The organism is Shewanella colwelliana (assembly GCF_001735525.1).
Classification (GTDB): Bacteria; Pseudomonadota; Gammaproteobacteria; order Enterobacterales; family Shewanellaceae; genus Shewanella; species Shewanella colwelliana.
In genome coordinates this window covers 460789-518459 of sequence record NZ_MCBT01000048.1, presented here as the reverse complement: position 1 = coordinate 518459, position 57671 = coordinate 460789, and the positions used below count along the sequence as shown (strand labels likewise).

46 protein-coding genes (1 of these 46 running past the window's edge) are annotated in these 57671 nt (G+C 45.6%); 23 read left to right on the top strand and 23 right to left on the bottom strand.

What is annotated here, in order from left to right; all coding sequences use genetic code 11:
* The 3 genes from BEL05_RS20190 to astE all read right to left on the bottom strand — a co-directional run.
* Positions 1 to 178 carry the 5' end (the start) of an alpha-ketoacid dehydrogenase subunit beta gene (locus BEL05_RS20190; RefSeq protein ID WP_069672205.1) on the bottom strand. It extends 800 nt beyond the left edge of the window, so the window shows 178 of its 978 coding nt (coding positions 1-178); it begins with the start codon at positions 176 to 178; the stop codon falls past the left edge of the window.
* A 3-nt stretch (positions 179 to 181) separates the two neighbouring features.
* Positions 182 to 1360 (bottom strand): thiamine pyrophosphate-dependent dehydrogenase E1 component subunit alpha, encoded by a 1179-nt coding sequence (locus BEL05_RS20185; RefSeq protein ID WP_069672204.1) that lies wholly within the window; start codon positions 1358 to 1360, stop codon positions 182 to 184.
* A gap of 197 nt (positions 1361 to 1557) precedes the next feature.
* Complete coding sequence (gene astE / locus BEL05_RS20180) at positions 1558 to 2601, bottom strand: succinylglutamate desuccinylase (RefSeq protein ID WP_069672203.1); 1044 nt, start codon at positions 2599 to 2601, stop codon at positions 1558 to 1560.
* Positions 2602 to 2884: 283 nt separating this feature from the next.
* Between astE and msrA the strand changes: the two genes are divergently transcribed.
* The gene (gene msrA / locus BEL05_RS20175; RefSeq protein WP_028761901.1) at positions 2885 to 3364 is read left to right on the top strand and encodes a peptide-methionine (S)-S-oxide reductase MsrA; all 480 of its coding nucleotides are present in this window, start codon (positions 2885 to 2887) and stop codon (positions 3362 to 3364) included.
* Positions 3365 to 3442: 78 nt separating this feature from the next.
* Here msrA and pgm read toward each other — a convergent pair whose 3' ends face one another.
* Positions 3443 to 5101 (bottom strand): phosphoglucomutase (alpha-D-glucose-1,6-bisphosphate-dependent), encoded by a 1659-nt coding sequence (gene pgm, locus BEL05_RS20170; RefSeq protein WP_069672202.1) that lies wholly within the window; start codon positions 5099 to 5101, stop codon positions 3443 to 3445.
* Between the two features lie 45 nt (positions 5102 to 5146).
* A complete protein-coding gene (gene seqA, locus BEL05_RS20165) occupies positions 5147 to 5695 on the bottom strand; it encodes a replication initiation negative regulator SeqA (RefSeq protein ID WP_069672201.1) in 549 nt (182 codons plus the stop codon).
* A 263-nt stretch (positions 5696 to 5958) separates the two neighbouring features.
* Here seqA and BEL05_RS20160 point away from each other — a divergent pair, with 263 nt between their 5' ends.
* The 9 genes from BEL05_RS20160 to BEL05_RS20120 all read left to right on the top strand — a co-directional run bounded on the left by BEL05_RS20160 (position 5959) and on the right by BEL05_RS20120 (position 13309).
* On the top strand, positions 5959 to 6750 hold the full coding sequence (locus BEL05_RS20160) for an alpha/beta fold hydrolase (RefSeq protein ID WP_028761904.1): 792 nt from the start codon (positions 5959 to 5961) through the stop codon (positions 6748 to 6750).
* Between the two features lie 69 nt (positions 6751 to 6819).
* Positions 6820 to 7041 carry a DUF2788 domain-containing protein gene (locus BEL05_RS20155; protein WP_028761905.1) on the top strand — a complete coding sequence of 74 codons (222 nt, stop codon included), beginning with the start codon at positions 6820 to 6822 and terminating at the stop codon, positions 7039 to 7041.
* An 11-nt stretch (positions 7042 to 7052) separates the two neighbouring features.
* Positions 7053 to 7325 carry a LexA regulated protein gene (gene ybfE, locus BEL05_RS20150; protein WP_028761906.1) on the top strand — a complete coding sequence of 91 codons (273 nt, stop codon included), beginning with the start codon at positions 7053 to 7055 and terminating at the stop codon, positions 7323 to 7325.
* Between the two features lie 50 nt (positions 7326 to 7375).
* Positions 7376 to 7903, top strand: a complete 528-nt coding sequence (gene fldA, locus BEL05_RS20145) for a flavodoxin FldA (RefSeq protein ID WP_028761907.1) — start codon at positions 7376 to 7378, stop codon at positions 7901 to 7903.
* Positions 7904 to 7978: 75 nt separating this feature from the next.
* Positions 7979 to 9157, top strand: a complete 1179-nt coding sequence (gene earP / locus BEL05_RS20140; RefSeq protein WP_069672200.1) for an elongation factor P maturation arginine rhamnosyltransferase EarP — start codon at positions 7979 to 7981, stop codon at positions 9155 to 9157.
* A gap of 45 nt (positions 9158 to 9202) precedes the next feature.
* On the top strand, positions 9203 to 9763 hold the full coding sequence (gene efp / locus BEL05_RS20135; protein WP_028761909.1) for an elongation factor P: 561 nt from the start codon (positions 9203 to 9205) through the stop codon (positions 9761 to 9763).
* 270 nt (positions 9764 to 10033) lie between these two features.
* A complete protein-coding gene (locus BEL05_RS20130; protein ID WP_069672199.1) occupies positions 10034 to 11248 on the top strand; it encodes a pyridoxal phosphate-dependent aminotransferase in 1215 nt (404 codons plus the stop codon).
* A gap of 126 nt (positions 11249 to 11374) precedes the next feature.
* A complete protein-coding gene (yfbR, locus tag BEL05_RS20125) occupies positions 11375 to 11962 on the top strand; it encodes a 5'-deoxynucleotidase (RefSeq protein WP_028761911.1) in 588 nt (195 codons plus the stop codon).
* Between the two features lie 21 nt (positions 11963 to 11983).
* Positions 11984 to 13309, top strand: a complete 1326-nt coding sequence (locus BEL05_RS20120; RefSeq protein WP_028761912.1) for an anti-phage deoxyguanosine triphosphatase — start codon at positions 11984 to 11986, stop codon at positions 13307 to 13309.
* Between the two features lie 170 nt (positions 13310 to 13479).
* Here BEL05_RS20120 and BEL05_RS20115 read toward each other — a convergent pair whose 3' ends face one another.
* Positions 13480 to 14112 carry a YchE family NAAT transporter gene (locus BEL05_RS20115; protein ID WP_028761913.1) on the bottom strand — a complete coding sequence of 211 codons (633 nt, stop codon included), beginning with the start codon at positions 14110 to 14112 and terminating at the stop codon, positions 13480 to 13482.
* A gap of 433 nt (positions 14113 to 14545) precedes the next feature.
* On the opposite strand from BEL05_RS20115, the gene adhE reads away from it, so the two are divergent.
* Both adhE and BEL05_RS20105 read left to right on the top strand, forming a co-directional pair.
* Entirely contained in the window at positions 14546 to 17164 is a 2619-nt protein-coding gene (gene adhE, locus BEL05_RS20110) for a bifunctional acetaldehyde-CoA/alcohol dehydrogenase (protein WP_028761914.1), read from the top strand.
* A gap of 197 nt (positions 17165 to 17361) precedes the next feature.
* Complete coding sequence (locus BEL05_RS20105; protein WP_028761915.1) at positions 17362 to 18000, top strand: 2OG-Fe(II) oxygenase; 639 nt, start codon at positions 17362 to 17364, stop codon at positions 17998 to 18000.
* A gap of 73 nt (positions 18001 to 18073) precedes the next feature.
* Here the strand turns inward: BEL05_RS20105 and BEL05_RS20100 are convergent, their stop codons facing one another.
* Positions 18074 to 20134 carry a dipeptidyl-peptidase 5 gene (locus BEL05_RS20100; protein ID WP_439332373.1) on the bottom strand — a complete coding sequence of 687 codons (2061 nt, stop codon included), beginning with the start codon at positions 20132 to 20134 and terminating at the stop codon, positions 18074 to 18076.
* A 124-nt stretch (positions 20135 to 20258) separates the two neighbouring features.
* Positions 20259 to 21782 carry a fumarate hydratase gene (locus tag BEL05_RS20095; RefSeq protein ID WP_069672197.1) on the bottom strand — a complete coding sequence of 508 codons (1524 nt, stop codon included), beginning with the start codon at positions 21780 to 21782 and terminating at the stop codon, positions 20259 to 20261.
* 127 nt (positions 21783 to 21909) lie between these two features.
* On the opposite strand from BEL05_RS20095, the gene pabB reads away from it, so the two are divergent.
* Together pabB and BEL05_RS20085 are read left to right on the top strand one after the other, a co-directional pair.
* Positions 21910 to 23304, top strand: coding sequence for an aminodeoxychorismate synthase component I (pabB, locus tag BEL05_RS20090; protein ID WP_069672196.1), 1395 nt, complete (start codon positions 21910 to 21912; stop codon positions 23302 to 23304).
* A 14-nt stretch (positions 23305 to 23318) separates the two neighbouring features.
* On the top strand, positions 23319 to 23894 hold the full coding sequence (locus tag BEL05_RS20085) for a CoA pyrophosphatase (RefSeq protein WP_069672195.1): 576 nt from the start codon (positions 23319 to 23321) through the stop codon (positions 23892 to 23894).
* A gap of 4 nt (positions 23895 to 23898) precedes the next feature.
* Here the strand turns inward: BEL05_RS20085 and BEL05_RS20080 are convergent, their stop codons facing one another.
* Positions 23899 to 24234, bottom strand: a complete 336-nt coding sequence (locus tag BEL05_RS20080) for a hypothetical protein (RefSeq protein ID WP_028761920.1) — start codon at positions 24232 to 24234, stop codon at positions 23899 to 23901.
* A 256-nt stretch (positions 24235 to 24490) separates the two neighbouring features.
* Here BEL05_RS20080 and asnS point away from each other — a divergent pair, with 256 nt between their 5' ends.
* Positions 24491 to 25891: an asparagine--tRNA ligase gene (gene asnS, locus BEL05_RS20075; protein ID WP_028761921.1), complete on the top strand. Its 1401-nt coding sequence runs from the start codon at positions 24491 to 24493 to the stop codon at positions 25889 to 25891.
* Between the two features lie 66 nt (positions 25892 to 25957).
* Here the strand turns inward: asnS and BEL05_RS20070 are convergent, their stop codons facing one another.
* The 4 genes from BEL05_RS20070 to BEL05_RS20055 are packed head-to-tail and all read right to left on the bottom strand — an operon-like array spanning position 25958 to position 29000.
* Complete coding sequence (locus BEL05_RS20070) at positions 25958 to 26950, bottom strand: FAD:protein FMN transferase (protein ID WP_245687039.1); 993 nt, start codon at positions 26948 to 26950, stop codon at positions 25958 to 25960.
* Positions 26951 to 26958: 8 nt separating this feature from the next.
* Positions 26959 to 28350 (bottom strand): DUF3570 domain-containing protein, encoded by a 1392-nt coding sequence (locus BEL05_RS20065; RefSeq protein WP_069672194.1) that lies wholly within the window; start codon positions 28348 to 28350, stop codon positions 26959 to 26961.
* Positions 28337 to 28549 (bottom strand): DUF4266 domain-containing protein, encoded by a 213-nt coding sequence (locus tag BEL05_RS20060; protein ID WP_069672193.1) that lies wholly within the window; start codon positions 28547 to 28549, stop codon positions 28337 to 28339. The genes BEL05_RS20065 and BEL05_RS20060 overlap by 14 nt, the downstream gene beginning before the upstream one ends.
* Entirely contained in the window at positions 28542 to 29000 is a 459-nt protein-coding gene (locus BEL05_RS20055) for a TlpA disulfide reductase family protein (RefSeq protein ID WP_037427672.1), read from the bottom strand. The genes BEL05_RS20060 and BEL05_RS20055 overlap by 8 nt, the downstream gene beginning before the upstream one ends.
* Before the next feature lie 407 nt (positions 29001 to 29407).
* Between BEL05_RS20055 and BEL05_RS20050 the strand changes: the two genes are divergently transcribed.
* Complete coding sequence (locus tag BEL05_RS20050) at positions 29408 to 29827, top strand: secondary thiamine-phosphate synthase enzyme YjbQ (protein WP_069672272.1); 420 nt, start codon at positions 29408 to 29410, stop codon at positions 29825 to 29827.
* Between the two features lie 16 nt (positions 29828 to 29843).
* On the opposite strand, the gene BEL05_RS20045 is transcribed toward BEL05_RS20050, so the two are convergent.
* The 4 genes from BEL05_RS20045 to BEL05_RS20030 all read right to left on the bottom strand — a co-directional run bounded on the left by BEL05_RS20045 (position 29844) and on the right by BEL05_RS20030 (position 38476).
* Positions 29844 to 32987: a DEAD/DEAH box helicase gene (locus tag BEL05_RS20045; RefSeq protein WP_175427356.1), complete on the bottom strand. Its 3144-nt coding sequence runs from the start codon at positions 32985 to 32987 to the stop codon at positions 29844 to 29846.
* A gap of 149 nt (positions 32988 to 33136) precedes the next feature.
* Positions 33137 to 35374 carry a bifunctional diguanylate cyclase/phosphodiesterase gene (locus BEL05_RS20040; protein WP_069672191.1) on the bottom strand — a complete coding sequence of 746 codons (2238 nt, stop codon included), beginning with the start codon at positions 35372 to 35374 and terminating at the stop codon, positions 33137 to 33139.
* 67 nt (positions 35375 to 35441) lie between these two features.
* On the bottom strand, positions 35442 to 36659 hold the full coding sequence (locus BEL05_RS20035) for an RsmB/NOP family class I SAM-dependent RNA methyltransferase (protein ID WP_069672190.1): 1218 nt from the start codon (positions 36657 to 36659) through the stop codon (positions 35442 to 35444).
* 194 nt (positions 36660 to 36853) lie between these two features.
* Positions 36854 to 38476, bottom strand: coding sequence for an alpha-glucosidase family protein (locus BEL05_RS20030; RefSeq protein ID WP_069672189.1), 1623 nt, complete (start codon positions 38474 to 38476; stop codon positions 36854 to 36856).
* A 486-nt stretch (positions 38477 to 38962) separates the two neighbouring features.
* Between BEL05_RS20030 and BEL05_RS20025 the strand changes: the two genes are divergently transcribed.
* The 4 genes from BEL05_RS20025 to BEL05_RS20010 all read left to right on the top strand — a co-directional run bounded on the left by BEL05_RS20025 (position 38963) and on the right by BEL05_RS20010 (position 47165).
* On the top strand, positions 38963 to 41695 hold the full coding sequence (locus BEL05_RS20025) for a TonB-dependent receptor (protein WP_069672188.1): 2733 nt from the start codon (positions 38963 to 38965) through the stop codon (positions 41693 to 41695).
* Positions 41696 to 41775: 80 nt separating this feature from the next.
* Positions 41776 to 43287, top strand: a complete 1512-nt coding sequence (locus BEL05_RS20020; protein ID WP_069672187.1) for a tryptophan halogenase family protein — start codon at positions 41776 to 41778, stop codon at positions 43285 to 43287.
* Between the two features lie 15 nt (positions 43288 to 43302).
* Positions 43303 to 45222 (top strand): glycoside hydrolase family 13 protein, encoded by a 1920-nt coding sequence (locus tag BEL05_RS20015; RefSeq protein WP_069672186.1) that lies wholly within the window; start codon positions 43303 to 43305, stop codon positions 45220 to 45222.
* Complete coding sequence (locus BEL05_RS20010; RefSeq protein WP_083250403.1) at positions 45222 to 47165, top strand: alpha-amylase family glycosyl hydrolase; 1944 nt, start codon at positions 45222 to 45224, stop codon at positions 47163 to 47165. Before BEL05_RS20015 ends, BEL05_RS20010 begins: the two co-directional genes overlap by 1 nt.
* Before the next feature lie 87 nt (positions 47166 to 47252).
* On the opposite strand, the gene BEL05_RS20005 is transcribed toward BEL05_RS20010, so the two are convergent.
* Positions 47253 to 48608: a DEAD/DEAH box helicase gene (locus tag BEL05_RS20005; RefSeq protein WP_069672185.1), complete on the bottom strand. Its 1356-nt coding sequence runs from the start codon at positions 48606 to 48608 to the stop codon at positions 47253 to 47255.
* 421 nt (positions 48609 to 49029) lie between these two features.
* Here BEL05_RS20005 and BEL05_RS20000 point away from each other — a divergent pair, with 421 nt between their 5' ends.
* Entirely contained in the window at positions 49030 to 50247 is a 1218-nt protein-coding gene (locus BEL05_RS20000) for an HD-GYP domain-containing protein (RefSeq protein WP_051412816.1), read from the top strand.
* Between the two features lie 12 nt (positions 50248 to 50259).
* Here the strand turns inward: BEL05_RS20000 and BEL05_RS19995 are convergent, their stop codons facing one another.
* From BEL05_RS19995 to BEL05_RS21115, 4 genes are all read right to left on the bottom strand, one after another.
* Positions 50260 to 51279, bottom strand: a complete 1020-nt coding sequence (locus tag BEL05_RS19995) for a DUF2955 domain-containing protein (RefSeq protein ID WP_069672184.1) — start codon at positions 51277 to 51279, stop codon at positions 50260 to 50262.
* The gene (locus BEL05_RS19990; RefSeq protein WP_069672183.1) at positions 51269 to 52333 is read right to left on the bottom strand and encodes an HlyD family secretion protein; all 1065 of its coding nucleotides are present in this window, start codon (positions 52331 to 52333) and stop codon (positions 51269 to 51271) included. Before BEL05_RS19990 ends, BEL05_RS19995 begins: the two co-directional genes overlap by 11 nt.
* 292 nt (positions 52334 to 52625) lie before the next feature.
* On the bottom strand, positions 52626 to 53150 hold the full coding sequence (locus BEL05_RS19985; protein ID WP_069672182.1) for a GNAT family N-acetyltransferase: 525 nt from the start codon (positions 53148 to 53150) through the stop codon (positions 52626 to 52628).
* The gene (locus tag BEL05_RS21115; RefSeq protein ID WP_156029352.1) at positions 53134 to 53304 is read right to left on the bottom strand and encodes a hypothetical protein; all 171 of its coding nucleotides are present in this window, start codon (positions 53302 to 53304) and stop codon (positions 53134 to 53136) included. Before BEL05_RS21115 ends, BEL05_RS19985 begins: the two co-directional genes overlap by 17 nt.
* Before the next feature lie 158 nt (positions 53305 to 53462).
* Between BEL05_RS21115 and BEL05_RS19980 the strand changes: the two genes are divergently transcribed.
* On the top strand, positions 53463 to 55568 hold the full coding sequence (locus BEL05_RS19980; protein WP_069672181.1) for a glycoside hydrolase family 97 protein: 2106 nt from the start codon (positions 53463 to 53465) through the stop codon (positions 55566 to 55568).
* A 323-nt stretch (positions 55569 to 55891) separates the two neighbouring features.
* A complete protein-coding gene (locus BEL05_RS19975; RefSeq protein WP_069672180.1) occupies positions 55892 to 57292 on the top strand; it encodes a M28 family metallopeptidase in 1401 nt (466 codons plus the stop codon).
* A gap of 21 nt (positions 57293 to 57313) precedes the next feature.
* Here the strand turns inward: BEL05_RS19975 and BEL05_RS19970 are convergent, their stop codons facing one another.
* On the bottom strand, positions 57314 to 57661 hold the full coding sequence (locus tag BEL05_RS19970; RefSeq protein WP_083250402.1) for a hypothetical protein: 348 nt from the start codon (positions 57659 to 57661) through the stop codon (positions 57314 to 57316).
* Positions 57662 to 57671 lie beyond the last annotated feature (10 nt).

The following is a 57671-nucleotide window of genomic DNA, read 5'->3' as shown; positions in this document are numbered from 1 at the left end:
CAGTTAACGGGGTATTAAAACAGCGATCTCGGCCAAACTTGTCCTGCAAACCCGATGTTGCGCGAAATACTCCGCCAAAATGACCAACATCCTCACCAAACAGAACGGCTTTTTCGTCTGTTTCCATTGCGATTCGTAATGCATCATTGATCGCTTGTAACATATTAATCTGTGCCACGGCTTACACTCTCCCTGCACTGTTTGGATAAGAATCAGGATATTTCTTGATATGCTGTTTTAATGACGTTAACTGAGCCTTAAGACGAGGGGTGGGTTCGTCATAAACATCCTCAATAATGCCATCAAGGCTAGGAACTGGTAGTTTTTCAGCCACTTTAACCGCTGCAAGCACCTCTTGGCGGTACTTTTCATACAAAGCCACATCGGTTTCTTCAGCAAGCCAGCCTTTGTTCATCATCCATAACTTAAATCGTTTAACAGGATCGTGCTGTTGCCATTTAGCTTCTTCCTCTTTAGACCGGTAACCAGAGGGGTCATCTGACGAAGAGTGAGCGCCAAGACGATAAGTCATCGCTTCAATTAGTACCGGTGCGTTGTGTTCTAAGGCATAAGCTCTGGCTTGCTGCGTTGCTGCCAGCACGGCCAACATATCATTGCCGTCAACACGTATAGTATGCATTCCGTAACCAACGCCACGACTCGCAATGCCATTACCAACGAACTGCTCACTGGTTGGGGTTGAAATCGCATAGCCGTTGTTACGACAGAAGAAGATAGTGGGTGACTTCAGTACAGCAGCCATGTTTAAGCCAGCATGAAAATCGCCTTCAGAGGCTGCGCCCTCACCGAAATAACAGATAGCGACATTACGCTTACCTTGCATTTTTAAGCTGTAGCCAACACCAGTAGCTTGTGGGATCTGTGTTGCCAGTGGTGATGAGATAGTCTGATAATTTAACGCCTGACTACCATAATGAATCGGCATCTGGCGGCCTTTACCCAGATCTTTCTCATTGCTGAACATCTGGTTCATAAACTGTTCAGTGGTAAAGCCACGATAGCGAATGGCTGCATGCTCGCGATACTGGGCCAAAATAACATCACCATCATCGAGTGCCGCAACACTGCCAACAATTGAGGCTTCTTCACCTGTACAGGTCATATAGAAGCTGATGCGTCCTTGACGCTGCGCGCCAAGCATCCTTTCATCTAGGACTCGCGTGAACACGCAAGTATCATGGATTTTTTCAGCCAAAGCTTGGTCAATAACGGGCAATACTGCGCTCTCGTAAGCAGTACCATCGGCTTGAAGGATCTTTAAAATAGGGATTGAAAGCGAATCCTTATCAAGAAAACTGACTCTGTGGACAGTCTCTGTCGTGCTGTTTGCGTTGCTCATACCATTCTCTTATCAGCTGAGTATTCTTGTTATCCGATACGAACGATGACACTCGCTCGCCACTCATTTATTTCTACGCGGCCTTAAACTTACGTTAACGTAAACTACCTATCAAGCCAAAGACACCTAATGCGACTAACTAGGCTAGATACTTGTTGTATATCTAGCTTTACATGATGCTTAATGCCATGACCGTACTAGTCGATATTGCTTGGATCGGCTGGGATCAGGCACAACACAGTTCGCTGACCTACTGGGACATTCGCATTTGGAAATACGATAGATTCGGTCGCGGCTTCCACTTTAATGTCCATATCGCCATCTTTGGCTAATATGTATCCTTTTGGAAATGCGGTAAAATTCTCAACATTATTGGCAAAGGTAAACTCAAAGTGCTCGGTCTGCTTGTTGATGGCACGGTTTACTTGATAAAGATTAACCTTAGAGGCATCAAACTCATCACAATCTAACGCTTGTGCGGTCATTAAACGCGTTAGCATCTCTTTTAACGCGATAAATCGCGTCATATCATTTTGCCCCATTGGCATCACTTTACCCAGTTCAATAGTAAATGCGTGAGCTTGGTAATTGTTAGAGGAAAAATAACTGAATGTAGTCGTTGGCTCGTGATGAAACAACACGGTATCGATACCTGACGCAGCCAAGAACATGATCTGTTTTGCGCTATATGCTTTGCCTTGTCTAAAGGGGTAAATGGCAAATTTTTCATGCTTAGATCCCCTAATGGCTGTATGCAGATCATAGTGTAAGCGCTCTGAGTCGGCGTTTCCTCCAGCAAAGAATCGATCTACGTACTGCTCTAATTTCTTGGCCCTGACCCGTTCTCCATTAGTTAATCCCTCTCCTTCTGAGTGAGCACCACTGAATAAGCGATTTAAATTCTCTTCAATGAATCGGGTGCCGTTATGAATTGCAGGAGGATTGCCTATTAAAAACATAATGCGATGTTTAGCGATCAGTGTCTGCTTAAGAAGCTGACTAATCAATGTATTACATAGTTCTATCGGTGCCGTTTCATTACCGTGAACCGCCGATGACAACACAATATCTTTAGCCGCTATTTGGTCACAATCTTTTGGGGTAAAAACAATCACACCAGTGTCCCATACCTCTACCTGAGTATGCTTGCCAAGTTCAAAAGCGAATGGCTCAGAGATTGCTTTGGGATTATCAAGGGTGAACTGTAAAAAGTTTTGATTCTTAATCTGTGCTTGTAACAAGTAAAGCTCCTTAATTTAAATCATTTCTGACACTTATTCTGGTGTGCCTTAGCTAGAAATGACTCCTTGAATTTATTTTCGACATTTTTTTCTGCCTGAATAGTACCACTTAACGTGTTAATCAGCCATTTATCCACTCAATGGAAAAGGATAAATGCGAAATTTAACAGTTGCAATTTATGAAAAATTACCACAACATAAAGCCGTCTAGCCATCTAAACGTTTAAACATCTATTTAGGCTGGCAGTAATTGTAAATAGTGGATCAGAAAGTGGAGTAAATTATGGCCATCGCAACATTTGGTGCAGGGTGTTTTTGGGGTGTTGAGTACTTTTTTAAGCAAATTGAAGGCGTCGACTCAGCAACTTGTGGCTATATGGGCGGCAACGACGCTACGACAACGTACGAAGAGGTCAAAGCGGGCGCGACTGGCCACGCTGAAGTGGTACAAGTAGAGTTTGACGAACAAGCCGTTAGTTTCGACGAGCTATTAGCCGTATTTTGGTCTAACCATAACCCCACCCAGCTGAATATGCAGGGCGGCGATATTGGAAACCAGTACCGAAGCTGCATATTTTTCCACAATAGCGAACAGAAAGCGCAAGCTGAAGCATCAAAGTTGGCGTTAACACGCAGCGGAAAATGGGGACTCAGACATATCGTCACTGAAATCGTACCTGTGCTGACCTTCCACCAAGCCGAAGACTATCACCAAAATTATCTCGAAAAGAATGAACTACCAAGTTGTCACCTTACCTATTAGAGGACAACAAATAGCATTAAAAAAGCCAGTTTAATCTAAACTGGCTTTTTAGTTTCTTCGAATGCGCATACCTAAGCACTAGTCACTCAGCATAGCCGCTATCATAGTTTGTGCTTCACCCAGCACAGATTCTAAATGCGCTTCGTCGACAAAACTCTCACCATAAACCTTAAACAAGGCTTCAGTGCCCGATGGTCTTGCCGCAAACCAAGCACGATCGGTAATAACTTTAATTCCACCGATGGCCGCTTTATTTCCAGGCGCATGAGTTAACACCTGTTTAATTGAATCGCCTGCCAGAGTATCGCTTCCAAGCTGCGCAGTTGAAACAGTGTTCGCGATGAGTTGATTAAATTTCTGCTTTCGTTTCTGTGTGACCGGATTATCAATACGACGATAATAGCTTTCGCCATGGCGCTCGACCATTTGCTGATAACGCTCTGCAGGTGTCTGCCCGGTCACAGCAAGTATTTCTGCTGCCAGCAGGGCTAAAATAAAGCCATCTTTATCGGTACACCAGGTTTGGCCATCACGACGTAAAAACGCAGCGCCAGCACTCTCTTCTCCGCCAAAACCAAACTCGCCTGTGGCTAAGCCATCCACAAACCATTTAAAGCCCACTGGCACCTCACATAAGGTACGCAGCTGTTCGCAACAGACTTTATCTATCATGGTGCTAGATACTAAGGTTTTGCCAATTAACAATCCCTTGTCCCATTGAGGCCTATGTGTCAGTAGATATTCAATCGCCACGGCAAGGAAGTGATTGGGATTCATTAAACCCGTTGACGGACACACAATACCATGCCGATCATAATCAGGGTCGTTACCAACACAGAGATCAAACCTATCTTGATGGGCGAGCAGTCCTGCCATTGCATACGGCGATGAACAGTCCATGCGGATCTTGCCATCTTTATCTAAAGTCATAAAGCCGAAGGTCGGGTCGACACGGTCATTCACCAATTCGACATTAACGCCATAGCGCTGGGCGATCTTTTCCCAATAATGAATACCTGAACCACCTAGTGGATCAACGCCAATACGCACACCCGCTTTGGCGATAGCCGCCATATCAATCACACTGTCGAGTTCGTCAACATAGGCACTCATTAAATCCACGGGTTCAATCAGTGATGTCTTGAGCGCTACGTCATAACTGAGACGCTTTACCCCTTCAAGACGTTGGCCTAAATAATGGTTAGCACGCTGCTCAATCCAATGGGTGATAGTCCCTTCTGCTGGCCCACCGTGTGGCGGATTATATTTAATGCCACCGTCTTGTGGCGGGTTATGAGATGGCGTGAGGATGAGCCCATCACACAAGGGCTGACCACTTTGACGGTTTGCGCCGATAATACTGTGCGACACCACTGGCGTCGGGGTGAACTCGTCGTCTTGCGCGACGCGGACATTAACGCCATTGCCCGTGAGTACTTCCAAAGCGGTTAAATAGGCAGCTTGGGATAGCGCATGGGTATCAATGCCGAGATACAGTGCGCCTGTAATACCAGCATCACGACGATAGTCGACAGTTGCTTGCACGATGGCAAGAATATGGGCCTCATTAAAACTTTTGTTAAATGCACAACCTCGATGGCCGGAGGTGCCAAATGTGACCCGCTGCGCCTCAACGCCCACATCAGGCATTAGTCGATAATAATGACTCATTAACTTGGGGATATTGACCAAATCCGTTTGTTTCGCTGCCTGACCGGCGCGCTCATGTATCGCCAAAATGGACTCCTAGAAAGTATGACAAAGACCCTACGATGCTACGGCCTAAATGTTACCAATAATCGTTTTGATATCACTCTCTGGCACACTAAATTGAGCCAACACCTCACTGAGGATAGTACGCTTCTTTGCGGTATTATTATTAGTCGTGACCCAAAAACCACTGTTGCCAATCTCTTTAGGGTTGGCAGATTTGCTTGCCTTAAGTAGCTGTTCTTTTGAGGTAGCAAAATAGAGGCGATCGCGCCCTTGGATCTGCAACACTTGATCAAACTGGTTTGGCGCTGCGCTATAAATAGTCTCTAATGAAAATAAAAATCGACCTACGGCCCCTTTTTGTTCGGCAAGTTGTTCGCTGTCGATAACAATCGCCAAGGGGGTTGATGATTCGCTAGGCGCGGTATCGTTGACCTGTTCACTCGGCGCCACTTTATCCATGCTAGGCTGACTAATCTGTTTAGGCGTAGCAACAGGTACTGCTTCCACATCTAAGCCAAGCAGTCGACGCAGGATCTCAGAAGCACTCTCCCCTATGCGTTCGGTTTTCCCTGCGATATGGCGATACAATTCTTCATCAACCTCAATATATTTCATGACCAAAATCTTCCTTAAATAGTGAAAGTTAACGCATTATTATTGTTTGTGGATCAGCAAAATGATCTTAGCAAGTGTATGTCATCTATCCCCCCATAATAAAGAGGCATTGACATAAAAGTGTCCTAGATCCCTATTCGATCAAAAAAAGGCCGTGCGTTTGATGAAAAACTACTCAAACTTCTTCGTATCGATTTCATAGTACTGTTATTTGCTCAAGTTTACAGGCACAATTTGAACAAATTTTTAATGACGAATCATCCATGTCAAAGCTCAATCACACCATCACAGGTAACGGAAGTACCGTTATTCTTATTCATGGTCTTTTTGGAAATTTAGACAATTTGAAAGCGCTTGGCACAAGCCTGATTGACCATACAATTATTAGATTGGATGTGCCAAATCATGGACTCAGCCCACATTGCAGTAACATGAATTACCAATCTATTGCTGACGCCGTTATCCAATTAATGGATGAATTGGCGATAGATGCAGCACATATAGTCGGCCACTCAATGGGTGGCAAAATCGCGATGGCAGTGGCCCTTTGTTACCCAAACCGCGTTAAAAGCCTCATTGCAGCAGACATAGCGCCCGTCAGTTATTCCCCGCGGCACCAAAACGTATTTGCAGCATTGGATCAACTCAATTTGACGCAAATAACTGGCCGTGCGGATGCATTAAAACAATTAATCAACTCAGGCATCGATGAGGCGACGGCACAGTTTTTATTGAAAAACCTCAGTAAAACCTCTGCCGGTTATCATTGGAAGATGAATCTTGACGGCATAAAACAGGATTACGATGCGTTAATTGGTTGGGATATTACCGATAAACAATATAAGGGACCTGCCCTGTGTATTCGTGGTGCCGACTCCGACTATGTATTAGCGGCACACAGGCAATCTTACCTAAACCAATTCCCTAATGTACAAGCGAAAACCATCGCCGCGACGGGTCATTGGCTGCATGCACAAAAACCCGCGGTATTTAACCGTATCGTCGGTGAATTTATCGCTGAATATGACTCAAACTTATCGAATTTGACCACATAAAGGATATAGCAGGCACGCTTGATATATGGTATATTCGCGCCTCTTTTTTTGGCCTGAGGGAACGAAGCTATGTTATCTCAGTACATGGAACAGATTGAAACCTTAGGGCTTAATCTGTTCTTTGCAGCGATATTTTTCTTTATTGGTATGGCCATACATGATGTGCTCAAACAAGGCCAAGTGCCAAAATTTGGTCGTTACATCGTATGGTTGGTATTGTTTCTCGGCTGTGCCGGGTTTATAGCTAAAGGGTTAATACAGATGTCTTGGGAAGGCTCAGGCATTGGTTAAATGACTATTCAATGGCAAAAGAATCATCAGACAGAACAACGATAGACCTGTTTGCTACTGAAGCGCGTCGAGGACGTCCTCGCAGCAATCCGTTATCAAGAGAGCAACAGCTAAAGGTCAACAAACGCAATCAGATCCAGCGCGATAGAGCCAATGGATTAAAGCGAATAGAGTTAAAGGTGTCACAAGATTTATATGACGCCTTGAATCAAAAGGCATTGGCCAGTAACATCAGCCGCAGCCAATTAATCGAGTCAATTTTGCTAGCACAGGTTGATCAATAACCTATAGCAAAATGACACAACAAGTCAGTGAACTAAATAAAGGAAAGACAATGGCAACTGTAGGTCTTTTTTTCGGCAGTGATACAGGTAACACCGAAGCCGTCGCCAAGATGATCCAGAAAAAACTGGGTAAAAAAATGGTAGACGTTAAAGATATCGCCAAAAGCACCAAAGAGCAGATCGCTGAATACGATCTATTACTGTTTGGTATCCCAACTTGGTATTATGGCGAAGCACAATGCGATTGGGATGACTTCTTCCCAGATTTAGAGCAGATCGATTTTGATGGCAAATTAGTGGCTATCTTCGGTTGCGGTGACCAAGAGGATTATGCTGAATACTTCCTTGACGCTATGGGCATGGTTAACGAAATAGTTGAAGCACGTGGCGCAGTCGTTATCGGACACTGGCCAACTGATGGTTATGACTTCGAAGCTTCAAAGGGTTTAGTCGATGACAAACACTTTGTTGGCCTAGGTATCGATGAAGATCGTCAACCTGAGCTGACTGAAGAGCGTGTTGATGCTTGGGTTAAGCAAATTTACGAAGAAATGTGTCTAGCTGAGTTGGAAGATTAATCTTTCAAAGCAAACAGATAAACGATAAAAGCGGCGAAAAGCCGCTTTTTTGATGGCGTGACGACAACAATCACCATGACGACAAACACTCAGGCTCAACATTGGGATATCTTTTGCGCAGTAGTCGATAACTATGGCGATATTGGTGTTACATGGCGCCTTGCAAAACAATTGTCGGCAGAATACCAACTAGCGATCCATCTTTGGGTCGACGACTTGGCCAGTTTCTCCCATATTTTGCCAGCGCTTGACCCCTCTTTGCCTCAACAAATGTTTAACGGCGTGACCATTATTAAGTGGGATCAACCACTGAGTATTGGCTATACACCGGGAGCCGTATTAATAGAAGCCTTTGCTTGCGATTTACCCCAAGAAGTCTTTGACCAAATAGAGAACTGCCGCCAACAAGATACTTTCATCCCCCCTTTGTGGTTAAATCTTGAGTATCTGAGTGCTGAGCCTTGGGTTGAAGGTTGCCATGGGCTACCTTCTCTGCAAAACAGTGGCTTAAAGAAATACTTTTATTTTCCGGGTTTTACCAACAAAACCGGGGGGCTAATCTGTGAACACGCCTTAGCAAGCGAACGCGACCAATGGCAGAGTGATCCTCAGTATCGTCAGCAGCTGTTTGCACAATTAGGGTTAGAGGGGATTTCTGACGCAGATAAAGTTATCAGTGTCTTCAGTTATGAAACCCAAGCATTAACATCCTTGTGCCAACAATGGAGCCAAAGTGATTTAAACATCCACGCATTGATTCCTAAGGGCCGGAGCCTAAACTGTTTAGCGTCTATTATGGGAGCTGAATTAGAGGCAGTCCAAGCAGGTCAAGCAATTCAATACGGCGCGTTAACCATCCATATTTTACCAATGACAGATCAAGATGGATACGATCGGTTACTTTGGAGCTGTGATTTTAACATTGTCCGCGGTGAAGATTCCTTTCTCAGGGCACAATGGGCAGCAAAACCCTTCATTTGGCACATTTATCCTCAAGAAGAGGACTATCACCTAATAAAATTAGATGCCTTTATGCAGGTTTACTGTAATAATCTGTCGCCAGAAATCGCATCGACATGGCAAGCGTTAAACTTAGCGTTTAACCAAGGTGACACCAAGCGTGTGATAACGCACTGGGAACGACTCAATTTAGTTGATTTGCCGCTACAGCAACATGCGAAACAGTGGCCAATTGACGCATTAATTGATGCAGATCTAGCGAGACGACTAGTTCAGTTCGTTAAAAATCGCTAAGATACTGCGTTGAAATAGAAAAAACCTAAAATAGGAAATAGTGTAATGAAAACTGCTCATGAAATCCGTCCTGGTAACGTGATCATGTTAGATGGCAGCCCATGGGTTGTACAGAAAACCGAAACAACTCGTTCTGGCCGTAACGCGGCTATCGTAAAGATGAAGTTGAAGAACGTACTTCAAGATTCTACTACTGAGACCACCTTTAAAGGTGAAGACAAGATGGACGATATCATTCTTGATCGTCTTGATTGCACTTACTCTTATTATGCTGATCCTATGTATGTATTCATGGACGCAGAATATAATCAGTATGATGTAGAAGCTGAAAACCTTGGCGATGCAGTAGCGTATATCGTTGACGGAATGGAAGATACTTGCCAAGTAACTTTCTACGAAGGTAAGGCTATCTCTGTTGAATTGCCAACCACGATTGTACGTGAAGTGACTTACACTGAGCCTTCAGCACGTGGCGATACCTCTGGTAAGGTCATGAAGCCAGCAACTATTGCTGGTGGCGCTACTTTAAGCGTTGCAGATTTTGTTAAGACTGGCGATTTAATTGAAATCGACACTCGTACCAACGAATTCAAAAAACGCGCGTAAACTTTTTACTGTTTAACGCCTTGTTAAAGCCAGCGACTACGCTGGCTTTTTATTGCCTCTTTATCTGCCTTAACGACATATTCACTCTGCAATCGCGTCTAAAAGCAGCGTTAAACACCATTTTTGCATTAACAAATACATTACGTCAGAATATTAAACTAAATCTCAGGCTAAAACTTTAGATTTACCGCTTTCATCTAACAGTGTTTTTCGTTATTGTTCGAAGACTTATGGCCAATAGCCACTTTTTTTGCATTACTTGAGGTAAAAATGCGCCCAATCATTAAGTCCAATAAGCTCGATACGGTTTGCTACGATATCAGAGGCCCCGTTCATAAAGAGGCTCGTCGACTTGAAGATGAGGGACACCGAATATTGAAGCTCAATATCGGTAATCCTGCACCATTTGGCTTTGAGGCGCCTGAAGAGATCGTCCGAGACGTTATTTTGAATCTGCCGAGCGCTCAAGGGTATAGCGAATCTAAAGGTTTGTTCTCCGCCCGTAAGGCGATTGTGCAACATTACCAGTCACAAGGCCTATTTGGCGTTGATATCGAAGATATCTATATCGGCAACGGTGTGTCAGAACTGATCGTTATGGCGATGCAAGGCTTGCTTAATAGCGATGATGAGGTGCTGGTGCCCTCACCTGATTACCCATTGTGGACCGCTGCGGTACATCTATCTGGCGGAAAAGCACAACATTATCGCTGTGACGAAGAATCAGATTGGTTTCCAGATCTTGATGATATCAAGTCAAAAATAACCCACCGTACCCGCGGTATTGTGCTGATCAATCCAAATAACCCTACAGGCGCAGTTTACTCAAAAGAATTGCTATTGGAAGTGATTGAGTTGTGTCGCCAACATGACATCATTTTGTTTGCCGACGAGATCTACGACAAGATCCTTTACGATGGTGCAGTGCACATCCCAGCGTCTACTCTCTCAGATGATATCTTAACCGTCACCTTTAACGGCCTATCTAAATCCTATCGTGCGGCCGGTTTTCGCGTTGGTTGGATGATGCTATCGGGCAACCTCAAAGCAGCCAAAAGCTATATTGAAGGCTTAGATATGCTGGCCTCTATGCGACTGTGCTCCAATGTACCCAATCAACATGCCATTCAAACAGCCCTGGGTGGATACCAAAGCATTAACGAACTGGTTGCGCCTGATGGGCGTTTGACGATTCAGCGTGATACTTGTTACGAGTTACTTAACCAAATTCCTGGTGTTAGCGTTAAAAAGCCCAAAGGTGCACTTTATGCCTTTCCCAAATTGGATGCTAAGAAATTTAACCTCAGGGATGATGAGCGTTTAGTGCTGGATTTGCTCAAAGAGAAGAAAATTCTGTTAGTTCAAGGTTCTGCATTTAATTGGCCAGAACCCGATCATTTGCGCGTCGTATTCTTGCCTCACAAGGAGGACTTAGAGAAAGCACTCGGTGATTTTGGTGAGTTTTTAGACACTTATTGTCAATAGCTCAACATGTTCTCGTCATAAAAAAGGCACTCAGCTGGAGTGCCTTTTTTTATGACTAAGCGGCTATTTATCTGCTAGTAGCCTGTGTTAAGGTATTGCCAACTATCACAATTATTAGTAGTCGATATGAGTCACCTATTTGCGCATTTGGCCAGAATGAAACTTATCCAACGTTGGCCGCTCATGTATAACGTTAGACCCGAGAACGTTCAGGAACACTCACTTCAGGTGGCCATGGTTGCCCATGCACTGGTGGTGATTAGTAATAAGAAATTTTCCACACAACTCAGTGCAGAACGTGCCGCAACCATCGCGATCTTTCACGATGCCAGCGAAATTTTGACCGGTGATTTACCCACACCAGTGAAGTATTTTAACAAAGAAATAGAAGCTGAATACAAAAAAATTGAAGCCATCGCCGAACATCGACTATTGGAAATGGTACCCGATGAATTCAAAGATGATTATCGTTCACTGCTTACCAGCGACAACACGGAAGCTACATATAAACAAATAGTTAAGTCAGCAGACACGCTTTGTGCCTACTTAAAATGTTTAGAAGAACAAGGTGCAGGCAATCATGAGTTCAACACCGCAAAAAAACGATTAGCCCAAGCATTATCGCAAAATCCTGATCCTGCTGTGAAATATTTTATAGATACTTTTATTCCAAGTTTTGAGCTTAACCTCGACGATATCAATCGTTTATTGTAAACCAGGCAATGGAGACACGTTATGACCTCAGCCGTTTGGCACGATCGACGTTTAGGCGAACACAAACAACGTCGTAACGATCATCGTAGCCCGTACCAACGAGACAGAGCTCGCATTTTGCACTCAGCGGCATTTAGACGACTGCAAGCTAAAACTCAGGTATTGGGTGTTGGCATGAATGATTTCTATCGAACTCGGCTCACCCATTCACTTGAAGTATCGCAAATTGGAACAGGGATTTGTGCTCAGCTTAAACAGAAGTACCCTGCGCTCAACTATCTTTTGGATTCTATGAGTTTGATAGAGTCGCTCTGCTTAGCTCACGATATTGGCCATCCTCCTTTCGGTCATGGCGGTGAAGTGGCACTTAATTACATGATGCGCAATGACGGGGGCTTTGAAGGCAATGGCCAGACGTTTCGTATTCTCACCGCGCTGGAACCCTACACCGAACATTTTGGTATGAATCTATGCCGACGAACCCTACTGGGAATATTAAAGTACCCAGCTTGTCACGCACAACTGTATCAATCTCACCCTAAACCTGAAGTGGTGAGTTATCGCCAATTAAAACCATCTCAGTGGCGTCCCGTTAAAGGGATATTCGATGAAGATAAGGCAATTTTAGAGTGGGTACTCAATCCGCTCTGCCCCGAAGATAAAGCGCTTTTCCTGGCAACCAAAACTTTGGGCGATAACGAACACAAACGCACGCTATATAAATCCTTTGACTGCTCAATTATGGAGCTAGCCGACGATACCGCCTACGCTATCCATGACCTTGAAGACGCGATAGTGATGGGGATCGTAACCCAAGCAATGTGGAAAAAAGATGTAGAACAAGCCTTAATTAACAGCGAAGACGCCTGGATACGTCAAGAGTTCTCGACCATAGGTGACAAACTCTTTGCGCTTGAACATCATCAACGTAAAGATGCGATTGGCACTTTAGTTAATGGTTTTGTCACCGCGATAATGATCGATGAAAACAGCCATTTTACCGAGCCACTACTGAGGTTTAATGCAGTATTGGAACCCCCATTCCATAAAGCGCTCGATATATTAAAGCAGTTTGTCTATACCCATGTTATTCGTAAACCAGAGATCCAGATGTTGGAATACAAGGGCCAGCAAATCGTGATGGAGTTATTTGAAGCCTTTGCCTCAGATCCCCAACGTCTGCTGCCCCTAAATACTCAAGAACGCTGGCAAATTGCTGTTAACGAGGGTCAAAACAGCCATCGAGTCATCGCTGATTATATATCCGGCATGACGGATGAGTTTGCTGCACGCTTACATCAACATCTATTCAGTGCCAAAGCGGGTTCGCTTATCGACTTACAATAATGTCCAAATAAAAAACGCGCATCATGCGCGTTTTTCTCAATCGGTTATCTATAGCGCTTATCTTTTACCCTCACTTTTGCCACTGCTGATTGGCTATCTAGGTCACGCCTCATTATCGATAAACCGACAACGCCATGTTGAATAGCGTCCCGCTCCAAAGAACAACAAGCCTAGCCAATTAAGGTTGGAAATAGTCCTTTAAAGCCAGCAGCGATAACCTCAATACCAATTGACAACATCAACAATCCCATCAAACGAGTAATAACGTTAATACCTGTTTTCCCCAACACTTTAAAAATCACAGGGGCCATTCTAAAGAGCGCAAAGCTGGTCAAGCCAAAAATAATAACCGTAATAGCCATACCGATGTGATTGACTAAAGTGTCATGTTGCGCCGCTGAGACAATAACCGAACTGATCGCTCCAGGCCCAGCCATTAATGGCAGCGCTAGTGGCACAACCGCTACCGACTCCATCCCAGATGCCTCACGGTCTTCCTCTTGGTTTCGTTTGACTTCACCAAGCTTACCTTGAAGCATCGACATCGCGATGATGGCAATAAGTGAGCCGCCGGCAATCCTAAACGCTGACAAAGAAATACTGAACATATTGAGGATATGCTCTCCCGCGACGATGGTAACCAACAAGATCACCACCACGGCGAAGTTTGCTACCTTACCTGTCTGGTTGCGTTCTAGTTCCGTTTGATGGCTGGTTAAACTCACAAACACAGGCAGCAGGCCTATAGGGTTAATGATGGCGACCAATCCAAGAAAAAATTTAACATAAAGTGTTAAATCCAATGTCATATCCTCAAGTGACTTTTAACTCTGTTTAAAAGTGCAGTTTTTAAAGAAGGCTACTGTACATTATCAACCAGATTTCGAAAAATGAGATTTTCTATCATATTTCACAACTTTGACTTAAATATTCTATTGTCATGAGTAAATATTGAACACACGAGGTCCGCTAATTGAGCTGAGTTATCGCTTATGCCAGTCTCACCTTAAACGAGTAAGAGTAAAAATGGTTTAAAAATTGTTCAACACATCACTTTTAACCACTAAAATGAGTAATCAATAACCAAACAAGTCGTTAACATCGTTATTTAATTACATTTACAGTCAAATATGCGGGTATGATCACGGTTAGTCAGTAGTTTTGAGTGTAATTTTCCTTCATAGAGAGAATTTAGCCAAAACTGTTTTTTGCTAAATTTTTTTAAGGACCTAAATCATGACAGTTACAAACGAAAAGGAACTCGACCAACTGGTCGAGCGGGTAGCAAAAGCTCAAGCGCAATATGCCAACTTCAGCCAAGAGCAAGTTGATGTGATATTCCGCGCCGCAGCCCTTGCCGCAGCAGATGCCAGAATTTCTTTGGCCAAAATGGCGGCAACCGAGACCTCTATGGGCGTAATCGAAGATAAGGTGATCAAAAACCACTTCGCATCTGAGTACATTTATAACAAGTATAAAGATGAAAAAACTTGCGGCATCCTTGCCGAAGACCCCACTTTTGGCACTATCACCATTGCAGAGCCTGTTGGGCTTATTTGCGGCATTGTACCAACGACTAACCCAACATCTACTGCCATCTTTAAAGCACTTATCAGCCTAAAAACTCGTAATGGTATTATCTTTTCTCCCCATCCTCGTGCCAAAGCATCAACAACAACGGCTGCCAAACTCGTGCTAGATGCTGCCATCGCGGCTGGTGCACCTAAAGATATTATAGGTTGGATTGATGAGCCAAGCGTTGCACTCTCGAACCAACTTATGACCCACGAAAAAATTAATTTAATCTTGGCAACCGGTGGACCAGGTATGGTTAAAGCAGCCTACTCGTCTGGTAAGCCAGCAATCGGTGTCGGTGCTGGTAACACACCGATTGTTATCGATGAAACGGCTGATATTAAACGCGCAGTCAGTTCAATATTAATGTCTAAGACTTTCGATAACGGAGTCGTGTGTGCATCAGAGCAAGCTGTAGTCGTGGTCGATGAGATCTATGACGCTGTTAAAGAGCGTTTTGCTAGCCACGGTGGTTATATTCTGTCGGCCAAAGAAACCAAAGCGATGCAGAAGGTGATCCTTAAAAATGGTGGACTTAATGCTGACATCGTTGGGCAAAGCGCCGCTACCATTGCTGCGATGGCCAATATTAAAGTACCAGCATCAACGAAAGTATTGATAGGCGAAGCCACTGCAATTAATGAGGCGGAAGCCTTCGCCCATGAGAAGCTGTCTCCCTTACTAGCCATGTATCGCGCCACCAATTTTGAGCAGGCGCTTGATAAGGCTGAAGCACTCGTGACTCTTGGTGGTATCGGCCATACCTCTGGGCTGTATACCGATCAAGATACCCAAGTGGAACGAGTAAAAACCTTTGGGTTTAGAATGAAAACGGCACGTATTTTAATTAATACGCCTGCGTCTCAAGGTGGTATTGGCGATCTTTATAACTTTAAGCTGGCTCCATCACTTACCTTAGGTTGTGGCTCTTGGGGAGGAAACTCTATTTCAGAAAACGTTGGCCCAAGCCACCTGATAAACAAAAAGACTGTCGCTAAAAGGGCTGAAAATATGTTGTGGCATAAACTTCCCTCCTCTATCTATTTCCGCCGTGGCAGTTTGCCAATTGCGCTTGAGGAGCTTAGCGATAAACGCCGAGCCTTAATCGTCACCGATAAATATCTGTTCAATAATGGCTACTGTGATGAAACCATCAAGATCCTAAAGGCCCAAGGCCTAGAGACGGATGTTTTTTATGATGTAGAAGCCGATCCAACCTTGGCCATTGTTAACCAAGGCGCGAAGATGGCACAAAGTTTCCAACCAGATGTCATTATCGCACTAGGTGGTGGTTCGCCAATGGATGCAGCTAAAATTATCTGGGTCATGTATGAACACCCAGATGTAGATTTTGCTGACTTAGCACTACGCTTTATGGATATCCGTAAACGTATCTATAAGTTTCCAAAACTAGGTAAAAAAGCCACCATGGTTGCCATCCCAACCACATCAGGTACTGGCTCTGAAGTGACCCCTTTCGCAGTGGTCACCGACGAAAAAACTGGCATGAAGTACCCTATTGCCGATTATGAGCTTACTCCTAACATGGCCATTGTCGACCCTAACCTAGTGATGGATATGCCAAAATCACTGACTGCCTTTGGTGGAATTGATGCGGTCACTCACGCATTAGAAGCTTACGTCAGTGTTATGGCTAATGAATACTCAGATGGTCAAGCACTGCAAGCGTTAGACCTACTATTTAAACATCTCCCCGATGCTTATGAGCTAGGTGCTAAAGCGCCAGTAGCAAGAGAAAAAGTCCACAATGGTGCAACCATAGCAGGTATTGCTTTTGCTAATGCCTTCTTGGGAATTTGTCACTCAATGGCCCATAAGTTGGGGGCTGAATTCCACTTGGCTCATGGCTTAGCCAACGCACTACTTATCAGTAATGTGATCCGTTTTAACGCCACGGATATGCCAACTAAACAAGCGGCATTTAGCCAATATGATCGTCCAAAAGCGCTATGTCGATATGCAAAAATCGCAGAATATTTGAAACTTGAAGGCGCTACAGGCGAAGGCATTAGTGATGAAGAAAAAGTTGAAGCATTGCTCGAAAAAATCGATCAACTCAAGAAGACGATTGGCATTCCGGCTTCGATCCAAGAAGCCGGCGTCAACGAAGCCGATTTCCTCGCCAAACTCGACGAGTTAGCAGAAGATGCGTTCGATGATCAATGTACTGGTGCTAATCCACGTTACCCACTGATCGCGGAGCTCAAGGCCGTACTCCTTGCCAGTTACTACGGCAAGAACTACTCGGACAACGTATAGTCTTTTGATTAAACCACGCTAGCTGATAACTGCTAGAGTGTGACAGATAACAAAAGGTGCCTTTGTGGCACCTTTTTTTGTATTTTTCGCTTAATACTACGATTGCTATTTACTATCTACACGACAAAAATTATTGAATGGTTGAATAGACTAAGATCCGTTATAAGAACTCACCGTTAATCCTGAGTCTTTATTAATTGAACAATCCACCTGAATTTCCTGTTTCAACAACCATTTTTAGTGATATTTGCGAAGCCATTGCTGACAAAGGCTATATCGTGGTTCACAACATACTCCCCATACAAACGCTTAATACATTGCGTGATGAACTGGCCAAAATGGAACTCACTGAATTCAAACCAGCAGCTATAGGTCGACATGCCGATCAAGCTGTCATTGAAGAGATTAGACGGGATAAAATTCTTTGGATTGATCACAGCAACACCTTTGCCCAGCCCTATTTTGATTGGTCGGAACAACTGCGACTCGCAATTAATCGTTACCTGTTCTTGGGCTTGTTTGACTATGAAACCATGTTTGCCTACTACGCTAAAGGGGCCTTCTATAAACGGCATGTTGACGCCTTTAAAGGGCAATCTAATCGTAAACTTACCTCTATACTCTATTTAAATGAGGCATGGCAACCCAGTGACGGCGGCGAGTTGCTTATGTATCAACATGGTCAGTCTGTCCCATTTCAAACGGTTGAGCCGAGGTTTGGTACCATGGTTATTTTTCTCAGTGAAATGTTTCCCCATGAAGTCACTCAGTCTAACTGTGACCGTTATAGCTTAACGGGCTGGTATCGCGTTAACGAAGGGACACCATTAGCCTAGTGAAATCGATGATATAAAAAAGGCCAGAACATAAGTTCTGGCCTTTTTATGTGATCGGGTTTAATAAATAAGACTATTTAGCAGTCCAGCGATCCATCCAACCTAATACATTAGCGTACCACTGCTCTAAATTATCAGGGTTTAAGATCCAGTGATTTTCATCTGGGTAGATCAATAGTTCAGATGGAATGCCCTTACGCTGCATAAAGCTAAATGCGGCAAGACCTTGACCATAAGGAACTCGGAAATCCTTTTCACCATGAATAACCAACATAGGTGTTTGCCAGTTTTCGACATAGTTAACTGGATTAAACTTCTCGTACAGCGCCTTATTGTCTTGATAGGTACCACCAAACTCATACTCAGGGAACCACAGCTCCTCTGTCACATAGTACATAGATCGCATATCAAACAGTCCAGCATGGTTAACCAAACACTTGAAACCGTCATTCCAGTTACCCTGGATCCAGTTCATCATGTAACCGCCGTACGATCCACCCAAGGCACAGGCACGCGTGCTATCTAACCATTTTTGCTGTGCTGTCACAGCGGCTAAACCTTTCTGTAAGTCTTCTAATGGCTTGCCGCCCCAATCTTGTGAGATTGAATCGGTAAAGGCTTGGCCATAACCAGTTGAGCCGTGGAAATCGATCATCACCACACCGTAACCTGCACCGGCCCACAGTTGTGCGTTCCAACGGCTACTAAACGAGTTACCGAATGAGCCTTGTGGCCCACCATGTACTAAAAAGGCGATAGGATACTTCTTACCCGCTTTATAACCCACCGGCTTTATCCAGTAGCCGAAGACTTCCTCGTTGTTCCACCCCTTAAAACTGAACTGCTCATACTCACCAAATTTGATTTTGGCGAGCTTATCTTTATTGACGTCAGTCAAGCGGGTTCTATTTTGACCATCTAGCGCCATGGTATAAAGATCGCCAGGCTGTACTAAGCTCTTGTGATTGAAAACAATCTTATCAGCGGTTACACCAACAATGCTGTTGCTACCTTCGTTGTAGATAGTCTTAACATCACCAAACTGGGTGTTTACCTCAAAAATGCTCACTTGACCCACATCTTGCGCGGTCACATAAAGGGTGCGGTTATCTTTGCCAAACATCAATGAACTGGCACTGCGATCCCACAGCGGAGCGACCTCCTTCTCTTGGCCTGTAACCGTGTCACGTAACATGATGCGGTAACGATCGGCTTCAAAACCTGGCTTGGTCATCGCAAGATATGCCATATAACGACCGTCTGCTGAGAACGTTGGCAGTGCATCCCACGCCTTATTATCTTCAGTCAGGTTTTTAGCGGTTCCACCTGTAACTGGTACCTGCCACAAATCGTAATTGGTTTCCCACGCTTGTTGAGTACTCGGTGCTTTTGCACTGTAGACGACATACTTACCATCTGGGGTAAAGGTCACCTCTTCCATACCGGAAAAGGGTAGCGCTGGGGTTTCGGTGTCGAGACCTTTGGTAACGTCAACTGGCGCTGTGATGATTTCACCGTTCATCTGGGCTACAAACAGGTGGCTGCGGCTATGATCGGCCCAAGTATCCCAATGACGCACCATTAATTGCTTGTACTCACGGCCAGTGAAGCTGCGTTCAGCTTCTGCGGCAAACTTATCTGCAGAGCAGGTTAAATCTTCGCAAGCTGGGAATACACGAATATTCATGACCACTTGCTTGCCATCTTGAGACAGCTTAAAACCCTCAACATCCAGTGGTAGCTCAGAGATCTGTTGCGCTTCACCGCCATCAAGAGCCAGTTCAAATAGTTGTGAACTGCCATTACGCGCCGCTAAAAAATAGACTTTTTTATCATCAGCACTAAAAGCAACACTGTGCTCTGTGCCTGTTGCTGTAGTCAGGCGTTTGGCCGCTTGATCACTACCTATTGTTTGAAGATAAAGATCAGACGAAGCGACACCTTTGTCATCAATATTTTTAACAGCATAAACGATTTTATTGCCATCATTAGACAATACAGACGAATGCAGCTTGTTGATTTTGACTAAGTCTTGCACTTTAAAAGGCTGTGGTTCTGCAGCATTAGCGCCAAATGCTAAGCCTGCAGTCGCCAAGGCAAGTATGATTGCAGTTTTTTTCATTGTTATTGTCATCTTATTGAAGTGAAGACCAGACCCATGCTGATCTTAAAAATTTTATGCGCAAGCACACTAAACAAAAATTGGGGATTAGGCAAGCCGCCTATCCCCATGGTTTTAGCCACTTTGTAACGCCATGTTAGCTAAGTTTTACCTTCCACATTGCTGGACCGGTTTCATGAGCATTAACGCCGTCACTGTCAACGGCAACGGTCACTGGCATGTCTTCAACATCAAACTCGTAGATAGCTTCCATACCCAAGTCTTCAAACGCCACCACGCGAGACTTCTTAATCGCTTTAGAGACCAGATACGCAGCGCCCCCAACCGCCATCAGATACACAGCTTTATGCTTCTTAATCGACTCGACTGTCGCAGGGCCACGTTCAGCTTTTCCTATCATGCCCATTAACCCAGTTTTATCGAGCATCAGATCGGTAAACTTATCCATACGAGTAGCCGTGGTAGGACCGGCTGGACCGACTACCTCACTGCCAACCGGATCAACAGGACCCACGTAATAGATAAACTTGCCAGTAAAGTCTACGCCTTCTGGTAAGCCTTCACCGCTCTCGATAAGCGTCTGAATACGCTTGTGGGCCGCATCGCGTCCGGTAAGCATCTTACCGTTTAGCAGTAACACATCACCACTCTTCCACTGTTCAATATCAGCTTGCGTCACGGTATCAAGGTTTACACGGCGTACATCTTCACCCGCTTCACGAGTGATCTCTGGCCAATCCGCTAATGATGGAGGAGTCAGGTCGGCAGGACCTGAACCATCAAGATGAAAATGAACATGGCGGGTGGCCGCACAATTTGGGATCATGACCACAGGTTTTGATGCAGCATGAGTTGGCGCCGATTTGATTTTGATATCCAATACGGTCGTCAAGCCGCCCAAGCCTTGAGCACCAATACCTAGCTTATTGGCTCGCTCAAAGATCTCAAGACGTAGCTTCTCTTCTGTAGTCTCAGCACCACGCGCTTGCAGCTCGTGAATATCGACAGGGTCCATCAGTGACTCTTTGGCCATCACAGCCGCTTTCTCCGCAGTGCCGCCGATCCCTATACCTAACATACCTGGTGGGCACCAACCCGCGCCCATAGTTGGCAAGGTTTTTTCTACCCATGCAGCGATATCGTCAGACGGGTTAAGCATCACCATCTTAGATTTGTTTTCCGACCCGCCACCTTTCGCGGCAATAGCCACTTCAACATGATCACCTGGCACCATATCGATATGCACCACAGATGGGGTGTTATCACGGGTGTTCTTGCGACTTCCGGCTGGGTCAGCCACGATCGATGCACGCAGCGGGTTATCAGGATTGGTGTAAGCGCGCCTGACGCCTTCATCTACCATCTCCTGTACCGTCATATCGGTTTTGTCCCACTTAACCCCCATTCCAACCTTAACAAAACAGGTGACAATACCAGTGTCTTGGCACAAAGGACGTTTGCCTTCGGCTGACATACGAGAGTTAATCAGGATTTGAGCAATCGCATCTTTTGCTGCAACACTCTCCTCTTTCTCGTACGCCTCTGCCATAGCATCAACGAAGTCTTTTGGGTGGTAATAAGAGATATATTGAAGTGCATCAGCAACACTTTCGATTAGGTCGGCTTGCTTAATGATGGGCTGTTCTATACTCACAGACATTTCCTTACTCACAGTTTGGTGATTCACCGCCCTTTTGCAGGGTCGCGTATTTTTTTTTAATCCGTTCACAATATGATACTCTTTCGCGACTTTTAGGGGAACATCACATTTTAGATAAGGTTATTTGATGGATTATTCATCAACTCAAGATGTTGCAGTGAAAACCTTGGACTGGAATTTTTCAACAACTGAGGTTTTCGGCCATTTTGCCGAACACAAATGGGCAGTGTTACTTGACTCAGCGAATGCTGAGCACCCTAACGCCCGTTACGACATTATGAGTTACAGCCCCGTCGCGACATTAGTGACCCGTGGTGAGTTGACCGAGATAACCCACATTAATGCCACGGGCGAAAAAAACCTGCTTTGCAGTCGTGAGGATCCCTTTAGCTTATTAGCGCGCACCATTAAGCATTATTTCCCTATTAGCCAGTCAGTAGACTTGCCCTTTAGTGGTGGCGCACTGGGATCTTTTAGTTATGATCTGGGGCGAAGGGTGGAATCCTTACCGCACATTGCACAGCAAGATATTGCGTTACCCGAAATGAATGTCGGCCTCTACACTTGGGCATTGATTTACGACCGATGCGAAACACAATGGTCTCTGGTGCACTATCATGGCAGTGCTGCTCTAGAATCGACCTTAGCAGAGATTGAATCTCAGCTGTCCGTTGCACCAACTCATACTCATTTCTCTCTGACCCACGACTGGCAGCCACAGATCAGCCAACAGGATTACAGTGAAAAGTTTGACACGGTGCAGAGATACTTGCATAGCGGTGATTGCTACCAAATAAACCTCTCCCAACGTTTCGATGCACAATATCAAGGTGATGAATGGCAAGCCTACCTCAAGTTGAGAGCCAGTAATAAAGCCCCATTTTCCGCGTTTATTCGTCTGCCACAACACTCCATATTGTCGATATCCCCAGAGCGCTTTATCCAACTCAACGGCAGTGATATAGAGACTAAACCAATAAAAGGTACCCTCCCCAGGTCCAGCGATCCAGTGTTAGATAAACTGGCTGCTGCAACCCTAGCAGCATCAGAAAAAGATCGCGCTGAAAACGTCATGATTGTCGATCTGCTGCGTAATGATATCGGCAAGGTCGCTCAAGCCGGTAGTGTCGGCGTGCCACACCTTTTCGATATTGAAAGTTTTCCTGCCGTGCACCATTTAGTCAGCACTGTGACCGCCAAACTCGATAGCCGCTACAGCGGCTGTGATCTACTCAGGGCAGCATTTCCTGGTGGCTCAATCACCGGTGCCCCAAAAATTCGGGCCATGGAGATTATTGAGGAACTTGAGCCTTCAAGACGCTCAATATACTGTGGCACTATCGGCTACATCAGCCAAGATGGCAAAATGGACACCAATATCACCATCAGAACCTTAGTCACTGAGGATCAGCATATCTACTGTTGGGCTGGTGGCGGTATCGTAGCCGATTCAAACGTCGATGCTGAATACCAAGAAAGCTATGATAAGGTAAGCAGAATATTACCCATTCTGTCGAAATAGAGGTAGGAGTGTCGATGACCCTAGAGGAGTTTAAACACCGCTACAATTTAATGATACTGCCGGACGATACAGGCCCAGTGATCAGTCACCGACTTCGTCAAGCTGCGGTATTGGTCGCTTTTATTGAACAAAAACAAGAGCTGCATCTAATCTTAACCCGACGAGCGAGCCACTTACGCGCCCACCCTGGGCAAATTAGCTTCCCGGGGGGCAAGGTAGAAAAAAGTGATAAGAACTTAGAGGCAACGGCGCTACGAGAGGCCCATGAAGAGATCGCACTAGCCATCTCTAATGTCGAGGTGTTAGGCCAATACCCAATGTTTAACACCTTTACGGGCTTTGCCATCGCCCCCATTATCGGTGTGGTTAAGGAAGGTTTTAATCCGATACTGGATCCTGGTGAAGTCGACGAATTATTTACCGTGCCACTGTCATTTTTATTGGATCCAGCCAATCGGGTCGTCAAACACTTCATGCGCCGCGGTATCCAATACCCCGTCTATTTCATCCAATACCAAGAGTATTTTATCTGGGGCGCAACAGCAGCCATGATAGATAGGATCTGCCGCCAAATATCCTATAACGGTTAGAGGATTAAACTAGAAAGCTGATATAGAGCCCAGCAGCCAATGATGACAGCAGTAGCAATGGAATATTAAACCAATAGCCCAAACGACTATGATGTGCAGCATAGTAGTTCAGCGCTAAGCTGAGCAAGCTTATGGCTGCACAGGTCCAAATGACATACTCAAGTCTCAGTGTCATGGTTGGGTCCCAACTTAAGCGTACGCTCGCGCCCTTGCTTAAATAGTAACCAACCGCTCTATCCGGTCTTGCTTGGTCAAAAATCAATAATGCATAAACAGCCAACGCCCAACCACCGATAGAGAGCAGGCTTAATAGCAATTGAAATACTTTCAGTTTTTTCACGTTAGCCTCTGACTTTTGAGCGTATTTTAAGCATAACAACTTTTATACTGATACACCATTGCGGCCGTGTAAAAACGGTTAGCGCCACCAATTGTATTGATATTGACCCAATCTATAGCGTTAACCTTCCAATTAATCCGAATTATTTAACCTATCCGCCGCTATTGTGGTGTTTTCCCCTTGAGAAAAGCCACCAGCAAGGTAAGATAAACCTCCAAAATTTTTAATAAAACGATTCGTGGAGAACTAAGCAACAATGAGCATTGCATCTGTCGCTTCTGTATTTAAAGGTGAGTTTGCGGTTGGTTCGCAAGTCACCGTGCGCGGTTGGGTGAGAACTCGCCGAGATTCCAAGGCCGGCATCTCTTTTCTTGCCGTATATGATGGTTCCTGTTTTGATCCAATTCAGGGCGTTGTGCCAAATAGCTTAGAAAATTATAACGATGAAATTCTAAAGTTGACTGCAGGATGTTCTGTGATCATGACAGGTGAAGTCGTTGAATCTCCAGGTCAAGGCCAAGCATTTGAGCTACAAGTGGTTAGCGTAGAAGTGACAGGTTGGGTTGATGATCCAGATACCTACCCAATGGCAGCTAAACGTCACTCTATTGAACACCTTCGTGAATTGGCTCACCTACGCCCACGCACCAACATCATTGGTGCTGTTGCTCGCGTACGTAACTGTCTATCTCAAGCGATCCATCGTTTCTATCATGAAGAGGGTTTTATCTGGGTATCTACCCCACTTATCACCGCTTCTGATTGTGAAGGCGCTGGTGAGATGTTCCGCGTATCAACCCTTGATATGGAAAATCTCCCTCGCACCGATGATGGCAAAGTCGATTATAAAGAAGATTTCTTCGGTAAAGAATCCTTCCTCACCGTATCAGGTCAGCTTAATGCTGAAACCTACGCCAGTGCGCTGTCTAAGGTGTATACGTTTGGACCGACGTTCCGTGCAGAAAATTCAAACACCAGTCGTCACCTTGCTGAATTCTGGATGGTTGAGCCAGAAGTTGCCTTTGCTGACTTAGATGACGTTGCAGGCCTCGCTGAACGTATGCTTAAGTTCTGCTTTAAAGCCGTACTAGAAGAGCGCCGTGATGACTTAGCTTTCTTTGCACAACGTGTCGACAAAACCGTTATTGAACGTCTAGAAAACTTCGTTACCAGCGACTTTGCACAAGTTGATTACACTGACGCAGTTGAGATCTTGAAAACCTGCGGTAAAACGTTTGAGTATGATGTTGAATGGGGTATCGATCTACAATCAGAGCATGAGCGTTACCTAGCTGAGGAACACTTCAAAGCACCGGTAGTCGTTAAGAACTATCCAAAAGATATCAAAGCATTTTACATGCGCCTAAACGACGACGGTAAGACCGTTGCAGCGATGGACGTACTTGCACCTGGCATTGGTGAGATCATCGGTGGTGCTCAACGTGAAGAGCGTTTAGACGTATTAGATATGCGCCTCGAAGAGATGGAGTTGAGCCAAGAAGATTACTGGTGGTACCGTGATCTACGTCGTTATGGCACAGTGCCACACGCTGGCTTTGGTTTAGGTTTCGAGCGTTTGGTCTCTTATGTAACGGGAGTTTCAAATATTCGTGACGTGATTCCGTTCCCACGCGCACCTAAATCAGCTAACTTCTAATTCGTTAGTCGTTGACTTAGAAACGCTCCCAGATAGGGGGCGTTTTTTTTCGCATTTTTTAATTGGCTAACGAATCACTTTGTACACTAGCCCCTGCTCGCTGAGAAACTGCTCTGCATCTTTCCCTTGCAACATCGCCATGGTCGCTAGCATACCCGCGCTAATGCACTGCGGCGCACAAACCGTCACCGACAGTGGCGCATGTAACACTGGCATGCCTGTGGTTGGATCAATAATATGGCCAAAACGCTCACCCTTATCCTCGATAAAACGCCGCGAATGACCACTGGTTGCAATGGCGTCACTGCTGATGGTGATTTTGTCAGCGGTACGATTTAATGCGGAGGGGTCTTCAATGCCAACCTGCCATGGTTGCGTTGGTGTGCCTGTGACAACCAGATCGCCGCCAAGGTTAATTAAACAGGCTTTGCTCTGCCATGGCGCAGTACTTGTTTGTTCAGCCTGTGCGGCCAATAGCACAAGTGCGGCACGATCGGCGGCGTACTCCTTAGCAAGACCGCCAAAATCTAACATCATTTCCTGAGGAAGCAATAATCGACCATCACAAATTTGAATGCGATCAAAACCCACGCGTTTAATGGCGTTACCGATATCGCTCGCATTTGGTATTGAGGTGCCGTCTAATTCAAATTTCCACAATGCCATTAAGCTACCAGCCGTGACATCAAAACGCCCTTGGCTTAGTTGATAACACTGCGCGGCAAAATCCATGAGCGCGATGGTTTCCTCATCAATTTGTTGCCACTTCCCCGCCTGTGCATTAATAATGCTCAGTTGACTGTTAACATCGAAACGGTTGTATTTACTTTCTATGCGTTTGACTTCGTCGATTGCCGCCATTGCCAAACACGTTATCTCGGCTGAATCATCGCCATCACTGGTGCTTTCAATGAGACATTCACATTGGCTGGCCATCGCACTGAAGGTAATCCTGTAGTAAGGCTTATCAAACGTAAGCTTGCCGCAGTGACCGCTTGGAGTAATAAACTTTGTTGCTAACGATTGTGACGTTATCTGACTGGGTGGATCTGCACGCATAGTTACCTCTAGAACGAAAAACCCAACTGCGCGATGATGGCGTCATTATTTGGGAACTGATCGAACCGCCGCAACTGCCCCACTAAATCAAATCCCGAATTCTGTGGTCGTTGCTGATAATATTCCAGCCGAAAAGTCGCCAAGGTACCATCTTTTAATCGCTGACCATATTTAAGCCCTATGGTATAACTGTCGATAGCCCCTAAACGATAATCTGCGCTGCTATACTGCGGCAGTGCTTGATCATCGCGTAAATACAGCCGATAAAATTTAGCAGCAGTTTGTTGGTAAGCACGAAGATGCAACTGGACAAAACTCCTTGTCGTTAAGTTGACACGATAGCGCGACTCCAAGGTATGTGAGTCAATTGACCAATCATCAATGCTATAGCGATATGAGAGATCAAATACTCCATAAGTCAGAGCACGTTTGCCCATCACATAGAGACTTTGCTTGAGTCGTTTATCGGGGCGATGTTCATAATGATATCCTACGGCATGACCATCGCTGTTAATGCGACTCAGCACTTTATAGGGATCGGTCATATAACCGCTGACGTAAGATACACCATAATTGATCTGCATTAACCAATACTTATTCACAGTCTGAGTCAGGCCAAGGCTAATATCTAAAGTCTGCTTACTCTCACTGCCAGACTGACGCGTTTTATCAAATTCAGCTTTAAAAGCGGCTTCACTATCAAAGTCTTGCCGAAACACCATTTCGGTCATGGGAGCGGGACGACCACCAACGGGATTGGCAATATCATAAAAATAGCCGCCAGCCAGATTAGCTTGAGTATTCCCTTTATTAAACGACCACTGCCCACCGCCATTAAGGCCAATAGAGGTGTAGTCATATTCCCTTGAAAGATACCCCCCCAAAGTGGTGAGCGTACCCGCTGTGGGAGTATGTACCCACGTCGAGCTTAACTGTAACCGAGTATCTTTAAAGGTGTCATCAAGCGGGGTTTCACCGGGACGAGCCTGATACACCCCAGTACCAGAAGGCCGGGTGAAGGTTTGTACTTGTTGCTGCGTCACAGCGCCATTGGCCGATGCACCAGTAATGGTATCAAGCGCTAACTTTGTTACTAGCTTATCTTTGTCACCGAAGTTTTGGCTGAGTTTAAAAATCCCCTCAGCAACCGTGACCCGATCACGCTCTTGATAATACACCATAGCCACATCCACCTTAGGAGAGACTTGATTGGTATAGGCATCAGCATCGAGCGCAGTATCAGTAGGGGTAGCACCTGTGTCAACAACAGGCGAAACTTCGCTACTTGGATTGGCCAAGCTTGATTGACTTAGCAGGCTGGCAGCTGCAACGATTAACAGTTGACTCACAGAGGTTACTTTGCTGCACGCCTCTTTGCCTTGATAACTAGTTGCAGCCACAGCCCCCCCCAGACATCGCTCGGCCCCCACTACTGGCCTCTTTGCTGAAATAGATATGATCGTCGATAGACAAGTCCATTCCATCGCTGTCGAGCTGCATATCTTCTCGGGCAAATTCAGCGCGCTGCCATGGCTCTACGCCTAACTGCGCACAGCCTGTTGTCATTACAATCAGCAACAAACTCATTCTCTTAATCATTCTTGGGTTCCTTAACGGGTTCAATGGCTAATTGCGTTAGAATAGCTTGTTCTAATTGCGCCAACTCCTCATTGAAAAAGCCCACATGGCTGCTCACCAAAACCCCGTCTCGATTAAACAGGTAGCTGCTTGGCATACCAACCAGACCAAATTGCGCAGCAATATCACCACTGGAATTGAAAAGTACTTTAAAGTCGACATCAAACTGGCTAAGAAACTGTTTTGCCGAACCACTGTCTTCATCTAAATTAATCGCAATAATCTCAAGTCCTTGGTCAGCATACTTGCGTTGCATACTTTGCATCCAAGGAAATGACTTAAGGCAGGGCGCGCACCAAGATGCCCAAAAATCCACATAAACCACTTTGCCAGCAAATTCGCTGAGCTTAACACTTTGGTTGTTATCATCTAAGGCGCTATGGTCGAGGCTTGGAGCACTATTTACTATCATTGACGTCAATAATAACCAAACCAAACCCACAGTCCTAAGCACCACGCGGAAAAGGGGGACGGAAAATGAGTGAGAATGATGATTAACATTCATGGTAAACAACGCAGACCTCCTGCTAATTTCACCCTCAAGCCTAGGTAACTTTGTACACATCAGCGTTCTCCTTTGCCAAACAAGCCCTCTACAAACATAGGCCCCCAAGATGGGGTTATCTTATAAAGTGAACAATGAAAAAGATAGCCTACCCAGCTAATATAATCTTATTTAATCTCATTACTTTATGGCAAAATTAGTGGATAAAATGATTAAGTTAACAAGTTCGGTTATAGGTTCAATACAGGAATGCTATTAGCTATTGTATTGATTAGACTGGATGAAACAAATTAAGATAACAAATGGATAAAAAGATGTGGATACAAAAACAGATAACCCTTAATGCACGCCCACGGGGGTTTCATTTGATCACCGATGAGATCATCCGTGCGATTCCCGAGTTGAAGCAGCTAGAGATAGGTGTAGCGCACCTGCTATTGCAACACACCTCTGCAGGGCTCACGCTAAATGAAAATGCCGACCCCAGCGTTAGACAAGATTTCGAGCAGTTTTTTAATCGACTAGCCCCCGAGAACGCCCCCTACTACACCCATACCTATGAAGGACCCGATGACATGCCAGCGCATTTAAAGTCATCTCTGCTGGGTGCATCACTGTCGCTACCCATCACTCAAGGTCAATTTAACTTGGGGACTTGGCAAGGCATCTACCTGTGTGAAGCTAGGGACTACGCCAGTCGTCGTACACTCATTGTGACCATACAGGGACAATAAACAATAACCGCTATTGTTAAGCATCGTTTGTTTGATCTGTGATCGGCTGCAACAGCGCTAGCCAGTCATCTCGGTCCATCTCTGCAACAGAAAGCGCATCGGTCTGATACATGCTCTGCGCCAATGCATGTTTGCTCTGTTGTAGCTGTTGAATACGTTCCTCAACCGTGTTTTTGCAGATCAGTTTGTAGACGAACACAGGCTTTTGCTGGCCGATACGATAAGCCCTATCGCTTGCCTGCTCTTCAGCTGCCGGATTCCACCAGGGATCGACGTGAATAACGATATCCGCTTCGGTTAGGTTTAAACCCGATCCTCCCGCCTTGAGGCTAATAAGAAATACATTGACCTCGCCACTTCTGAAACGGCTGATAATCTTATCCCGGTGACGGCTCTTACCTGTCAGCATCTCGTAGCCTATCGCTAAGTGATCTAGTTGCGCAGCGATAAGATCTAACATGGTCGTGAAAGAGGAGAAGATCAATATATTACGGCCCTCCTCAATCATATTAGGCAGCTTGTCCGCCAACCAGGTCAATTTTGATGATTCATTAACACTTGTTGTGTTTTCCGCCTTAAGGGTTAACGCTTCAGCCTCTGTATCAGTTTCCGTAACAGCTAATTTAGCAAGCATACTAGGATGACAACATACCTGACGCAATTTCAGCAGCGCATTACTAATGGCTAGGCGATTAGCTTTAGCTCCGGTTTCTAACAGCGCGAGCTGTAACTGCTCAGCCACAGTGAGTCGGATTGTTTCATAGAGATCTGTTTGTGTCTGACTCAATGGAATCACAGTGTTAATCACTGTTTTTTCTGGCAATTCCTTAGCCACTTTTGATTTCGTCCGCCTTAGCATAAAAGGAGCGATACGACTGGCTAAGCGCTGACGCGCCGTCACACTGGCTTCTTTCTCTATCGGCAGCTTAAACTGACGCTGATATTGACTTGCACTGCCAAGAAAGCCGGGCATAAGAAAATGAAACAGCGACCACAGTTCACCTAAGTGATTCTCCATCGGTGTCCCTGTTAGGCAGAGACGATGCTTGGTATTGAGTTTATTAACTAATTTAGTCACCCGACTGCGACTATTTTTAATAGTTTGTGCTTCATCTAGTATCACTTGATACCATTGCTGCGCCATAAACAGCGCTTCATCTTGTAATAAGGTGCCATAACTGATGATCACGATATCGACCTGATTAAGCTGGTTGGCATTAATGTGGCGGGCACGTCCGCTCCAAACTAAGGTCGTCAAATCTGGTGTAAAAGTCTTAGCTTCATGCTGCCAGTTACTCAGTAACGTAGTGGGCGCAATAACCAGTATTGGTTGACTTAGTTTTCCCGCCTCTTTATCTAACGCTATGCTGGTAAGGGTTTGAATCGTTTTTCCCAGGCCCATATCATCGGCTAATATACCCGCAAATTTGTGCTTTTTTAGAAACTGTAACCATTTTACGCCTTGGCATTGATAGCTTCTTAATACTGCATTTAATCCCTTTGGCGCGACAAAGTCTGTGTCATCAGAGCTGGTTTCTAAAAAACGATTTAGCGCCTGCGCTTGCTCCCTTAGCCACGAGGCGCCTTGCCAACGCAATACCTCGGTCTTACTCGACGATGAACCAAGGATTGCCTTATCTAATTCTGATAACCGCGACAACTGATGGCGAGACAGTCTGAGTCGTTGGCTATCATTGAGAGGCTGCTTCTCGTAAAGCTCTCCTAAGACAGACAAAATACGTTTAACGCGATCAGCGGGCAAAGTGAGCAGTTCACCGGAATCCAGTTCAACAGTCACTGGCTTGCCACCAATCTCTGCAGAGATTTTGCCTTGGCGAATTAAATTAAGCAGTAATGGTAGCAAATTCACCTTTTTGCCATCAATATCTACACCTATACCTAGCTCAAACCAATCTTGATCGGGTTGGGCCTCTACGTCGGCAAACCAAGTGTGGCTCTGCACCTTAACAAACCGATTTTTTGCTTCAAAATCTATCTGCCAGCCCGCTAATGACAATTTTCGCAGCGCTACCGCTTGTAAATCAATAGCCTCAGGTAACAGCCTAGCGCTGGAATCTAACGCCAAACTAATTGGCGATTCATGACGATGGGAAACTAGGGGAAATTGATGCAGTTGCAGCTGACTTTTCGCCACAAGTGCCATGAGTGCTGTATGGTCTGCACTAATATAGAGTAACTCATCTAAGGTGTAGGCACGTTTACCGTGAACGAGATAAAACTTTGCAAATTCAACCGGCTCAATGGGGTCAGATAACCAAGGAAAATCCATCATCTGCCGTTTTATCATCAATCGTGGTGACCATTCACCATCCCTGTCAATATCATCAAGTAGGTGATGATTGATCCTTGCGTCATCAGCACAATCAAAAAGCAGGCTATGACTGCACTCGTCGATATACACATCATGACTGACCGCTACCATTAATTGCCTATCGAAGTAGTCTTCATCATAAAATCGCTCTAGCTTTAGCGGTATCGCACCGACCTCTTCAAAGAAGCAACGTTGTGTGGCAGTAATAAGCTGATAAAACGCTTGTCCGAGAGACTTTGGCAACAAGGTACATATCTGACCACGTTGAGTTTCTAGGTCATAGCTGTTTAAACTTGCGGCGAGCAAGGCAAAAATTTGTCTATCGGCGAGGCTAATATATTTAGGTGTTGGCTGGCTTTGGACAACATCAAGACCCAACTCACCTCGCAGTTGATATCGACCTTCTTTGGTTAAATAGCCTTTGTAGACACTGAGTTCAATGCCGTCATCTATGACCTTAAGCAGATAGATAACACGATGGCGCGCCATTGCCGGAAACGGATCGTAATACTGGCTAAATTCGCTTCTAAAAAGCCTGATGGCAGTGTCATTCCGCCTGCTGCGCGCTGAGAATTCAGACTCAGGTTGTGCCAAATGTTCTATGGCTAAGGCTGCCAAATGGATGCACTTTTTTTGCTTACAACTGCATTCCCCTGTGTACGCCGCAGCCCCTAATAAAAGATGAGCACTAATTTCTCCCCGCCCATGAGTAAAGCGCCCCTCTACACGGCTTACGCTTTCACTAAAGTGGACGAGTTGTCGGCTAAGTAACGCCTGTAGTCCAGCGAAAATTTCTTGATGGGAAAAACTGTCAGATAATACTAGCAATGCGTTATTCCGTAGCCAAGTAACTTGGCCATAATGCTTTTTGGCGAAAGGCGAAAGCATACCACCACTTAGCTCGATCCCCAAACCTACATGTGGGGATGTGCAACAAGGCGAGAGCAAGGTCTCATTCGTGGTGTATGACAAGCAAGTTAGCGTGACTTACTGGCTTCAAGTAACGCTATAAAATCTTTTTTATTAAGCGGCTTAGAGTAAAAATACCCTTGGACAAAATCGATCCCAACAGATTTAACAAATTCTAATTGCCATTGATCTTCAACCCCTTCAGCAACAACCGTCAGGTTTAAAGCATGGCTCATCTTAGTGATAGCATTAACCAAGGCTTGTTGTTTGGGCGATTGTTGAGAGTTTCTAATGAAGCTCTTATCAATCTTCAGCTGATCAATGGGGAAATAGTTGAGGTAGGAAAGTGATGAGTAACCGGTACCAAAGTCATCTACTGCAATCTTACAGCCTTTGGCACGTAACTGTTCAAACGCTTTAATAAGATTGCTATGACCCTCCATCAACAATGACTCAGTGATCTCCAGTGTCAGTTGATCAAACGGAAAGTCGTCACCAAGGCGCGCGGCAATACGATCTATAGAGGTAAGCAGACCGTCCTGAAGTAGGTGCGACCATATCTCTTGAGTCGAAACATTAACAGACAATGAAAAACCATAGCTTGAACCATAGTGATACAGCAGGTGCATTCCCTGCTCCCGCACCCATTCACCAATTTCAACGATAGAGCCATCGGTTTCCGCAACCGGAATAAACTCAAGCGGCGAGATAGTTTCGCCTTCTCGGTACCAACGAATCAAGGCTTCAGCATGAACAACTTTGCCGGTACTGACTTCTATAATAGGTTGGTACAGCAGTTCAAACTGCTTCGTCGCTAACGCCGTTTTTAACCAAGTATGCATGAGTGCTGTACGCTCTGCTCGCTGTTGCATCCCTTGATTAAAAAATTGGTAACGCCCCTTACCTGCCTCTTTAGCTACATACATAGCTTGATCCGCACAATTTAGCAGCTTCTCTAAGGTGTGTGCATCTTCGCCAAATCGGGCAATACCAATACTCATACTGCTATATACCCGCTTACTGTCACTTAATGCATAACGTTGCTCCATTGTATTAATGATTTTCTGAGCAAAGGTGCGGATAGCGTCAATATCGCAAACATTTGGCAATAACAGCGCAAACTCATCCCCTCCGAGCCTTGCGACAGTGCCGGTGCCACCAGCTAATTTTTTTAGCCGACAGCCAACTTCGATAAGCAATTGATCACCACAATAGTGGCCCAAACTGTCATTGACCTGCTTAAAATTATCTATATCCATCAACATCAGGGTAAAACCATCGGCCTTATCAGCACGAAGCGTTAACTCGGTGATCCGTTCAAAAAGCTGTGTACGATTAGGTAACTCTGTCAAAGGATCATAGTTTGCTTGGTAATAGATGAGGTCTTGTGCCTGCTTTCGTTCACTGACATCTGAAATCAACCAGGCAAAAATGGTGTTATCGCTGCTATCGTTAAATGCCATGGCTGTAATTTCTGCATCAAAGTCTTGTCCATCAAACCTAAAAACTTTGGCCTCGCCTTGCCAATGTCCGCGCTCAGTTAATGATGCAGCAATCAACTCGCAATCAGAGTGACCGGTGATACTCAGATGCTTTGTTGGAGAAAAAACCTTCGGACGTTTATCTTCACCATTGAAAGACATTGTATTAAAAAATGTTTCATTGGCATCTAAAATATGACCTTCCGCATTGGTGGTCACTAACGCAATAGGTAATTGGTTAAAAATCGCGCTCGCTTGGCGCTGAAATTGAAAAGCGCGGCTACGTTCAATGGCCAAGCTGGCTAATCGTGCAGCTTCCTGTATCAGGATCAGATCGCTAGTGCTGGGGGATTTAATTTGGTCGTAATACATGGCAAACGTGCCAAGCACATCACCACTAATACCCTTGATAGGTTCTGACCAACAGGCCAATAGATCATGTGAAAGCGCTAGGCCTTTGAAATCAATCCAGTTGGGATGGGTGGCAATATCTTCCACAATAACACGGTTACCACTGAAGGCCGCCTCACCACAAGACCCTACGCCTTCACCAATGTTAACGCCGTGAATAGCTCGATTGTAAGCATCAGGCAGATTGGGGGCCGCGCCATTTAGTAGGCTAAGGCCATCATCACTCAGCAACAGCACAGAGGCACGAGTACCGAGTTTTTCGTACTCAATCTGTCGCACCAGTGCCGATAGGATGTTTGATAAGGGCGCACCATCCAACACCATAGTAAGGATTTTATTATAGCGCCTTATGCTGATCTCTCGATCCGCCTCTTCGCGCTCCAACGGCGTTATAGACTCATAGCCTAGATGCATCATGCCCTCCTAGCGTGCAAACTTCCTTTCACTCTACTACACAAAACTGTTTTTCACAGCTATTTGCTTATCCTTCAGCAGTGCGTTGCATCCGAGCCAGATAGAAACCGTCGAAGCCTGATTCTGCCACGCTAATATTTTCATCATCCAAAAAGACAAAATGAGGGTTATTGGCTAAGAATAGATCGACTTGTTCACGGTTTTCTTGAGGCATAATTGAACAAGTCGCGTAAATTAAGATGCCATCTACTTTCACCATACGGCTGTAACTTTGCAAAATATCTTTTTGCAACTGCACTAATACAGGCAAGCGTTCTGGGGTATCTCGCCATTTGGCATCAGGGTTACGTTTAAGTACCCCCAGGCCCGAGCACGGCACATCAAGTAATACTCTATCAGCGGTAAGTTTCAAGCGTTTAATGGTCTTACTGCTAGCAATAATTCGAGTTTCAATATTATGCGCTGCAGCGCGGCGAGCACGCTGCTTGAGGCTATCTAACTTCCACTGCTCGACGTCCATAGCTAGCAAGCGTCCCTTGCCTTGCATCTGCGCCGCTATCGATAATGTTTTACCACCAGCACCTGCACACGCATCGACAACACGCATTCCCGGTTTAGCATCAACCGCCGTTGCAACCAATTGCGAACCAGCATCTTGCTGCTCAAACAAACCATTTTTAAATGCTTCAGTTCTAAATAGGGCTGAATCAGACATCACTTCGACAGCTGTATCTACCGTTTCAACCACTTTGGTTTGCACGCCTTCTTTGGCTAACGTTTTGATCAGTTCTTCTCGCGTACCTTTGAGCAAGTTAGTCCGCAAATACCGTTTGGGTGGTGTTGCGAGTGCGGCTCGTTCGGCAGGCCATTTGTCGCCAATTTGAGTTTGCCCCAATTCATCTAACCATTCAGGGCAGCCATCAAATAGTGCGCCCTGCTGCTTTGCTTCCATGAGACGTTGGTCAAAATCAGTTTGCTCAACCTTCAACGCATACTGCATTTTAGGCAGTTCCAAACCGTGAAACATATGCCATGCATTAAGCAGCTGAGTGCCTAAACGCTCAATCTCACTACTCTTTATATCTGCCAAAAAGCAGTACAAATTAAGTCGACGTAAAATATCACCCGCCACAGCCGTGATCCGCGCTTGCTCTGCCGGCGCTAATTTAAGTCCTGAAAAATGGTGCGAGTAGGCTCTGTCTAGGGGTTTCCCTTCGTTGAGCACCATAGTGAGCACGTTAATGACTAATTCGGTTGAACTGGCTGAAAGCGGAGCATTTAGCATGATAGAGCCTACTTAAGAAAAATCGGTGAGGATCATAGGAGTAACCACTGCAATACGCAAGTGATCGAAGCGATAAACTGTGGGCAAATATAGCAGAAACAGAAAAGGTAAGCCTAAGGCTTACCTTTTCTACTCGTATCAATCGCTCTTAATAACGATGCAACCAATATATTAAAATCAGCGTTTAACTATTTTCACACTAAACTGGCAAAAAAACAGCCATAACTATCAAACTGAACTTCACTATTAACCCATCGAGCTTTAGGTAAACCATGCCCACTCAACAGAGCTTTAACCTTGATCTCTTTCAACGTCAATGTTTGTGGTTGCACAGAGAAGTTAAACCCAACCAATATGCGATCGTCAGCAGTACGGCGCTCAAACAACAACACCTTGTCATTGGCTTCAATAAATTTGATGTCACCAGTAATTAATGTTGGATGCTGCTGGCGCCACGCCAATAACTGACGATAACAATTTAAGATTGAGTCGGCATCATGCTCCTGCTGTTCAACGGCTAACGGCAAGTGTTTATCACACACTGGCAACCAAGGGCTCGTATCACTAAAGCCAGCAAATTGAGCTTGGTTGGTCCAAGGCATAGGTGTGCGACAACCATCTCGCCCTTTAAACATCGGCCAGAATGCGATGCCAAAGGGATCTTGAAGTTGCTCATACCCTATTTCAACTTCGGTTAACCCCAGTTCTTCACCTTGATAACTGCAAACACTGCCGCGCAGTGAACAAAGCAGCGCATTCAACATTTTTGCCATGTCACCATTAAAAGCCCCTTTACCCCAACGACTGGCTACACGTTGAACATCATGATTACCTATCGCCCAACAGGGCCAGCCATCGCCAATACTCTGCTCTAAGGCTTCAACGGTTTGGCGAATATATTGTGGGCTGAAATCATCAGTCAAGAGTTCAAAACTGTAGGCCATATGCAAGCGGCCATTGCCTTGAGTATATTCAGCCATGGTGGCCAGTGAATCCTCAGATGAGACTTCACCTAAGGTAACAACACCAGGATACTGATCGATCAACTGGCGCAAATCTTCGATAAAACTAACCGTCTGCGGACGAGTATTATTATAGAAGTGGTATTGGTATGCATACGGGTTATCTTCGCTAAAACCTCGCCCTTGACGCATGTCAGCAGGTTTTGCGGGGTTATCTCTGAGCAGCTCATCATGATAGCAAAAGGTGATCGCATCCAGTCGGAAGCCATCTACCCCTTTGTCTAACCAAAACTTGACGTTGTCGAGCACGGCCGCGCGTACATCGGCATTATGGAAGTTCAGATCCGGCTGGCTAGTCAAAAAGTTATGCAAATAGTATTGCTGACGACGCGGTTCCCACTCCCAGGCGCAGCCACCAAATATCGCTAGCCAGTTATTCGGCGGTGTGCCGTCTTCTTTGGGATCGGCCCAGACATACCAATCCTGCATAGGATTTAATTTGTCTTGGCGACTTTCCACAAACCACTGATGCTGCGATGACGTGTGACTCAACACTTGGTCGATAACGACTTTAATATCTAGGCTGTGTGCTTTGGCGATCAGCTCATCGAAATCCGCCATGGTGCCAAATAAGGGGTCAATCGCTCTGTAATCGCTAATGTCGTAACCAAAATCTTTCATTGGCGATTTAAAAAATGGAGATATCCAAATCGCATCAACATTTAGGCTCGCAATATAGTCTAGTTTGGCGATGATCCCTTGCAGATCACCTACGCCATCGCCATTGGAATCCATAAGGCTACGAGGATAGATCTGGTAGATGACTGCACCTCGCCACCAAGAAACTTGATTCATTATTGCCCCTATGCGCATATCGCGTAGCTTTCGCTGTTGGTTAAAGCGCGCTGCGTTACGCCAATGTTACCCACAAGTTGTCGATAACTTATGTTATTAGAATGAAACGAGCATACGCATCCACTAAATCGGGTTCAATATCCCTGCATACGTATGCATAACTATTCTTGTTAAAACACACCTCAACAGCGATAATAAATAGCTAATAAAAACATTGGTATAAATTATAATTGCCGGTTACTAATTGCAGTGAAAATGGCCAATATTGATGGATAAAATTACCCCGAGCTACTTTTGAATACGTATGCATAATATTGTTTGGTGCTTCGAAGCGGGAGTAGTATCGTCACTGCTACATAACAACTTAGAAACAAGTAAAATAACAAGCAACACTCAATCACTCTATTGCTTAACTTTGCCATTAAATGCGACCTTAACGCACAACGATTGCAAACAGACCGGTAGAGTGAAAAAAGGGGAAGATGGATGTTTCAATTTAAACCTAGCCTACTCACACTCGCTATGATTGCGGCCGGCGCCAGTGTACAGGGCTACGCAGCAGAAGAAGTAAAAACTGATGTTGAGCCGCAGGCTCAAGAACAGTCAATCGAAGTCATTCAGGTCACCGGTATTCGCCGTAGCCTACAAGAATCTCAATCGCTTAAAATGTCTTCATCATCTATCGTTGAAGCTATTTCAGCAGAAGATATCGGTAAACTCCCAGATGTGAGTATCGCCGAATCACTGGCCCGTCTTCCAGGTGTTGCAGCTCAACGCTTAGATGGTCGCGCAAACGTTATCTCTATCCGGGGTCTGGGTCCTGACTTTACGACAGCAACCTTAAATGGTCGCGAGCAAGCCTCGGTCAACGATAACCGTGGTGTTGAGTTTGATCAATACCCTTCTGAACTCCTCAACCGAGTGGTTGTGTATAAGACTCCTGATGCCTCAGTAATGGCGCAAGCCATTGGTGGTACAGTGGATATGCAAACCATTAGCCCACTGACTTATGGCGAGCAAACTATCGCCGTTTCACTTCGTGGTGAGATGAATGATTTGGGTGCGCTCAATAGCGGCTCAACGGATAAAGGCTATCGTGGCAGCATCTCTTATGTCGACCAGTTCGCCGACGAAACCATTGGTATCGCTATTGGTTACGCGCGTATGCAGTCGCCTAACCAAGAGGAACGTTGGCAAGCATGGGGCTATCCAGAACTTGACTATGATGCGGCCAACCCAAAGGTGCTTGGTGGTGCTAAGCCTTTCGTTCGTTCAAGTGAACTCGAACGTGATGGCGTAATGGCGGTATTTGAATATCAGCCAAACGACAGCTTTAAGTCAGTGGTTGATGTTTATTACACTAAATTTAAAGACGATCAGCGTCTACGTGGTATCGAGATCCCAGGCCAATGGGGTGCTGGTTGGGGTAATACAGGTATTACCGCGCTTGAAACTGAAGATGGCCTCGTCACTAAAGGTACTATCAATGATGCAGCGGTTATTGTACGTAACGACGTCAATATTCGTGATGCTAAATCACTATCAATTGGTTGGAACAACAAGTTCACTATCAATGATAACTGGAGTGTAGAAGCCGATATCGCCCTGTCAAAAGCAGAACGTACTGACCTCGGTATGGAAAGCTACAGCGGCACTGGCCGTGGTAACGGTAATGGCGCCACAGATACATTAGGCTTTGAATACAATGGCCAAGGCGGTTATGACTTTACCCATAATTTAGATTATGCAGACCCGAACTTGATTAAACTGGGTGGCGCGTTCAGCTGGGGTAACCCAATAGGCCCAGATAGCCAAGATGGCTTTATCAACAAACCTGAAATTGACGATGAACTAAAATCTCTGCGTCTTGCCGCAGAGTATGTATTCGACGATGGCGCCGTGCGTAGTATTCAATTTGGGCTTAACCGCACCGATCGTGATAAGAGCAAACGCGATAACGGTTACTACTTAACTTTAAAAGATTATCCAAACATGATGACAGTGCCGGATAAGTACCTACTTGATCCAACCTCACTGGCCTTCTTTGGTATGGGCGACATGCTAAGTTACGATTCATTAGCCTTCTACAACGATGGCAATTACATCGAAACCAACGCTGATTCCGTTGACCTAAGCCGTGCGACGAACTCTTGGGATGTCTATGAAGAGGTAACGACCGCCTTTGTTAAGGTCAACCTTGAAACGGAACTCTGGGATCTTCCCATCACAGGTAATGTCGGTCTGCAAGCTGTGCACACAGATCAAAGCTCTGATGGCACCATCGCAACGGTAGACAGTGGTACCGTCATCAAGACACCAATTACTGCTGGTGATACCTACACAGAATGGTTACCCAGCATCAACTTAGGTTTTGAAGTGGCTGAAGGCCAGATGGTTCGTGTTGCGGCAGCGCGTACCCTTACCCGTGCTCGTATGGATAAGATGAATGCTAACGTTAACTTTAGCTACAATGCTAACCCAACTGACGGTGTCAACTGGTCTGGTGGTGCGGGTAACCCATACCTAAAGCCTTGGCTTGCCCGTCAGTACGACATCAGCTACGAGAACTACTTTAGCGACCAAGGTTACTTTGCCTTAGCCGTGTTCTACAAAGATCTTGAAAACTATGTCTATGATCAGCAGTCAGCATTTAACTTTGGTGAACTTTTCCCAGACCAACCAGGTAACCCAATTGGTCTAGTGACTCAGCCACAAAATGGCCAAGGCGGCTATGTTCAAGGCATCGAAGCGTCTCTGTCGCTAGACTTTGGCATCTTCGCTGACACCCTTGATGGTTTTGGTACTATCTTAAGCGGTACCTATAACGACAGCGAAGTCAAAGAAACAGCCGACAGCGAAGCAACAACCTTACCGGGTTTGTCTGAAAAGACTTTCAACGCGACGGTTTACTACGAAAACAGTGGCTTTGATGCACGCATCAGCTCTCGCTACCGCAGCGACTTCTTAGGTGAAGTGACCAAGATCAGTTTGCAACGTGAAAACGTTAACATCAAAGCCGAAACGGTCGTTGATGCGCAAATTGGTTACGACTTCTCTGAAAGTGGTATCGACGCCCTTTATGGCCTGTCAGTGCTATTGCAAGTGAACAACTTGACCAATGAGCCATTCACCTCTTACTTTGGTGATGACAAACGTGAAGTACGTGACTTCCAAAACTACGGTCGTAACTACATGCTAGGGGTGAACTACAAGTTCTAATTAACTAGCCCCACATAAAACGCCTCTGTAATCCTGTTACGGGGGCGTTTTTTTACTAGCGGCCTATTAGGGACAACTGAATGAACACAAAGGTTAAACACGTAGTAATTGTCGGTGGAGGTAGCGCGGGTTGGATGGCGGCAGCGATGCTGTCACGCCTGATGGGCCAACAACTCAATATCACGCTTATAGAATCGCCTGATATAGCGACCGTTGGTGTGGGTGAAGCGACGATCCCGCCGCTGCAAGTGTTTAACCAAGCCCTTGGGATCAGTGAGCCCGACTTTATCAAAGCGACACAAGGCACCTTTAAACTCGGGATTGAATTTGAAAACTGGTATAAAAGAGGCGACAGCTATATGCACGCCTTTGGCCAATTCGGTAAAGATCTAGCCTTAACCCCCTTTCACCACTACTGGCTTAAATCTAAACCTGCGGACACGGCCAGCTTTTGGGATTACTCTCTCAATTATCAGGCGGCTAAAGCCAACCGCTTCACTCCCTTAGCCACGATCAAGGGCCCAAGCCTTCCGGGTATCACTCACGCTTATCATTTTGACGCTACGCTGTATGCAGCCTTGCTAAGCGAGCGTAGCCAACAACAGGGCGTAACACGTATTGCGGCGAAGGTAGGCGACGTTCATCTTAATCAATACAATGGCTTTATAGACAGCTTAACGCTAGAGAATGGTCAGTCTATCAAGGGCGATCTGTTTATCGACTGCTCTGGCTTCAAGGGGTTACTTATCGAAGAGGCGCTCAAAACGGGTTATGACGATTACAGTCACTGGCTATTGTGTGATAGCGCACTTGCAGTGCCGTGCAAACCCACAACACTGACAATCCCCTACACTCGCTCTATTGCCCACCAAGCGGGCTGGCGCTGGCGCATTCCGCTCCAACACCGAACGGGTAATGGCATTGTCTATAGCAGCCAATTTATGAGTGATGAACAAGCTCAAAAGGAGCTTTTAGACAACCTCGATAATGAAGCCATAGGGACGCCAAAACAGCTACGCTTCACCCCAGGCCGACGTCTTAAGCAGTGGCATAAAAACTGTGTATCGCTCGGACTCTCAAGTGGGTTTCTTGAGCCGCTAGAATCCACCAGTTTACACCTTATCCAATCTGGACTTATTAGGCTGATTAAACTGTTTCCAACCCTAGATATGCCAAGCAGCTACCAAGATGAATATAACCGCCAGTCTAAACGTGAGTTTGAGCAGATCCGCGACTTTATTATTCTCCACTACCGGCTCAATCAACACCAAGAACTGCCGTTTTGGCGATATTGCCAAACCATGGCAATCCCTGAGAGTCTGCGGGAAAAAATTGAGCTGTTTGAACAAACAGGCAATGTATTTAGGCATCAAGAAGAGCTCTTTTCAGAAGCCGCATGGGTGCAAGTCATGTTGGGGCAAGGCATAGTCCCACAGCGCTGTCACCCCCTCACAGAGGGCTTAACTGGACAGCAATTATCACAATTCTTGAGCGATCTCTCTGGGATCTACCGCAACAGCTGCGATCAACTCCCATCCCATGACCAATTTATTCATCATCACTGCCGCGCCCCTGCGCAGCACGATGCATAGTAAAGGAATTAGAATATGTTTAAGTTTTCCACCGCGATACTGCTCCTTGCGGGCAGCTCCTTACTGAGCGTAGCTACTCCCCTAGCCCTTATGGCCGATGAAGCTGTCACAAAGTTAAGAGTCGAGCCCCTTAACTGGTGGGCAGGCATGAAGAATCCTCAGTTGCAGCTGATGGTACATGGTCAGAGCATTGCTGACAGTAAGGTTAGCATTGAAGCAAAACAGATTAAGGTGTTGGGTGTGCAGCACAGCGATAACAAAAACTACCTGTTTATTGATCTCGATACGACCAACGCCCCAGCACAAGCATTCTCTATTACGTTAACTAATATAGATGGCTCCAAGCATACCTTGGCATACCAGCTAAAAGCTCGCGAGCCCGGCAGTAAACAGCGCCAGGGGTTTTCCAACAAGGATGCTATTTATCTCATTACCCCCGACCGTTTCGCCAATGGCGACCCAAACAATGACAACCATCCAAAAATGTTAGAACTGGCCAATCGCGCTGATAAAGACGGTCGCCATGGCGGCGATATTAAGGGAATGATTGATAATCTTGATTACCTTGAAGATCTTGGTGTAACCCAGTTATGGATCAATCCACTGACCGAAAATAATCAGGCGCAATATTCCTACCATGGCTATTCAGTCACCGACCATTATCAGATTGATCCCAGGTACGGCACAAACGAGGACTATCGCCAACTGTCACTGCGTGCCCGTGATAAAGGCATTGGCATCATTGCCGATGTAGTCGTCAATCATATCGGCTCTAATCATTGGTGGATGGCTGATCTGCCCAGTAAAGATTGGGTTAACTATCAGCCCAATGACCATAGTGCTAACAAACAGATTGGATTTACCAGTCATCGCCGCACCACAGTCCAAGACCCCTATGCGGTGAGCAGCGACACACAAGCGTTTACCGACGGCTGGTTTGTCGACACCATGCCAGATCTTAATCAAAGAAATCCGCTGCTCGCGACTTACCTCATCCAAAATAGTCTCTGGTGGATAGAACACGCTGGGCTTAGCGGTATACGTGAAGACACTTACTCCTACGCAGATAAAGGCTTTTTAATTAAATGGGCTAAGGCAATCATGGATGAATACCCTAACTTTAACATTGTCGGAGAGGAGTGGACCGCGAACCCCATTACCGTCTCTTACTGGCAAAAAGGTAAACACAATCAAGATGGCTATCAATCTGAACTGCCAAGCCTCATGGACTTCCCCCTATACGAAACCCTGATTAGTGCCTTGAATGAGCCCGAAGGATGGGACACCGGCTTTATTAAACTTTACGAGTTTCTTGGTAACGATGTGGTTTACGCTGACCCCACACAACTGGTGTTATTTGAAGGTAACCACGATACTAACCGCCTATACAGCCTGTTGGGTGATGATATCGCCCTCACGCAGATGGCGATGGCTTATGTCCTCACCAGTAATCGCATTCCGCAGCTATTTTATGGAACAGAAATTTTGATGCAAAGTCCAACAAAGGATAGAAATGATGGCGCGGTACGCGCCGATATGCCCGGTGGGTGGCAGGATGATACTATCTCAGCATTTGATAGCAAAGGGCTAATGCAATCACAATTGGCGATACAGCAGTTCACAAAACGGTTACTCAACTACCGTCGAACGTCTGCAGCGATTATCGATGGCGGACTGCGTCACTTAGTGCCACAAGATGGCGTTTATCTACAAGTCAGATGCGAAGATAAAGCCTGCGCTAAGGGCGCTAGTCTACTGGTTATCTACAACAAAAATGAGACGTCAACTGAAGTGGAGCTGGCACGTTTGGGGGAGCTTATCAATACCAGTGCCACAGGTTATAACATTATTACCCAAGCACCACAGCCACTAGATCAAGCTATTGTGTTAGCGGGCAAAGGCGTGACCCTCATTGACTTAACAGGAAAGCGCTAATGACTCTTCAACGCTTTACGCCCCTTATAGCCTTAGCAGCCATCGCGGGCGCTTGGCTGCCATGTAACTTAAATGCGGCATCCAAATCTGATCCAACGCAGGCCTTGGCACCTAGTGCAGACATTACCGCTGAAAAACCCGTTATCTACCAGGTGTTCACCCGCCTTTTTGGCAATACCAATACCACCAATAAGCCATGGGGAACCATTGCAGATAATGGCGTGGGTAAGTTTAGCGACTTCACTCCCCTAGCCCTTGAAAGTATCCACGCCTTAGGCGTTAGCCATATCTGGTATACAGGTGTGCCCCATCATGCTGTGGTCAATGACTACAGAGACATAGGGATCAGTCTAGACGACCCCGATGTAGTAAAAGGCAGAGCGGGATCGCCCTACGCGGTTAAAGATTACTACAATGTTAATCCAGACTTGGCTGACAACCCAGCTAATCGATTAGCAGAGTTTGAGGCCTTAATTGCGCGCACACACCAAGCAGACATGAAAGTCATTATCGATATAGTGCCCAATCATGTCGCTCGCCACTACCAATCGCTTGCTAAACCATCTGGGGTGAGCGATTTTGGGGAGCAAGATAATCGCACGGTTCAATACGATAAAAACAACAACTTCTATTATGTTGTCGATACCCCGTTTAGCGTCCCCAAATTGCAGCAGCAGCCACTTGGTGGCCAACCCCATCCCTTAGTGGATGGCCAGTTTGTCGAGTCGCCAGCCAAATGGACTGGAAACGGCTCACGTTTGGCCAAACCTGATGCCAATGACTGGTATGAAACAGTAAAAATAAATTATGGCGTGAGACCAGACGGAACATTCGATTTTCCGCGTCTTCCCAAAGGCTTTGAAACGAAAACGGCTGCTGAACACTTTATATTCTGGAGTAACATTTCCGCAAGCGAAATCCCAGACTCATGGAAGAAGTTCAATCAAATCGTCCAATACTGGTTAGCTAAGGGCGTAGACGGCTTTCGCTATGACATGGCAGAAATGGTACCCGTCGAATTTTGGAGCTATCTTAATAGTCAGATAAAACACACTAGCCCTAATGCACTGCTACTTGCGGAGGTCTACACCCCATCACGTTACCGAGATTATATTCACTTGGGGAAAATGGACTATCTGTATGACAAAGTTGGCCTCTATGACACTCTAAAGGCCATTATCCAAGGTCAGCAGTCAACCAGTGCAATCGAAACCGATCGCCTGAATGTTGTCGATATTGCCTCCCATATGCTGCACTTTTTAGAGAACCATGATGAACAGCGCATAGCCAGCCCTGAATTTGCAGGAGATCCTATCAAAGCACTGCCAGCAATGGTGGTATCAGCGACCTTGAGTAACGCCCCCACCCTAATCTACTTTGGCCAAGAGGTCGGTGAAGATGGCAGCGAAAATGCGGGTTTTGGTCAGCCCTCAAGGACCAGCATTTTTGATTATGTTGGTGTGCCGGCTCATCAGCGCTACATGAATGATGGGAAATTCGACGGTGGTCAATCCACATTGAAAGAACGTAAATTGCGAAAGTACTACGCCAACTTGCTCAACCTATCCCATAATGCCTCTGCGTTAAGGGGCAAATATGCGCTGCTACCACTAAAGCCAGTTAGCGCACAGCCCAATAATGACCGAGGACAATTTGCACCGCCGCAGCAAAACACCAATGACAAGCTGTTCGCTTTCTCACGATACGATAGTCAGCAGCAACTCATTATCGCGGTTAACTTCAGCGCAGAACCCCAAAATCTTGATATCCATCTACCTAAATCGCTTATCGCAACGTGGCAACTTCGTCAGCGCAGCTACGAATTAATTGATCTGCTCAATATAAGCGCTAAGCAAAATCCCTTAAACCTTAAAGTTACTAATCCATCGCTACCATTGAGCTTGCAACCCTATCAATCTGTGGTGTTATCCCTGCAACCTTAAGCAATGAGGTTGAATTAAAAGTCCGTTCCTTAAACACAAAAACCCCATTATTAACAAATAATGGGGTTTTTACTTTTGGGAACCAGCCTACTTACCGCTGTCTGTCCAAGGGTTAAAATTTGGCTTATCACTGGCTGCCTGCTTAGACTCCACACGTGAACTCGTCTTTTTTGTCAGCGGAGTTTGCGCTTGTGACTTAGCAGGCTTTGCTGTGCGTGGTTTTGCTTTAGATTTATCGGTTTGTTTACGCTTGCCATTTTCATCGCGCTGAGCTTTAGGCACGTAATTAAGTACCGACACTGGCACTGCTTTACGGGGCATAAAACCTGCGACGTCACGCCTGTCCAATAGATGTCCAAGGCGACTTTCAATCATGCAAAGATTCTTAAAATCGTCCTTTGAGACCAAAGATATCGCTTGCCCTTCAGCGCCCGCACGCCCTGTTCGGCCAATCCGGTGCACATATTCATCGGCAGGAAATGGCAGATCATAGTTAATCACTAATGGAAGGTTGTCGATATCGATACCACGCGCAGAGATACCAGTTGAGATAAGATACTTAATCTTCCCTGACTTAAAGTCAGCTAAGATCTGCTCACGGATTACTTGTGTACGGCCACTATGGATACAATCCGCTTCGATGCCACGCTTTTCAAGTTGAGCCACCAATTTCGCTGCACCGTGTTTGGTCTCAATAAATATCAGCGCTTGCGGCCAGCGATATTGTTGGATCAAGTGACTCAAGAGTGCAGATTTTTGATCTTTATCCACAGTAGTGAGCCACTGATCAATATTGGGTTTACTTTGCTCATGCTGAGTGACCGACAGGTGAATCGCATCAGGCGCAGCTTCTTTAGCCAGTTCACGTACCTGACGAGACAAAGTGGCTGAAAAAAGCAAATTCTGACGAACTGGCGGTAGTTGTTCGACTATTTTATTAATATCTTCAATAAAGCCCATGTCTAACATGCGATCAGCTTCATCTAAAACTAGTACTTTTATTTCATCAAAATGGATCGAGCGCTGCGTATAGAGATCTCTCAATCGACCTGGCGTCGCAACGACAATATCGACGCCATCAATTAAGGCTTGTTTTTGGGGGGCTAAGTCCACGCCGCCATAAACGGCTAACGACTTAAGATTTAAATGCTTTCCATATGCTTGAATGCTGCTTTGCACCTGCACAGCTAGTTCTCGAGTCGGTGTTAAAATTAGCGCTCTGGCGCGCTTTTTACGCTGAGTTTCACCACTGGCAAGTTTCTCTAAAATGGGTAGAACAAAAGTGGCGGTTTTACCGCTGCCCGTTTGCGCCGCAGCAATAAGGTTCTTGCCTTTAAGCGCCAATGGTATCGCTTCGCTTTGAATAGGCGTAGGTTTTTGGTATCCCAACTCGGTGACAGCATCAACAATAGCAGTGGAAAGTCCAAGATTTGAAAATAGCATTTAGGTTCTCAGCGTAAAAATGGCAGTTAAAATAGAGCAGTTAAAATAAGAAGATACTTACTGTCGCTTACGCGGCAATGTGGCCATGAGTATAACAGAAGAATCCCCTATCGCCCCAATACTCTAGGCTAGAAATGTACCTCATTGGGCCTATCAGTCACAAATCTTCCAAGCAATAGCTAGTACGTAGCCCGCTAGGAATGAACACACTCGCTTAAATTGACGTATAGGCTCTAATAAAAACAGACACTAAATTAGCTTTTACCTGCGTTTACAGGTATTAATTAACTTAGGTTCCGATCAATTTTACCCTTGTTCGGTAACATTGCTGTATTGGTGCTCCAATTAATGTGATTCAATTAATGTGATTCAAATGCTGCCACAATGACGCTAAGCAGTAGTTCTACTCAAAGGAATGATTATGCCTTCATTGCATTTCCCGCCATCGCCACATCATAGCCTCAACGACAGTCTAACGCTTTGGCGTAAGCAAATTTTTAGCCGCCTGTTTGGTTTGTTAGCCATATTCTGTGTGCCTGTCTATTTCACCAGTGTTTACCTTTGTATCGAGCAAGATCTTTGGGTCATGGCGCTATTTGATACTTTCGCTTATGGTCTGCTTCTTTACATATTGCTAGCGCCAGCACCCACCGATAGACAGCGATTCACTTTGGGGTGTTTCTTAGCCTATAGCATAGGTGTGGCCTTTGTTATCACGATTGGCCCCACTGGCGCTGGATTCTTCTGGCTGTTTGTATTCCCGCCACTGTCAAGCATTTTACTCGGTAAAAAAGCAGGCAACGTAGCGCAGATAATCAATGCCTCCAGTTTAGTAGTTATCGGGATCGGGTACAGCGCTAACGTATTTCAGTGGCCATTAACTCAAGGCTATAGCCCCCTTATTTGGTATGTCGTCAGCATTAACTTTGTCGTGACCAATGCAATGTTAACCCTATCTACCTCATTTTTACTGGGTAAACTAACCCGTTCATTACAATCAACGCTAGCGTCCAGACAGGCCACTGTGATGGGGTTAGCAAAGCTGGCCGAATACCGTGATAACGAAACAGGAGCCCACCTTATTCGTATTCAACATTATGCCAATATGCTGGCTAAACAGTTAAAGTCTGAAGGCCATGCACCAGAGCAAGTCACCGACAGTTTTATAAAAGAGGTGACTTTATCTGCCATTTTGCATGACATTGGCAAAGTGGGTATTGCCGATGCTATTTTACTGAAACCAGGCCGACTCAGCCCCGCAGAATTTGAACAGATTAAGGCACATTGTGCCATTGGACATGACGTGCTTAATAGCTTGGGGAACTATGCACCGCAGTGCCAGTTTATCCGTATGGGTAAAGAAATAGCCGGCGGGCATCATGAAAAATGGGATGGTAGTGGTTATCCAAACGGGCTTAGCGGTGATGACATTCCTCTTTCGGCGCGCCTAGTTGCTTTGGTCGATGTGTATGATGCTCTGACCTCTCCGCGTTGCTATAAACGACCTTTATCGCACCAAGAGGCCGTTGCAAGCATTGTTGGGTCAAAAGGCACCCATTTTGACCCAACACTTGTTGACAGCTTTATGGCAATACATCATCAATTCGAAAAACTGTCGAGCGCCTCATTAGCACAGTGACAGTTTAAAAACCTAAGTCTCTGTGCTTTCTAAAGGCTTCTTCTTTAGTACAGGTCTATGTTTAGTTAAGCTTAGGATCAAGGCACCGAAAAACACAGCAATCACGATGGAGACTATACGCATGAGCTCTGCAGAAAATGACTCAACGCCTTGGTGCTTAATTACTTGGTAAGTCAGCACCACAAAGTTAGTAAACAGCAATTGATAAACACTCAGCCGACATTGACGACGAATCGCAAACCCTGCCAGTTGCAGCCCAAGGAAAATGGTTAACCCCAGCAGTGCCCAGGTCGCTATGCCAAAGGTCACCGCTAACATCAAGGGTAAGGTGAATAACACACCAACCACTGTAGTAATAATTTTTTGCTGGCTAAAGGTGCGATGCTCATTGGGGCTAGGGATTTTAATCATAGTGGCAATCGTTATTGCAATCAGCATGGTTTGTGTTGTCCCAAGACCTATTAGTGCTTGCAACACTATGTACATCGCCGTTGTTTTGAACACAATAAGGCCGATATGAGTTTCTGCCGCTTCACTGGTTACATCATCTGGCAATATATCTTGCTCATCCCCCGGAAACAGCACAAAGCTTATAGATGTCACCATGATCGCCACCACAAATGCTTCAAACATCATCCAAGGCAGAATATCAATAGGTGCACCAAACTGCTCACTTAACACCGTCATAATGATCACAACCAAGGTCACCAGCGTTGAGATCAGATCTTTGGGATCGTGATGACTACGATAAAAGCTCCAAAACAGCATTGACCAGCAAAACAGCGCATAACCAGTTGGTGAATCAATTAATAACCCCCCAAAAAACACCACTCCAAAGCTGATGAACAACAGCACTAATAACAGTTTTAGCAACATATTCAGTGGCGGTTTTGAGGGCATGATGGTGAGAAATACGACCACAAAAATAGGGGGCAAAATCGGCATGGGTGAACCGGTATACTGCAGATAAAACAGCAGTAATACCGGAAAAAATACTAGCCGAATAATGGGGTTCGCAGCACTATGAAACATAGGTCCACACACTTAATATACGCATCCATATTCCGGCTAACCACTCACCAAAGCCACTTTGCTCAGTGAAGAAAGCCACGGTTGCTTGCGATCCATAACGTATGTTGCTTGGCACTTCGCCATGTTCGAATACTATGTTAACGGGATAACGCTGCGCATTTATCGAATTAGTATCGGCCATCAAAAATCCCGTTGCTTGATCAACGTTATTACTGCCGCCCGTCCCCCAACCTATACTATCAACCTTGCCTTGCAGTACTCGTCCGGGCAAAGCATCTAATACAATTTTTACCCTTTGGCCCACACGAATATGTTCAAGTGAATTTTCTCTCACTAATGCTGAGATCCAAACACCCCGCGGATCGATAAACGTCAACATTGGCGTCCCCACACTAGCCTTTTGTCCAAGCGTAAGCTGGAGGTTAGTCACGACGCCTTTTGAAGGTGCGATAATCTTGGTTTTTTGCAGATCAAGTTGTGCTTGTTCGAGCTTCGCCATGGCAGATAAAATCTGGGGATTGTTCTCCCCCTCAGGCCCCAAATTCTGCTTAGCTTGTGCAAGTGATGCTTCAGCGGCAGCGAGATTGGCTTGAGCACGATCTCTCGCTTCAATCGCATTATCTAGCTCTGCCTGACTCAGCACACCTTGCCCAGCAAGTTCCATAACACGTCCAGCCTGCTCTTTAGCGTTATTACGCGCAGCTATGGCATCGACCACTTTAGCTTGAGCCACTTCAACTGCAGCGGTATTGGCGCCAATGGCTTGTCCGGCGAGGGCCAAATTGGCTTGGGCAGATTGCACACTTATCTCATAGTTTCTGGGATCGATACTAAACAGTGCGTCTCCGGCACCAACCACTTGGTTATCTTTAACATTTACTTCAGTAATATTACCCGCCACCTCGGTGGCAACCCTGACTAAATAGGCATGAACTCTTGCCTCGCCAGTCATTGGTGTTACCCGGTCAGCCCACAGGCTATAAAGCCAAACGACTAAAATTAGTCCTATGATATAAAAACTCATTTTACGGGATGATTTTTCGGCTGCGGACATGCTCGTTACTCTATGAATTTTGATATGAAGATGTTAATCAGCAAGGTAGCATGTTTCAAGCTTTGTGGCTAAAAAAACAAGGTGTAAGGTGCTTATCAGCCTTATAACAAACCGCTTGTCTGTGCTGATACAAAACCTCATTGCCCTTACTTAAACAAGCGTTACATCACTGACATGGCGCCGCGTTTATCGGCCTTGAACACAGCAACTGAGTTTACGTTAAGCCACAACCACTAACTAGCGGCTATTTGAAACACAGCCTCATTCACTCACATCATTGCGGCTATCATACCTAGCTGCGTTGTATGGCCAGCCTGTACTCGTAAAAAATGACATCATCACAGGGGGGGCAGTTAGATGCTTTAATGAAGCCTAACTTTTGCAGCAACGTCGCTGAGGCTGTGTTATCAGCAGCGACGCCCCCTATAAGTCTCGCCCAAGGGCCAATTTGCCTTGCATGATGCATAAATCCTTGCAGCAATTCACTCGCCAAACCTTGACGCCAATATTGCTCATCAACCAGATAGCCAATATGTGCGTCCTTATGTTCGTCAACAAAGATAAACAGCATACCAATGATGACAGACTCACTCCGCTTTTTCACAATAAGCAATTGGCTTTCAGTTATCATCCGACTAAGCCATCTCTGCGCAGCAGCTTTTGTGTTCACCCCATTAAAGTAAGGGGGTAAGTTCTCAACAACTTTGGGGGCCAGTAATTGCGGCAATGTGTTTAATAACGCCTCGCGCTGATCAGCGGTCATATCGAGTGTGACTTCAGCCACGTTTAATCTAGTGGTATCAAATGATATTGCCATTGCCGTTACCTAATAAAATAAGCCTAATGATATCGAGCACACATACAGCTTGCCCCATGATGCTAACCACACTGTGATTAGCATCATGGGGGAGCATCACTGCGGTGACAATTAACCAGCGTCTAGCGGGTGTATGCGATGTTCCCCGTGGCATTAAAATGCCATGTTTACTTTCTCAACGTCATCACCCACTCCACTAACACAAAAAATGGCACTTAAGCCTAGGACACGTGAATACGTATGCAGATAATTGCTACTACGCTATGTTAGCTTCTACCATGGGCCAAAACAATTCCTGACCACGGAGTGTCTATGGGCCCTATTCTCACCAAGCAGTTGAAAAAACCTTTTTCGCTGTTACCACAAAACCTTGTTGCGCTAACATTGACGTTGTTGACCAGCGTTGGTCTCGCGACTTCCTCAGGCCATGCCGTCGCAAAAAGTGTCAAGGTCACATCGCCAGACAAACAGATAACGGTAACATTAAGCGATGATGATGTACGCCCATACTATCAGGTGACATTCCAAGACCAAAGTGTCATTAATCCGTCATCACTTGGACTCGTTTTTCAATCCTTAGGTGAATTTGGTGAAGGATTTAACATCACCAAGGTTGTGCACACAAAGACGGCTGACCGATGGCAGCAACCTTGGGGCGAGCGCGAGTGGATAGATGACGTTCATAATCGCATCCTGGTTCAATTAAGCAACGCACGCTATTCGTTCTCCGTTGAAATTAAGGCCTTCGATGATGGGCTTGGTTTCCGCTATCACGTGCCAAAGCAAGCCCATCTTGGAAAGCTAAATATCACCAAAGAACTCACTGAGTTTGTGGTCCCCAATCCTGACAAAACAACCGCATGGTGGATACCTGCGCGAGGGTGGAATCGCTACGAATACCTTTATCAAACATCCTCGATAGCAAAAATCGATCGAGTACATACCCCGTTTACCTTTAAACTCGATAGTGGTGTGCACATGAGTATTCATGAAGCTGCATTAGTCGATTACGCCGCCATGACACTCGATCAACGCCGAGATGGCACACTGCAAGCCAATTTAACCCCATGGTCAGATGGAATAAAAGTTAAAACTGAAGCAGGGTTTGTCACGCCATGGCGCACCATACAAATATCAGACAATGCCGTAGGCTTACTCAACTCTGATTTAATCCTAAATTTTAACGAACCCAACACCTTAGGCGAGGTAGATTGGGTGGAGCCGAGTAAGTATGTGGGGATCTGGTGGGGCATGCACTTAAACGAGAACACCTGGGGCTCTGGTGAAAAACACGGCGCTACCACCAAAGAGACCAAACGTTACATGGACTTTGCCGCCGACAACGGTTTTGCAGGCGTGTTAGTTGAAGGTTGGAATATAGGTTGGGATGGGAGTTGGTTTAATAACGGTGATGTGTTCAGTTTTACAGAGGCTTATCCCGATTTCGATTTACCCCAGATCGCCGCCTATGGGAAAAGCAAAGGCGTGAGGCTAATTGGTCATCACGAAACATCAGGATCGGTAACCAACTACCGAAAACAGATGAATAATGCTTATGATCTTTATCAACGCAACGGGGTCACACAAGTGAAAACTGGGTATGTGGCCGATGGCGGTGACATAAAACGGGTTGACGAACAGGGCGTTACTCGCCACGAATGGCATGATGGCCAGTTTATGGTCAATGAATACCTTTATAGTGTTACTCAAGCCGCCAAGCGCCAAATCAGTATTAATACCCATGAACCCATTAAAGATACTGGACTACGCCGAACTTACCCTAACTGGATAAGTCGTGAAGGTGCTCGCGGACAAGAGTTTAACGCATGGGGCACACCCCCTAATAATCCCTCGCACACCACCACCCTTGCCTACACTAGAATGCTCGCAGGGCCGATGGATTTCACCCCTGGTATATTTGACTTAGCGCCGAAGGGTTTAGATGCGATTAATCGGGTACAAACCACCCTAACAAAACAACTGGCACTTTATGTGGTGCTGTATAGCCCAATTCAGATGGCGGCGGATTTACCGCGTAACTATCAAAAACATCCAGAAGCGTTCCAATTCATCAAAGATGTCCCCACAGATTGGCACCAAAGCCGAGCGATTGCTGGCGAAGTGGGAGAATATGTAGTGTTTGCTCGCCAAGAGCGCGGTGGTAAAAGCCAAGGTAAAGATTGGTACTTAGGCGCAATCACTGATGATGAACCGCGTAACGTAAAAGTGCGATTGGACTTCTTGGACACAGATACCGAGTATGAAGCGCAAATCTACCGTGATGGAGATAAAGCAAATTGGCAAACAGCACCTTACGACTATGTAATTGAACATCGACGGGTTAACGCAAGTGACCTCCTAACGTTAAAGCTAGCCAGCAGTGGCGGCAGTGCTATTCGTTTCAAAGCACTTAACTAACGCCTTTGAACTATAAGTGCTGAGCGAGCGTTGCAAGTTCTCCCATGTCGCCATAAACCAAAAAACTCGCCAACAATAGATACTGCTGACGCTATGTAGCGGTATCTAATGTTGACGTTTATCCCTATCTCTTACTGCCTGCTTGACGTCCAACTACGCTTTATTACTGCCACATTTTTTATCCGTACCGCGCTAGATTGATTGTCCATTACAATAAAAAGTTTGTTACTCTAGGTGGTGAATTTTTAAGCCGCGAATTGTCATGACATTCGCAGCGCCAATGCACAGCAACAATAATAAAAAATAGCCATAACGAGGTAATGATGATTCACCGACTCTACACGAAAAACGTATCCCGTTTGTTGATGCTTTCGCCACTCATATTCAGTACCGCGGTGATAGCACAAACACCTGTAACCCCGATGAAAGCGCCTTCGAGTGAAGATCTGCGCCTGTACGACATCGCAGAGGCACCACAACCCAATCGCCTTTTAGCGGATATTCAAACTTTAGTAAACTTTGGCACCCGCCACACCTTATCTGACCCAAGTTCAACGACCCAAGGCATTGGCGCTGCTCGGCGCTGGATCAAGGCAGAATTTGAACGCATATCAGCCCAGTGCGGCCAGTGTTTAGAAGTAAGAGAAGTCAGCGCGAATGTCTCAGGTAAACGCATTCCTAATGCTACCGAAGTGGTCAATATCATTGCCATTCAAAAAGGTATTAACGACCCCAAACGCGTTGTCATCATGAGTGGTGATATCGATTCTCGCGTCACCGATGTCATGAACGCGACGTCACTGTCACCAGGGGCTAATGATAATGCCTCTGGTGTAGCGGGGGCATTGGAGGCAGCACGCGTGCTCTCTCAATATCAATTTGAAGGCAGCATTGTTTATGCAGCCCTCTCTGGCGAGGAGCAAGGCTTATATGGCGGTGCTCAATTGGCCGAATACGCTACGCAACAAGGCTGGCAAGTCGAAGCGGTGCTAAACAACGACATGATTGGCAATATCGAAGGGATAAACGGCGTTGTTAGTAATCAGACTGTGCGGGTTTTTTCTGAAGGTGTGCGCATTGCAGAAACACCAAGCGAAGCAAAAGAGCGCTATTTCAGTGGTGGAGAGAACGATTCGGCCTCACGTAACGTGGCGCGCCATATAAAATCACTTGCCGATCAATATATGACTAACCTCGATGTTCAGCTTATCTATCGTCTTGACCGTTTTGGTCGAGGTGGTCACCATCTGCCCTTTAATAAAGCAGGACTGCCCGCGGTGCGGATCATGGAAACCAACGAAAACTACCACCGCCAGCATCAGGATATCCGGATAGAAAATGGTATTGCCTATGGCGATGTCATTGAAGGCGTTGACCCTATGTTTGCCGCAAAATTAACGGCTCTCAATGCCATCAGCCTTGCATCCATGGCTTGGGCGCCAACTCCGCCGAAGCTAGTCACAATAAGTGGACAAGTCTCTGCCGATACTCATTTGACCTGGCAGCCATCAAGCAGTTCATCCGTCACGGGTTACCGTGTCTATTGGCGATTAACCACTGACAGTGAATGGCGCTACAGCCGATATGTTGGCGATGTCAGGCAATTTACCTTTAACAACTTGGTTATCGACAACTATCTATTTGGTGTGGCTGCTGTCGGAAATAATGGCAATACCAGCCCGGTAGTATTCCCTGGTGCTGCGGGCGCTTTTTTTAGTCAATAATCTTTTATCCAGCAGCGTAAGCTAATGGCTTGCGCTGCCGTAAGCACTGCCTGTTACCACTATACATTGCACCGAATACCCAAAACCAATTTCAACGCGATCATCAATGGCAACATCGGCTAATAGTACGGTGTGTGGATACTGCCTTTTCGCATCCTCAATAGCATTGGACGTCGAAGCCGCCTCACCTTTTGGAAACACGTACAATATATTGGTTTGACAGCTATAGCCATTAACCTTACCCAGCCATAGTAATCCGTTACTCGATACCGAACTAAATGTCTTGTCGATGAACGAGCCATGCTTTGCGGTATTACAGCCCAAAAGCACCAGACAAGATGCTAATAACACGCTAAATTTTAACTTCATTAAAACGCAA

Bases quoted from the DNA above. Each gene is read 5' to 3' on its own strand.
- fldA (WP_028761907.1), top strand. From the start codon at position 7,376: ATGGCAACTGTAGGTCTTTTTTTCGGCAGTGATACAGGTAACACCGAA.
- BEL05_RS20130 (WP_069672199.1), top strand. From the start codon at position 10,034: ATGCGCCCAATCATTAAGTCCAATAAGCTCGATACGGTTTGCTACGAT.
- BEL05_RS19990 (WP_069672183.1), bottom strand. From the start codon at position 52,333: ATGTCCGCAGCCGAAAAATCATCCCGTAAAATGAGTTTTTATATCATA.
- BEL05_RS20155 (WP_028761905.1), top strand. From the start codon at position 6,820: ATGTTATCTCAGTACATGGAACAGATTGAAACCTTAGGGCTTAATCTG.
- BEL05_RS20030 (WP_069672189.1), bottom strand. From the start codon at position 38,476: ATGAATCAAGTTTCTTGGTGGCGAGGTGCAGTCATCTACCAGATCTAT.
- yfbR (WP_028761911.1), top strand. From the start codon at position 11,375: ATGAGTCACCTATTTGCGCATTTGGCCAGAATGAAACTTATCCAACGT.
- BEL05_RS21115 (WP_156029352.1), bottom strand. From the start codon at position 53,304: ATGCCACGGGGAACATCGCATACACCCGCTAGACGCTGGTTAATTGTC.
- pabB (WP_069672196.1), top strand. From the start codon at position 21,910: ATGGATTATTCATCAACTCAAGATGTTGCAGTGAAAACCTTGGACTGG.
- BEL05_RS20005 (WP_069672185.1), bottom strand. From the start codon at position 48,608: ATGCTATTTTCAAATCTTGGACTTTCCACTGCTATTGTTGATGCTGTC.
- msrA (WP_028761901.1), top strand. From the start codon at position 2,885: ATGGCCATCGCAACATTTGGTGCAGGGTGTTTTTGGGGTGTTGAGTAC.
- BEL05_RS20050 (WP_069672272.1), top strand. From the start codon at position 29,408: ATGTGGATACAAAAACAGATAACCCTTAATGCACGCCCACGGGGGTTT.
- BEL05_RS20100 (WP_439332373.1), bottom strand. From the start codon at position 20,134: ATGACAATAACAATGAAAAAAACTGCAATCATACTTGCCTTGGCGACT.
- BEL05_RS20095 (WP_069672197.1), bottom strand. From the start codon at position 21,782: ATGTCTGTGAGTATAGAACAGCCCATCATTAAGCAAGCCGACCTAATC.
- BEL05_RS20020 (WP_069672187.1), top strand. From the start codon at position 41,776: ATGAACACAAAGGTTAAACACGTAGTAATTGTCGGTGGAGGTAGCGCG.
- BEL05_RS20015 (WP_069672186.1), top strand. From the start codon at position 43,303: ATGTTTAAGTTTTCCACCGCGATACTGCTCCTTGCGGGCAGCTCCTTA.
- BEL05_RS20055 (WP_037427672.1), bottom strand. From the start codon at position 29,000: ATGATAGTAAATAGTGCTCCAAGCCTCGACCATAGCGCCTTAGATGAT.
- BEL05_RS20185 (WP_069672204.1), bottom strand. From the start codon at position 1,360: ATGAGCAACGCAAACAGCACGACAGAGACTGTCCACAGAGTCAGTTTT.
- BEL05_RS20085 (WP_069672195.1), top strand. From the start codon at position 23,319: ATGACCCTAGAGGAGTTTAAACACCGCTACAATTTAATGATACTGCCG.
- earP (WP_069672200.1), top strand. From the start codon at position 7,979: ATGACGACAAACACTCAGGCTCAACATTGGGATATCTTTTGCGCAGTA.
- ybfE (WP_028761906.1), top strand. From the start codon at position 7,053: ATGGCAAAAGAATCATCAGACAGAACAACGATAGACCTGTTTGCTACT.
- BEL05_RS20120 (WP_028761912.1), top strand. From the start codon at position 11,984: ATGACCTCAGCCGTTTGGCACGATCGACGTTTAGGCGAACACAAACAA.
- BEL05_RS20035 (WP_069672190.1), bottom strand. From the start codon at position 36,659: ATGCTAAATGCTCCGCTTTCAGCCAGTTCAACCGAATTAGTCATTAAC.
- BEL05_RS20160 (WP_028761904.1), top strand. From the start codon at position 5,959: ATGTCAAAGCTCAATCACACCATCACAGGTAACGGAAGTACCGTTATT.
- BEL05_RS20060 (WP_069672193.1), bottom strand. From the start codon at position 28,549: ATGATTAAGAGAATGAGTTTGTTGCTGATTGTAATGACAACAGGCTGT.
- BEL05_RS20025 (WP_069672188.1), top strand. From the start codon at position 38,963: ATGTTTCAATTTAAACCTAGCCTACTCACACTCGCTATGATTGCGGCC.
- adhE (WP_028761914.1), top strand. From the start codon at position 14,546: ATGACAGTTACAAACGAAAAGGAACTCGACCAACTGGTCGAGCGGGTA.
- BEL05_RS20040 (WP_069672191.1), bottom strand. From the start codon at position 35,374: ATGCATCTAGGCTATGAGTCTATAACGCCGTTGGAGCGCGAAGAGGCG.
- seqA (WP_069672201.1), bottom strand. From the start codon at position 5,695: ATGAAATATATTGAGGTTGATGAAGAATTGTATCGCCATATCGCAGGG.
- asnS (WP_028761921.1), top strand. From the start codon at position 24,491: ATGAGCATTGCATCTGTCGCTTCTGTATTTAAAGGTGAGTTTGCGGTT.
- BEL05_RS20000 (WP_051412816.1), top strand. From the start codon at position 49,030: ATGCCTTCATTGCATTTCCCGCCATCGCCACATCATAGCCTCAACGAC.
- efp (WP_028761909.1), top strand. From the start codon at position 9,203: ATGAAAACTGCTCATGAAATCCGTCCTGGTAACGTGATCATGTTAGAT.
- BEL05_RS20070 (WP_245687039.1), bottom strand. From the start codon at position 26,950: ATGCGTGCAGATCCACCCAGTCAGATAACGTCACAATCGTTAGCAACA.
- BEL05_RS19975 (WP_069672180.1), top strand. From the start codon at position 55,892: ATGATTCACCGACTCTACACGAAAAACGTATCCCGTTTGTTGATGCTT.
- BEL05_RS20010 (WP_083250403.1), top strand. From the start codon at position 45,222: ATGACTCTTCAACGCTTTACGCCCCTTATAGCCTTAGCAGCCATCGCG.
- BEL05_RS19980 (WP_069672181.1), top strand. From the start codon at position 53,463: ATGGGCCCTATTCTCACCAAGCAGTTGAAAAAACCTTTTTCGCTGTTA.
- BEL05_RS19970 (WP_083250402.1), bottom strand. From the start codon at position 57,661: ATGAAGTTAAAATTTAGCGTGTTATTAGCATCTTGTCTGGTGCTTTTG.
- BEL05_RS19985 (WP_069672182.1), bottom strand. From the start codon at position 53,150: ATGGCAATATCATTTGATACCACTAGATTAAACGTGGCTGAAGTCACA.
- BEL05_RS19995 (WP_069672184.1), bottom strand. From the start codon at position 51,279: ATGTTTCATAGTGCTGCGAACCCCATTATTCGGCTAGTATTTTTTCCG.